The organism is Dactylosporangium thailandense, assembly GCF_059739745.1.
Genome location: NZ_AP029195.1, coordinates 12,210,834 through 12,267,227, shown reverse-complemented (window position 1 = coordinate 12,267,227; position 56,394 = coordinate 12,210,834). Strand labels below are relative to the sequence as shown.

The 56,394-nt window shown below is 73.1% G+C and carries 55 protein-coding genes and 1 riboswitch (2 of these 56 running past the window's edge); of the genes, 9 read left to right on the top strand and 46 right to left on the bottom strand.

All coding sequences use genetic code 11. The features are described 5' to 3' along the window. On the bottom strand, positions 1 to 1,932 hold the 5' portion of the coding sequence (locus tag AC6JBM_RS55340; protein WP_497981431.1) for an AfsR/SARP family transcriptional regulator. 882 nt of this gene lie to the left of the window's left edge; only the first 1,932 of its 2,814 coding nucleotides appear in the window; it begins with the start codon at positions 1,930 to 1,932; the stop codon falls past the left edge of the window. Between the two features lie 131 nt (positions 1,933 to 2,063). Between AC6JBM_RS55340 and AC6JBM_RS55335 the strand changes: the two genes are divergently transcribed. Both AC6JBM_RS55335 and AC6JBM_RS55330 read left to right on the top strand, forming a co-directional pair. After that, complete coding sequence (locus AC6JBM_RS55335; RefSeq protein WP_350612513.1) at positions 2,064 to 2,432, top strand: PH domain-containing protein; 369 nt, start codon at positions 2,064 to 2,066, stop codon at positions 2,430 to 2,432. A gap of 15 nt (positions 2,433 to 2,447) precedes the next feature. Continuing rightward, entirely contained in the window at positions 2,448 to 2,627 is a 180-nt protein-coding gene (locus tag AC6JBM_RS55330) for a DUF4236 domain-containing protein (protein ID WP_350612514.1), read from the top strand. Between the two features lie 121 nt (positions 2,628 to 2,748). Here AC6JBM_RS55330 and AC6JBM_RS55325 read toward each other — a convergent pair whose 3' ends face one another. Both AC6JBM_RS55325 and AC6JBM_RS55320 read right to left on the bottom strand, forming a co-directional pair. Then, entirely contained in the window at positions 2,749 to 3,138 is a 390-nt protein-coding gene (locus AC6JBM_RS55325; RefSeq protein WP_497981430.1) for a ribonuclease domain-containing protein, read from the bottom strand. Between the two features lie 38 nt (positions 3,139 to 3,176). Beyond that, positions 3,177 to 3,620, bottom strand: a complete 444-nt coding sequence (locus AC6JBM_RS55320; protein WP_350612516.1) for a hypothetical protein — start codon at positions 3,618 to 3,620, stop codon at positions 3,177 to 3,179. Between the two features lie 84 nt (positions 3,621 to 3,704). On the opposite strand from AC6JBM_RS55320, the gene AC6JBM_RS55315 reads away from it, so the two are divergent. Genes AC6JBM_RS55315 through AC6JBM_RS55305 form a run of 3 tightly spaced genes read left to right on the top strand, consistent with a single transcriptional unit; the run spans position 3,705 to position 5,646 of the window. Further along, the gene (locus AC6JBM_RS55315; protein ID WP_497981429.1) at positions 3,705 to 4,073 is read left to right on the top strand and encodes a GntR family transcriptional regulator; all 369 of its coding nucleotides are present in this window, start codon (positions 3,705 to 3,707) and stop codon (positions 4,071 to 4,073) included. Further along, complete coding sequence (locus AC6JBM_RS55310; protein WP_497981428.1) at positions 4,070 to 4,951, top strand: ABC transporter ATP-binding protein; 882 nt, start codon at positions 4,070 to 4,072, stop codon at positions 4,949 to 4,951. The genes AC6JBM_RS55315 and AC6JBM_RS55310 overlap by 4 nt, the downstream gene beginning before the upstream one ends. Further along, positions 4,948 to 5,646 carry an ABC transporter permease gene (locus AC6JBM_RS55305; protein WP_497981427.1) on the top strand — a complete coding sequence of 233 codons (699 nt, stop codon included), beginning with the start codon at positions 4,948 to 4,950 and terminating at the stop codon, positions 5,644 to 5,646. Before AC6JBM_RS55310 ends, AC6JBM_RS55305 begins: the two co-directional genes overlap by 4 nt. Positions 5,647 to 6,004: 358 nt before the next feature. Here the strand turns inward: AC6JBM_RS55305 and AC6JBM_RS55300 are convergent, their stop codons facing one another. From AC6JBM_RS55300 to AC6JBM_RS55180, 25 genes are all read right to left on the bottom strand, one after another. Next, positions 6,005 to 6,910: an NADP-dependent oxidoreductase gene (locus AC6JBM_RS55300; protein ID WP_497981426.1), complete on the bottom strand. Its 906-nt coding sequence runs from the start codon at positions 6,908 to 6,910 to the stop codon at positions 6,005 to 6,007. Between the two features lie 198 nt (positions 6,911 to 7,108). After that, positions 7,109 to 8,539 (bottom strand): argininosuccinate lyase, encoded by a 1,431-nt coding sequence (argH, locus tag AC6JBM_RS55295; protein WP_497981425.1) that lies wholly within the window; start codon positions 8,537 to 8,539, stop codon positions 7,109 to 7,111. A gap of 38 nt (positions 8,540 to 8,577) precedes the next feature. Further along, positions 8,578 to 9,063, bottom strand: coding sequence for an arginine repressor (gene argR / locus AC6JBM_RS55290; protein ID WP_497981424.1), 486 nt, complete (start codon positions 9,061 to 9,063; stop codon positions 8,578 to 8,580). Next, positions 9,060 to 9,971, bottom strand: coding sequence for an ornithine carbamoyltransferase (gene argF / locus AC6JBM_RS55285; protein ID WP_497981423.1), 912 nt, complete (start codon positions 9,969 to 9,971; stop codon positions 9,060 to 9,062). Before argF ends, argR begins: the two co-directional genes overlap by 4 nt. Continuing rightward, entirely contained in the window at positions 9,968 to 11,143 is a 1,176-nt protein-coding gene (locus AC6JBM_RS55280) for an acetylornithine transaminase (protein WP_497981422.1), read from the bottom strand. Before AC6JBM_RS55280 ends, argF begins: the two co-directional genes overlap by 4 nt. After that, positions 11,140 to 12,024 (bottom strand): acetylglutamate kinase, encoded by an 885-nt coding sequence (argB, locus tag AC6JBM_RS55275; RefSeq protein WP_497986750.1) that lies wholly within the window; start codon positions 12,022 to 12,024, stop codon positions 11,140 to 11,142. The genes AC6JBM_RS55280 and argB overlap by 4 nt, the downstream gene beginning before the upstream one ends. Positions 12,025 to 12,032: 8 nt before the next feature. Next, positions 12,033 to 13,208 (bottom strand): bifunctional glutamate N-acetyltransferase/amino-acid acetyltransferase ArgJ, encoded by a 1,176-nt coding sequence (argJ, locus tag AC6JBM_RS55270; RefSeq protein ID WP_497981421.1) that lies wholly within the window; start codon positions 13,206 to 13,208, stop codon positions 12,033 to 12,035. After that, positions 13,205 to 14,209, bottom strand: a complete 1,005-nt coding sequence (gene argC, locus AC6JBM_RS55265) for an N-acetyl-gamma-glutamyl-phosphate reductase (RefSeq protein ID WP_497981420.1) — start codon at positions 14,207 to 14,209, stop codon at positions 13,205 to 13,207. Before argC ends, argJ begins: the two co-directional genes overlap by 4 nt. A 33-nt stretch (positions 14,210 to 14,242) precedes the next feature. Beyond that, positions 14,243 to 15,649, bottom strand: a complete 1,407-nt coding sequence (locus tag AC6JBM_RS55260) for a hydrolase (protein WP_497981419.1) — start codon at positions 15,647 to 15,649, stop codon at positions 14,243 to 14,245. Between the two features lie 87 nt (positions 15,650 to 15,736). Next, on the bottom strand, positions 15,737 to 18,454 hold the full coding sequence (locus AC6JBM_RS55255) for an AAA family ATPase (RefSeq protein WP_497981418.1): 2,718 nt from the start codon (positions 18,452 to 18,454) through the stop codon (positions 15,737 to 15,739). Positions 18,455 to 18,540: 86 nt separating this feature from the next. Next, positions 18,541 to 19,749: a hypothetical protein gene (locus AC6JBM_RS55250; protein WP_497981417.1), complete on the bottom strand. Its 1,209-nt coding sequence runs from the start codon at positions 19,747 to 19,749 to the stop codon at positions 18,541 to 18,543. A 196-nt stretch (positions 19,750 to 19,945) separates the two neighbouring features. Beyond that, complete coding sequence (locus AC6JBM_RS55245; RefSeq protein WP_497981416.1) at positions 19,946 to 20,971, bottom strand: NAD-dependent epimerase/dehydratase family protein; 1,026 nt, start codon at positions 20,969 to 20,971, stop codon at positions 19,946 to 19,948. Between the two features lie 11 nt (positions 20,972 to 20,982). Next, on the bottom strand, positions 20,983 to 21,780 hold the full coding sequence (locus AC6JBM_RS55240) for a glycosyltransferase family 2 protein (RefSeq protein ID WP_497981415.1): 798 nt from the start codon (positions 21,778 to 21,780) through the stop codon (positions 20,983 to 20,985). Next, positions 21,777 to 22,988 (bottom strand): nucleotide sugar dehydrogenase, encoded by a 1,212-nt coding sequence (locus tag AC6JBM_RS55235; protein WP_497981414.1) that lies wholly within the window; start codon positions 22,986 to 22,988, stop codon positions 21,777 to 21,779. Before AC6JBM_RS55235 ends, AC6JBM_RS55240 begins: the two co-directional genes overlap by 4 nt. Positions 22,989 to 23,170: 182 nt before the next feature. Next, positions 23,171 to 25,660: a phenylalanine--tRNA ligase subunit beta gene (pheT, locus tag AC6JBM_RS55230; protein WP_497981413.1), complete on the bottom strand. Its 2,490-nt coding sequence runs from the start codon at positions 25,658 to 25,660 to the stop codon at positions 23,171 to 23,173. A 1-nt stretch (position 25,661) separates the two neighbouring features. Continuing rightward, positions 25,662 to 26,786, bottom strand: a complete 1,125-nt coding sequence (gene pheS / locus AC6JBM_RS55225; RefSeq protein WP_497981412.1) for a phenylalanine--tRNA ligase subunit alpha — start codon at positions 26,784 to 26,786, stop codon at positions 25,662 to 25,664. Positions 26,787 to 26,916: 130 nt separating this feature from the next. Further along, entirely contained in the window at positions 26,917 to 27,675 is a 759-nt protein-coding gene (locus AC6JBM_RS55220; protein WP_350612546.1) for a TrmH family RNA methyltransferase, read from the bottom strand. Positions 27,676 to 27,697: 22 nt separating this feature from the next. Further along, positions 27,698 to 28,060, bottom strand: a complete 363-nt coding sequence (gene rplT / locus AC6JBM_RS55215) for a 50S ribosomal protein L20 (RefSeq protein WP_223095878.1) — start codon at positions 28,058 to 28,060, stop codon at positions 27,698 to 27,700. Positions 28,061 to 28,149: 89 nt separating this feature from the next. After that, positions 28,150 to 28,344 (bottom strand): 50S ribosomal protein L35, encoded by a 195-nt coding sequence (gene rpmI, locus AC6JBM_RS55210; protein WP_350612823.1) that lies wholly within the window; start codon positions 28,342 to 28,344, stop codon positions 28,150 to 28,152. Between the two features lie 193 nt (positions 28,345 to 28,537). Further along, positions 28,538 to 29,158 carry a translation initiation factor IF-3 gene (infC, locus tag AC6JBM_RS55205; RefSeq protein WP_350612825.1) on the bottom strand — a complete coding sequence of 207 codons (621 nt, stop codon included), beginning with the start codon at positions 29,156 to 29,158 and terminating at the stop codon, positions 28,538 to 28,540. Positions 29,159 to 29,394: 236 nt separating this feature from the next. Further along, positions 29,395 to 29,868 carry a PH domain-containing protein gene (locus AC6JBM_RS55200; RefSeq protein ID WP_350612547.1) on the bottom strand — a complete coding sequence of 158 codons (474 nt, stop codon included), beginning with the start codon at positions 29,866 to 29,868 and terminating at the stop codon, positions 29,395 to 29,397. A 15-nt stretch (positions 29,869 to 29,883) separates the two neighbouring features. After that, positions 29,884 to 30,735 (bottom strand): ATP phosphoribosyltransferase, encoded by an 852-nt coding sequence (hisG, locus tag AC6JBM_RS55195; RefSeq protein ID WP_350612548.1) that lies wholly within the window; start codon positions 30,733 to 30,735, stop codon positions 29,884 to 29,886. A gap of 77 nt (positions 30,736 to 30,812) precedes the next feature. Continuing rightward, positions 30,813 to 31,076, bottom strand: a complete 264-nt coding sequence (locus AC6JBM_RS55190; RefSeq protein WP_380139083.1) for a phosphoribosyl-ATP diphosphatase — start codon at positions 31,074 to 31,076, stop codon at positions 30,813 to 30,815. An 88-nt stretch (positions 31,077 to 31,164) separates the two neighbouring features. Beyond that, positions 31,165 to 32,178, bottom strand: coding sequence for a GerMN domain-containing protein (locus AC6JBM_RS55185; protein ID WP_497981411.1), 1,014 nt, complete (start codon positions 32,176 to 32,178; stop codon positions 31,165 to 31,167). Then, positions 32,175 to 32,738, bottom strand: a complete 564-nt coding sequence (locus AC6JBM_RS55180; RefSeq protein ID WP_497981410.1) for a SigE family RNA polymerase sigma factor — start codon at positions 32,736 to 32,738, stop codon at positions 32,175 to 32,177. Before AC6JBM_RS55180 ends, AC6JBM_RS55185 begins: the two co-directional genes overlap by 4 nt. A gap of 107 nt (positions 32,739 to 32,845) precedes the next feature. On the opposite strand from AC6JBM_RS55180, the gene AC6JBM_RS55175 reads away from it, so the two are divergent. Continuing rightward, positions 32,846 to 33,334, top strand: a complete 489-nt coding sequence (locus tag AC6JBM_RS55175) for a hypothetical protein (RefSeq protein ID WP_497981409.1) — start codon at positions 32,846 to 32,848, stop codon at positions 33,332 to 33,334. 63 nt (positions 33,335 to 33,397) lie between these two features. Here AC6JBM_RS55175 and ribH read toward each other — a convergent pair whose 3' ends face one another. The 6 genes from ribH to rpe form a co-directional block, all read right to left on the bottom strand. Then, entirely contained in the window at positions 33,398 to 33,874 is a 477-nt protein-coding gene (gene ribH / locus AC6JBM_RS55170) for a 6,7-dimethyl-8-ribityllumazine synthase (protein ID WP_497981408.1), read from the bottom strand. After that, on the bottom strand, positions 33,874 to 35,118 hold the full coding sequence (locus tag AC6JBM_RS55165) for a bifunctional 3,4-dihydroxy-2-butanone-4-phosphate synthase/GTP cyclohydrolase II (RefSeq protein ID WP_497981407.1): 1,245 nt from the start codon (positions 35,116 to 35,118) through the stop codon (positions 33,874 to 33,876). Before AC6JBM_RS55165 ends, ribH begins: the two co-directional genes overlap by 1 nt. Further along, entirely contained in the window at positions 35,115 to 35,714 is a 600-nt protein-coding gene (locus tag AC6JBM_RS55160; RefSeq protein ID WP_433078169.1) for a riboflavin synthase, read from the bottom strand. Before AC6JBM_RS55160 ends, AC6JBM_RS55165 begins: the two co-directional genes overlap by 4 nt. Positions 35,715 to 35,717: 3 nt before the next feature. Further along, positions 35,718 to 36,746, bottom strand: a complete 1,029-nt coding sequence (gene ribD / locus AC6JBM_RS55155; RefSeq protein WP_497981406.1) for a bifunctional diaminohydroxyphosphoribosylaminopyrimidine deaminase/5-amino-6-(5-phosphoribosylamino)uracil reductase RibD — start codon at positions 36,744 to 36,746, stop codon at positions 35,718 to 35,720. Positions 36,747 to 36,869: 123 nt separating this feature from the next. Continuing rightward, positions 36,870 to 37,018: riboswitch (FMN riboswitch) on the bottom strand. An 83-nt stretch (positions 37,019 to 37,101) separates the two neighbouring features. After that, a complete protein-coding gene (locus tag AC6JBM_RS55150; RefSeq protein WP_497981405.1) occupies positions 37,102 to 38,055 on the bottom strand; it encodes a GGDEF domain-containing response regulator in 954 nt (317 codons plus the stop codon). Positions 38,056 to 38,075: 20 nt separating this feature from the next. Next, entirely contained in the window at positions 38,076 to 38,738 is a 663-nt protein-coding gene (gene rpe, locus AC6JBM_RS55145) for a ribulose-phosphate 3-epimerase (protein WP_350612562.1), read from the bottom strand. 50 nt (positions 38,739 to 38,788) lie between these two features. On the opposite strand from rpe, the gene AC6JBM_RS55140 reads away from it, so the two are divergent. Next, positions 38,789 to 39,346 carry a hemerythrin domain-containing protein gene (locus tag AC6JBM_RS55140; protein WP_497981404.1) on the top strand — a complete coding sequence of 186 codons (558 nt, stop codon included), beginning with the start codon at positions 38,789 to 38,791 and terminating at the stop codon, positions 39,344 to 39,346. Here AC6JBM_RS55140 and AC6JBM_RS55135 read toward each other — a convergent pair. From AC6JBM_RS55135 to def, 3 genes are read right to left on the bottom strand one after another with little or no spacing between them, the layout of a single operon-like run. Next, entirely contained in the window at positions 39,332 to 40,771 is a 1,440-nt protein-coding gene (locus AC6JBM_RS55135) for an RsmB/NOP family class I SAM-dependent RNA methyltransferase (RefSeq protein ID WP_497981403.1), read from the bottom strand. The two genes, AC6JBM_RS55140 and AC6JBM_RS55135, sit on opposite strands and share 15 nt — an antisense overlap. Continuing rightward, positions 40,771 to 41,718, bottom strand: a complete 948-nt coding sequence (gene fmt / locus AC6JBM_RS55130) for a methionyl-tRNA formyltransferase (RefSeq protein WP_497981402.1) — start codon at positions 41,716 to 41,718, stop codon at positions 40,771 to 40,773. Before fmt ends, AC6JBM_RS55135 begins: the two co-directional genes overlap by 1 nt. Positions 41,719 to 41,725: 7 nt before the next feature. Next, a complete protein-coding gene (gene def / locus AC6JBM_RS55125) occupies positions 41,726 to 42,274 on the bottom strand; it encodes a peptide deformylase (protein ID WP_497981401.1) in 549 nt (182 codons plus the stop codon). Between the two features lie 62 nt (positions 42,275 to 42,336). Here def and AC6JBM_RS55120 point away from each other — a divergent pair, with 62 nt between their 5' ends. Beyond that, positions 42,337 to 44,064, top strand: coding sequence for an ABC transporter ATP-binding protein (locus AC6JBM_RS55120; RefSeq protein WP_497981400.1), 1,728 nt, complete (start codon positions 42,337 to 42,339; stop codon positions 44,062 to 44,064). Next, positions 44,061 to 44,624 (top strand): P-loop nucleotide/nucleoside kinase family protein, encoded by a 564-nt coding sequence (locus AC6JBM_RS55115; RefSeq protein ID WP_497981399.1) that lies wholly within the window; start codon positions 44,061 to 44,063, stop codon positions 44,622 to 44,624. Before AC6JBM_RS55120 ends, AC6JBM_RS55115 begins: the two co-directional genes overlap by 4 nt. Positions 44,625 to 45,140: 516 nt before the next feature. Here the strand turns inward: AC6JBM_RS55115 and AC6JBM_RS55110 are convergent. From AC6JBM_RS55110 to carA, 9 genes are all read right to left on the bottom strand, one after another. Then, positions 45,141 to 47,183 carry a primosomal protein N' gene (locus AC6JBM_RS55110; RefSeq protein ID WP_497986749.1) on the bottom strand — a complete coding sequence of 681 codons (2,043 nt, stop codon included), beginning with the start codon at positions 47,181 to 47,183 and terminating at the stop codon, positions 45,141 to 45,143. A 349-nt stretch (positions 47,184 to 47,532) separates the two neighbouring features. Then, positions 47,533 to 48,726 (bottom strand): methionine adenosyltransferase, encoded by a 1,194-nt coding sequence (metK, locus tag AC6JBM_RS55105; protein WP_350612574.1) that lies wholly within the window; start codon positions 48,724 to 48,726, stop codon positions 47,533 to 47,535. Positions 48,727 to 48,852: 126 nt separating this feature from the next. After that, complete coding sequence (gene coaBC / locus AC6JBM_RS55100; RefSeq protein ID WP_497981398.1) at positions 48,853 to 50,085, bottom strand: bifunctional phosphopantothenoylcysteine decarboxylase/phosphopantothenate--cysteine ligase CoaBC; 1,233 nt, start codon at positions 50,083 to 50,085, stop codon at positions 48,853 to 48,855. Between the two features lie 7 nt (positions 50,086 to 50,092). Further along, entirely contained in the window at positions 50,093 to 50,362 is a 270-nt protein-coding gene (rpoZ, locus tag AC6JBM_RS55095; protein WP_350612578.1) for a DNA-directed RNA polymerase subunit omega, read from the bottom strand. Positions 50,363 to 50,527: 165 nt separating this feature from the next. Next, positions 50,528 to 50,848, bottom strand: coding sequence for an integration host factor, actinobacterial type (gene mihF / locus AC6JBM_RS55090; RefSeq protein ID WP_190253177.1), 321 nt, complete (start codon positions 50,846 to 50,848; stop codon positions 50,528 to 50,530). 119 nt (positions 50,849 to 50,967) lie between these two features. Beyond that, positions 50,968 to 51,810 (bottom strand): orotidine-5'-phosphate decarboxylase, encoded by an 843-nt coding sequence (gene pyrF, locus AC6JBM_RS55085; protein ID WP_350612580.1) that lies wholly within the window; start codon positions 51,808 to 51,810, stop codon positions 50,968 to 50,970. Continuing rightward, complete coding sequence (locus tag AC6JBM_RS55080; protein ID WP_497981397.1) at positions 51,807 to 52,808, bottom strand: quinone-dependent dihydroorotate dehydrogenase; 1,002 nt, start codon at positions 52,806 to 52,808, stop codon at positions 51,807 to 51,809. Before AC6JBM_RS55080 ends, pyrF begins: the two co-directional genes overlap by 4 nt. Continuing rightward, on the bottom strand, positions 52,805 to 56,098 hold the full coding sequence (gene carB, locus AC6JBM_RS55075; RefSeq protein WP_497981396.1) for a carbamoyl-phosphate synthase large subunit: 3,294 nt from the start codon (positions 56,096 to 56,098) through the stop codon (positions 52,805 to 52,807). The genes AC6JBM_RS55080 and carB overlap by 4 nt, the downstream gene beginning before the upstream one ends. Next, positions 56,091 to 56,394: the final stretch of a glutamine-hydrolyzing carbamoyl-phosphate synthase small subunit gene (gene carA / locus AC6JBM_RS55070; protein ID WP_350612586.1), read on the bottom strand. It continues 809 nt past the right edge of the window; the window shows 304 of its 1,113 coding nt (coding positions 810–1,113); its start codon lies off the right edge, out of view; its stop codon occupies positions 56,091 to 56,093. Before carA ends, carB begins: the two co-directional genes overlap by 8 nt.

Here is a 56,394-nt window from a genome sequence, read left to right as displayed (position 1 = left end):
GATCGCGGGGTGCCGGGCGGCCCGCGGCTGCGGGTCCCGGGCCGGGTCCAGCTGCTGCGCCGCGGCCTGCGCGGTGCCGACGTAGTGCTCGAGCAGGCGGTGCAGGGCGGCGGCCCGCTCGGCGTCGGGGTCGTGCGACTCGGCCAGCTCCGTGGCGTACGCGCGCAGCAGGTCGTGGAAGGTGTACCGCCCCGGCCGCTGCTCCACCACGAGCCCGGCCCGGTCCAGCTCGGCCAGTCCGGTCCGGGCCGCGGCGGGCGGCACGCCGGCCAGGCTCGCCACGGCGTCGATGCCCAGGTCCGGGCCCGGTCCCAGGCTCATGCGGCGCAGCACCTCGGCGGCGGCCGGGCTCAGGGCGCGGTACGACCACGAGAACACCGCCCGCACGTCGGAGGCCGGGTCCGCGCCGGCGATCGCGTCCAGGGTCGAGCGGCGCGCCCCGAGCTCGTCGGCGAGCGCGGACAGCGGCAGCTCCGGGCGGGTCGCGGCCCGGCCCGCGACGACGGCGAGCGCGAGCGGCAGCCGGGCGCAGCGGGCGACGATCCGCTCGACCGCGTCCGGCTCGGCCGCGACCCGCCGCGACCCGAGCCGGCTCACGAGCAGGTCCCGCGCCTCGGCGTCGGTGAGCAGGTCCACGGGCACGGGCACCGCGCCCTCGATCGCCACCAGCGAGGTCAGCGGGTCGCGGCTGGTGACCACGACCAGGCAGCCGGGCGCGGCCGGCAGCAGCGGCCGGACCTGCTCGGCGTCGCGCGCGTTGTCCAGCAGGATCAGCACCCGCCGGCCGGCGAGCCGGCTGCGCAGCAGGGCCGAGAGCCCGGCGAGGTCGGCCGGGATCAGCTCGGCCGGCACCCCGAGCGCGGCGAGGAACCCGCGCACCGCGTCGGCGGGCGGCATCGGGGCGTCGGCGGGGTCGAAGCCGCGCAGGTTGACGTAGAGCTGCCCGTCGGGGAAGCGGTCGGCGACCCGGTGCGCCCAGTGCACGGCCAGCGCCGACTTGCCCACGCCCGCGGTGCCGGACACGACGGCCACGAACACGGCGCTGCCGGGCGGCGTCCACTCCGCGGGCAGGAGCGCGTCGAGCCGGGCCAGCTGACCGTCCCGGCCCGCGAAGGTCCGCACGGCCAGCGGGATCTGGGCCGGCCGGGTCCTCGGCGGCTCGGGGGCGGCGACGGTCACCGGCGCCGGGGCGGGCGGCGGGTCGAGCCCCTCGTCCTGGCGCAGCATCGCCGACTCCAGCTCGCGCAGGGCCGGGCCCGGTTCGATGCCGAGGTCCTCGCGCAGGGTGTGGCGCAGGCGGTGGAACGCGCTCAGGGCGTCGGCCTGGCGGCCGATGCGGTACAACGCGAGCATGAGCTGCCCGTGCAGCTGCTCGTCGAACGGGTGCTCGCGGGTCAGCTGCTCCAGCTCCGGCAGCAGCCGGGCGTGCTGGCCGAGGCCGAGCCGCGCCTGCAGCAGCGCCCGCTTGCCCTGCAGCCACAGCTGCCCGAGCCGCTCGGCCTGCTCCTCCAGCCAGGTCACGCCGGTCGCGTCGGCCATCGGCTGGCCGCGCCAGAGGTCCAGGGCCCGCTGCAGGTCGCGGACCCGGCCGGCGTCGTCGCCGTCGCGCAGGCCGGCGCTGATGAGCCGCTCGGCCACGGCGACGTCGGTGCCGTCGGGGCCGACGTCGAGCACGTAGCCCGGCGGACGGGAACGCACGGCCGCCTTGTCCGACAGGGTGCGGCGCAGGTAGGAGAGGTGGCTCTGCAGCGCGTTGACCGCGTTCGGCGGCGCGGCGCCGTCCCAGACCAGCTCGACCAGGCGCCCGGTGCTCACGACGTCGCCCGCGTGCAGGCCGAGGACCGCGAGCACGGCCTTGCGGCGCAGGCCCTGCACCGGCCGGGGTTCGCCGCCGACCAGCACGTCGATCGGTCCGAGCAGCCGAACTCGCACCGTGGCCCCCAACGGTAGATTGAGAGCAACCTATAGCGATTGCACCGTCACGGCAGGTCGCACATTCGACCCGAGCCAGGCCGAAACGATACACCGCAAGGCGGGTTGAAGCCGCCGACTATCTTGAGGTCATGGCGCAGCAGGCGAAATACGACCGTCGGGAACAGTACGAGCAGATCGCATCCGGACTGCTGCCGGGCGAGAGCATCATCGCCGTCTACGACGCGGTCGGCGTGGGCACCGGCTTCATCGGCCTGACCGACAAGCGGGTCATCATGCAGGACCGGTCATTCGTGGGCAAGCGGGTGGCGATCACGTCGATTCCCTACGGGAAGGTGACGGCCGTCTCCGTGGTGAGCAACAAGTCGTGGGCGGGCAGCTTTTTCAGCAGCGGTACCATCGCCGTGCACGTCGGCACGCATACGTACGAAGTGGACGTTCGCGGCGTCGAGAAGACGCAGCACATCCACAACGTGATCCTGCATTACGCCGCCCGCTAGCCCCAGGAGGATTCGTTGCCGATCCTGTTTCGCAAGGCCCTGCGGCTCGGCCCGCTGATCCTGAACTTCACGCCCAAGGGCTTCTCCTCGTGGAGCATCAAGATCGGGAAGTGGTCGTGGAACTCGCGCACGCGCGCCCACCGCTATGACCTGCCCGGCCCGTTCTCGTGGCGCAGCAAGGGCAAGCGGAGCTGAGTTTCCCGCTCCCTCCGGTCGCTCGGCCCGGGGGAGCTCCGCTCCACTGCGGCGGCCGGTCGAGGGTCCGGGTTCGTTTGTGGGTGCGGCCTTCGCGGACCGCACCCACCCGCCCATGGCCTTACAGGCGGTAGAAGTCGGTGTAGTGGTTCGGGGAGTACCAGGTGACCCCGGTGCTGCGGTTGATGATGATGCGCTTCGCGTCGCGCGCCGCGCCCTTGTTGCGGGGAATCACGTCGTACTCGTAGTAGGTCGCGCCCGAGGGCAGCTCGCCCTCACGGTTGTAGTACTGGCCACCGGCGTAGTTGTACTTGCCGTAGGGCCAGGCGTACCAGGTCCGCGTGGTCGGGAAGCCCAGGCTCGCCCACCCCGAGCGGGCGGTGCGCGCCTCGGCGCAGCCCGAGATGGTGCACGAGGAGTAGACCGACGCGTCGGCGGCGGTCGCCGGCGCGACGAGCAGCCCGGTCAGCAGGACGATGGCCACGGCGAGACGGCTCAGCATCTTCGTCATGGATACATCGTTACTCGTAAATATCGACGCGCGGAAGATTACTCATGAACAGGGACCGCCGCGATATGTAACGAGACCACCGGCAGCGCCCGCGGGTCCACGCTCCACTGCGCGGCCGTGCGGAACACGTCCTGCTCGTCGATGAGCGCGTCCTCGTCGGAGACTGTCACGTCCGCGCCGTAGGCCCGCGCCCAGCGGTGCATCACCAGGCTGCGGTCCGTCGAGAAGTACTGCACCTCGGCCCCGAGCCGCATCGACAGCGCCGCGATGCCGTTCCAGCGGAACAGCCACTTCCCCGCCACCAGGCACCACTTGTCCACGACCGCGACCACCACCCGGTCGTCGGTGAAGTGCGCGAGGTCGAGACCGGTGCGCGGCTCCACCACTCCCAGGTCGCGCAGTTCCAGCGCGTCCATCACGTTCGCCGGCTCGGCCGCCACGGCCAGCCACGCCATCTTCGGCCCGAAGCCCACTGTCGCCATGTCAGCAAGATAGCGCTTGACACCCCGGTTCGTCGGTTGCATGGTTAGTTACATGAGTAACGAACCAACGAACATGGGCGACTGATGGAGGAGGGGCGGCCGATCTTCCTGCAGATCGCGGAGCAGATCGAAACCTCGATCATCGACGGCAGCCTGGCCGAGGAGAGCCAGGTGCCCTCGACGAACGAGCTCGCCGCCTTCCACCGCATCAACCCGGCCACCGCGGCCAAGGGCGTCAACCAGCTGGTCGACGACGGCACCCTCTACAAGAAGCGAGGCATCGGGATGTTCGTCTCCCCCGGCGCACAGACCCGGCTCCGGCAGCGCCGCCGGGACCAGTTCGCGGAGCAGTACGTCCAGCCCCTGCTCGCCGAGGCGGCGAAGCTCGGCATCGACGGCAACGAGCTCCAGTCCATGATCGAGCAGCACCTCGGGAAGGGGATGCACCGATGAGCGCGATCGTGCGCGCCGAGGGCCTGACCAAGCGCTTCCGGGGCGTCGCCGCCCTGGACGGGGTCGATGTCGAGCTGCGGCGCAACGGCATCTACGGCCTGCTGGGCCGCAACGGCGCCGGCAAGACCACCCTCATGCAGGTCCTCACCGGCCAGCAGATCCCCACCTCGGGCACGGTCGAGGTGTTCGGCGCCCGGCCCTACGAGAACGCGAAGGTCCTCGCCGAGATCGCGTTCGTGAAGGAGAGCCAGCGGTACCCGGACAACTTCCGCGTCCGCGACGCGCTCGCGGCCGGCCGGCTGCTGTTCCCGTACTGGGACGAGCCCTTCGCCCGCGCCCTCGTGCACGACTTCGGCCTGCCGGAGAAGCGCGTGATCAAGAAGCTCTCCCGCGGCCAGCTCTCCGCGCTCGGCGTGATCCTGGGCCTGGCCGCGCGCGCTCCCCTGACCTTCTTCGACGAGCCGTACCTCGGCCTGGACGCGGTCGCCCGGCAGCTCTTCTACGACCGCCTGCTCGCCGACTACGCGCAGTTCCCCCGCACGGTCGTGCTCTCCACCCACCTCATCGACGAGGTCAGCGACCTGATCGAGCACGTGCTGCTCATCGAGCGCGGCCGCCTGGTGCTCGACGAGAGCGCCGAGTCCCTGCGCGGCCAGGTCATGACCCTCACCGGCCCGGCCGGCGCCGTCGACACCCTCACCGCCAACGCCGACGAGCTGCACCGCGAGCGCCTCGGCCCGCTGACCCGCGCCACGATCCGCGGCCGGGTCGAGCCGAACGCGGCCCGCGCCGCGGGCGTCGAGCTCCAGGCCGTGTCGCTGCAGCAACTGGTCGTCCGCATCACCAACGCCACCGCCGACAAGGAGCCCGCGTCGTGAACCGCATCGTGTCAGTCGCACGCCTGCACGCCCTCGGCCGCCGCGACGCGCTGGTGTGGCCGGTCGCCATCCTCGCCATCGCCTTCACCGTGAACATGGTCATGTTCGCCAGCCTCCCGGCCGACGCCATGGAGAGCGACCCGGTCAGCGGCGCCCTCGCGAGCATCTACGTCGCGTCGCTGGCCTTCGGCGCCGTGGCCGTGAACCAGCATTTCCCGTTCGCCCTGGGCCTGAGCGTGACCCGCCGCGAGTTCGTCGCGGGCCTGAGCCTCTTCGGCCTCGTCCAGGTCCTCGTGTACTCCACCCTGCTCGTCATCCTGCAGGCCATCGAGCACGCGACCGGCGGCTGGGGCATACGCCTGCACTTCTTCGGCCTCGGCTTCATCGACAAGCACTCGATCCCGGTGCAGTTCCTCGTCTACGCCGTGCCGATGCTCGCGATGACCCTGGTCGGCTCGACGGCCGGCGCCCTGTACCTGCGCTGGCGCGCCACCGGCCTGCTGAGCGCCCTGACCGTGCTGCTGCTCCTGCTCGGCGGCATCGCGGCCCTGATCGGCCACTACGAGGCATGGCCGGCGGTCGGCCACTGGCTGACGCACACGAGCCTGGTCTCGCTGGCGGTGGGATGGCCCCTGCTCCTGGTGGTGCTCCTGGCCGGCGGCTCCTGGCTGGCCCTGCGCCACGCGACGCCCTGACCACCCGGCACCACCCCGGCTCACGCACTCCGAAGGCGCCGCACGGAAAGCCGGCGCGCGGAAAGCGGACGCGCAGGCGGCCAGTCCCGCGCCGCGCGGAAAAAGCCGGCGCGCGGAAAACGGGCGCGCAGACGGCCAGTCCCGCACCGCGAGGAAAGCCGGCGCGCGGAGACCTGGCACACGGAAAACGCGCGGAAGCCGGCCCGCGCCGCGCGGGAAAAGCCGACGTGCGGAGAGCGCGCTGAGAACGAGCGGAAACGCGTGGAAGGCCGCCCCGCGCCGCGCGGAAACGCGGAAAGTCCGACACTTCGTGATCGGACTTTCCGGATTTATACCCCGCCGGGGGATTCGCCGGATGCTACGGCCGGAGGATCAGCTTCCCCGTCGTGTGGCCCGCCTCGCCCAGCTCGTGCGCCGCGGCCGCCTCGGCCAGCGGGAACACGCGGTCGACGAGGACCCGGATCTCCCGCTCCAGCGCGTGCCCGGCCAGCACGTCCAGCCCCGCGCGGTCCGGCTCGACCAGCATGAGCACGCCCTCGACGTCGGTGACGGCCCGCGCGTCCTCACTGTTGAGGGCCACCACCAGGCCCTCGGGCCGCAGGGTCGCGGCCAGCTCGGGGATCTGCCCGGGCACGGTGGCCACGGCGACGTCGATGTCCCGCAGCGCCGAGTAGTCCTCGGTGTGGTGGTCGAGCACCTCGTCGGCGCCGAGCGAGCGGACCAGGTCGTGCTTGGCGGCGGAGGCGCTGCCGATGACGTGGGCCCCGCGCAGCTTCGCCAGCTGCACCGCCAGGTGGCCGACGCCGCCGGCCGCGGCCGGGATCAGGACCCGCTGGCCGGGCAGGACGACCGCGGTCTCGTACAGGACCTGCAGCGCCGTCAGGCCCGCGAGGGCCAGGCCGCCGGCCTCCTCGAACGTGAGGCCGGGCGGCTTGCTGGCGAAGTGGCGGGCGGGGCCGGTCACGTACTGCGCATAGGCCCCCGCCTCGCGCGGGAACCACGGCAGGCCGAAGACCTCGTCGCCGACCGCGAAGCGCGTGACGCCGGGGCCGGTCGCGGCGACCACCCCGGCGACCTCCCAGCCGACGGTGAACGGCGGCTCGCCGAGGGAGCCGCCGGTCGCCCGCGTCTTCCAGTCGACCGGGTTCACGCCGATCGCGCGGGTCTCGACCAGGATCTCGGTCGGCCCGGGCACCGGCACGTCCGCCTCGACGAGCCGGAGCACCTCCGGCCCCCCGAGCACGTCCTGCGCGATCTTCAACATGCCCGAATTGTCCCAAAACTCCGGGAACTCACGGGCGATTCGCCGCAGCGGGTGCGGTCCTCGCCGGCCGCCGCCCTCGACGACGCCCCGCGCGCCGGCCGCCGCCGCCGACGGTGGCGGTGGCGGTGGCGGTGGCGGTGGCGGTGGCGGTGGCGGTGGCGGTGGCGGTGGCGGTGGCCTTGAGCATGAGCGGGTAGCTCAGTCGCGCGGGATGACCTGCTCCCCGGACCAGTCACGCCAGCGGTCCAGCTTGTCCGCGGCCACCGCGAGCTGGTCGGAGACCGGCCCGGGCCCCGTGGAGCCGGGCGTGGTGCGGGCCGCGAGCGCGCCGTGCACCGAGAAGACCTCGCGAACGGCCGGCGTCAGGTGCGGGCTCACCGTCAGCAGATCCTCGTCGCTCACCTCGTCCAGCCCGATCTCGCGCGCCGCGCAGATGACGACGAGCTTCCCGGTGATCTCGTGCGCCTCCCGGAACGGCACGCCCTGGCGGACGAGCCACTCGGCGACCTCGGTGGCGAGGGTGTAGCCGACCGGAGCCTGCGCCGCGAGCCGGTCCACCCGCACCGTCATGGTCGAGATCATGCCGGCCAGCGCGGGCAGGACGAGCTCGAGCGTGTCGACGGCGTCGAAGACGGGCTCCTTGTCCTCCTGCAGGTCGCGGTCGTACGCGAGGGCCAGGCCCTTCAGCATGGTCAGCACGCCCGTGAGGTGCCCGACGAGCCGGCCCGACTTGCCGCGGGCGAGCTCGGCGATGTCCGGGTTCTTCTTCTGCGGCATGATCGACGAGCCGGTCGCGAACGCGTCGTCGAGCTGCACCCAGCCGAAGTTCGGCGTCGTCCACATCACCACCTCCTCGCCGAGGCGGGACAGGTGCACGCCGGTGAGCGCGGCCACGAAGAGGAACTCGGCGACGAAGTCGCGGTCGGCGACGGCGTCGATGGAGTTGGGCGCGGCGTGGTCGAAGCCGAGCTCCTTGGCCACCTGGGCCGGGTCGAGCGGCAGCGACGAGCCCGCGAGCGCGCCGGCGCCGAGCGGGCTCACCGAGGCGCGGGCGTCCCAGTCGCGCAGCCGGTCGAGGTCGCGCAGCAGCGCCTGGACGTGGGCGAGCAGCTGGTGGCCGAACGAGATCGGCTGGGCCGGCTGCAGGTGGGTGAAGCCGGGCGCGGGCGTGTCGACGTGCCGGGCCGCCTGCTCCATGAGCGCGTCGGCGAGCTCGACGATCCGGGAGGCGACGCCGCGGGCGTGGTCGCGCAGGTAGAGCCGCAGGTCGGTGGCGACCTGGTCGTTGCGCGAACGGCCGGCCCGCAGCTTCCCGCCGAGCGTGCCGAGGCGCTCGAGCAGGCCGCGCTCCAGCGCGGTGTGCACGTCCTCGTCGTCGACCGTCGGGCGGAAGTCGCCGGCCGCGCAGGCGGACTCGAGGTCGTCGAGGGCGGCGAGCATGCGGCCGAGCTCGTCGGCGTCCAGCAGCCCGGCGCGGGCCAGGACCCGGGCGTGGGCGCGGGAGCCGGCGATGTCGTACGGGGCGAGGCGCCAGTCGAACTGCACGCTCACGGACAGGCGCGCCAGGGCCTCGGCGGGGCCACCGGCGAAGCGCCCGCCCCAGAGGCGGGTAGGAGTTTCAGAAGACACGCGACGATCCTTCCATAGGGCATGACCGCCCTGACGAGCTAACCGAGCTGAGCCCACTCACTGAGCTTCGCGGCGAGGACCTCGCCGGCGCCGGACGGGTTGGGCGCCTCGCGGGCGACGACCAGGATGGTGTCGTCGCCCGCGATGGTCCCCACGATGTCGGGCAGGCCGGTGCGGTCGATCGCGCTGGCCAGGAACTGCGCGGCCCCGGGCGGGGTGCGCAGCACGACGAGGTTGCCGGAGCAGTCGACGCCGGTGAGCAGCTCGCGCAGCAGCCGCACGAGCCGCGTCGGCGCCTCCTCGGCCGGGCGCAGGGCCCGCTCACCGTCCTCGGGGATGAGGTACGCCCCGCGCACCTTCACCGCCCGCAGCTCCTCCAGGTCCCGCGAGAGCGTCGCCTGGGTCACCTGGAACCCGGCCCCGGCCAGCATCTCCGCGAGCTCGGTCTGCGAGTGCACCGCCGAGCCGCGGATGAGCGAGGAGATGCGGTCGAGGCGGGCCGCCTTCGTCGTGGGTGCGCTCATCGCCGCTCGATCAGGAACGACAACAGCGCCTTCTGGGCGTGCAGGCGGTTCTCGGCCTCGTCCCAGATCGCCGACTGCGGGCCGTCCATCACCGCGGACGTGATCTCGTCGCCGCGATGGGCCGGCAGGCAGTGCAGCACGATCGCGGTGTCCCGGGCGTTCGCGAGCAGCGCCTCGTTGATCTGGTACGGCACGAAGGGCGTCCGCCGGTCGAGCCCGTCGCCCTCCTGCCCCATCGAGACCCACGTGTCCGTCACGACCACGTCGACGCCCTTCACGGCCTCGACCGCGTCCGGCACCAGCTCCACGACGCCCCGGGCGCGCGCGGTGGCCAGCACGGCCGGGTCGGGCTCGAACCCGGCCGGGCCCGAGAGCCGCACCTGCATCCCGGCCAGGGTGCCGGCGAGCGCGTACGAGTGCGCCATGTTGTTGGCGGTGTCGCCGAGGTACGTCATGATCAGCCCTTCGGTTTTCCCGAAGCGCTCGCGCACGGTCTGCAGGTCGGCCAGCAGCTGGCAGGGGTGGAACCCGTCGGTCAGCGCGTTCACGACCGGCACGGTGGCCCCGGCCGCGAGCTCGCCGACCCGCGCGTCGGAGTCGGAGCGGATGACGATCGCGTCGACGTAGCGGGACAGGACCCTGGCCGCGTCGCCGACGCTCTCGCCGCGGCCGAAGTGCGTCGTCGTCGCGTCGATGATGAGCGGGGTGCCGCCGAGCTGGGCGATGCCGACCTCGAACGAGACCCGGGTGCGCAGTGACGGCTTCTCGAAGATGACCGCGACGGCCTTGCCCGTCAGCGGCGTGAAGCCGGTGCGGTCGGCCTTCATCGCCGCCGCCAGCTCGAGCACCTCGAGCTGCTCGGCCGCGCTCAGGTCGTCGTCGCGCAGGAAGTGCCGCAGGTCGCTCATGAGGGCCGCACCGCGTGCAGGGCCGGGCCGAGCGCGGCCACGAACGCGTCCGCCTGCTCGTCGCTGAGGATCAGCGGCGGGGCGATGCGCAGCACGTCGGGCTGGGCGGCCTGGGCCAGGAAGCCGGCGTCGCGCATGACCCCGGCCAGCGCGCCGGCGGCCGGGCCGCGCAGCACGATGCCGAGCAGCAGGCCGGCGCCGCGCACGTGGTCGACGAGCGGGTCGCCGAGCGCCTCGACGCCCCGGCGGATGCGCTCGCCGAGCCGCTTGGTCGCGGCGAGCAGGTCGTCGCGCTCGATGGTGTCGAGCACGGCGAGGGCGGCGGCGCAGCAGACCGGGTTGCCGCCGAACGTGGAGGCGTGCATGCCCGGCCCGAGCAGCGTGGCGGCGTCGCCGAAGGCCATCATGGCGCCGAGCGGCAGGCCGCCGCCGAGCCCCTTGGCGAGGGTGACGACGTCGGGGCGGACGCCCTCGGCCTGGTGGGCGAACCAGTAGCCGGTGCGCCCGATGCCCGTCTGCACCTCGTCGAGGGCGAGCAGGGCACCGTGGGCGGTGGTCAGCTCACGGGCGGCGGTGAGGTAGCCCGCGGGCGGTACGACCACCCCGGACTCGCCCTGGATCGGCTCCAGGAGCACCATCGCGGTCGCGTCGTCGACGGCGGCGGCGAGGGCCTCGACGTCGCCGTAGGGCACGTGGACGACCTCGCCGGGCAGCGGCAGGAACGGCTGCTGCTTCGCCGGCTGCCCGGTCAGCGCCAGGGCGCCCATGGTCCGGCCGTGGAAGCCGGCCTCGGCCGCGACGATCTTCGTGCGCCCGGTGCGCCGGGAGAGCTTGAACGCGGCCTCGTTGGCCTCGGCGCCGGAGTTGCCGAAGAACACCGTGCCGGGGCGGCCGGCCAGGGCCAGCAGGCGCTCGGCGAGGGCGACGACGGGCGGCGAGGCGTAGAGGTTGGACACGTGCCCGAGGGTCGCGATCTGCTCGGAGACCGCGGCGACGATCGCCGGGTGGCCGTGGCCGAGCAGGTTGACCGCGATGCCGCCGAGGAAGTCCACATAGGAGCGCCCGGCCTCGTCCACGACGACCGCGCCGCTGCCGCTGACGAGTCCCAGCGACGGCGGGCCGTAGGTGTTCATCACCGACGACTCGAACCGCGAAACCAGCGCCCCGGTCATTGCCCCACCACCATCGTCCCGAACCCCTCCGACGTGAACACTTCCAGCAGCAGCGAGTGCGGCACCCGCCCGTCGACGACGTGCGCGGCCGGCACCCCGCCCTTGACCGCCCGCAGGCAGGCCTCCATCTTCGGCACCATCCCCGCCTCCAGCGTGGGCAGCAGCTCCGCGAGTTCGTCGGCGGTCAGCTGCGAGATGAGCGACGACGGGTCGGGGTAGTTGCGGTACAGGCCCTCGACATCGGTGAGGACCACGAGCTTGCGCGCCTGCAGCGCGATGGCGAGCGCGCCGGCCGCGGTGTCGGCGTTGAGGTTGTGCAGCACCCCGTCGCTGTCGGGCGCGACCGTCGACACGACCGGGATGCGCCCGGCCGCGATGAGGTCGGCGACGGCGGAGATGTTGACCCGCTCGACGTCGCCGACCTGGCCGATGTCCACGGGCGAGCCGTCGACGATCGCGGGGCGGCGCACGGCGGTGAACAGCCCGGCGTCCTCGCCCGACATGCCGACCGCGTGCGGGCCGTGCTCGTTGATGAGCCCGACGAGTTCGCGGCCGACCTGGCCGACGAGCACCATCCGCACCACGTCGGCGGTCTCCGGGGTGGTGACGCGCAGGCCGCCCTTGAACTCGCTGACGATGCCGAGCCGCTTGAGCATGGCGGAGATCTGCGGGCCGCCGCCGTGCACGACGACCGGCTTGAGCCCGACGTGGCGCAGGAACACCATGTCGGCCGCGAACGCCCGCTTGAGCTCGTTGTCGACCATCGCGTTGCCGCCGTACTTCACCACGACGGTCGACCCGGAGAACCGCTCGAGCCACGGCAGCGCCTCGATCAGCGTGTTGGCCTTGCCGAGCGCGATGCCGAGATCCCGCCCGTTCATCCGCCCGCTCACGAGGAGTATGCCGAGTTCTCGTGGACGTAGCCCATGGAGAGGTCGTTCGTCCAGACGGTCGCGGCCTCGGGCCCGGCGTGCAGGTCCACGGTGACGGTGACCGCGCGGCCGGTGAGGTCCACCTTGGACCGCTCCTCGCCGGCGGCCCCGCGCTTGCAGATCCACACCCCGTTGATGGCCACGTCGACCTCGTCGGGCTCGAACGCGGCGGCCGTGGTGCCGATGGCGGCGAGGATGCGGCCCCAGTTCGGGTCGTTGCCGAAGAACGCGGTCTTCACGAGGTTGTTGCGGGCGATGGAGCGGCCCACCTCGACCGCGTCGGCGGCGGAGGCGGCCCCGGTGACCTCGATCGCGATCTCCTTGGTGGCGCCCTCGGCGTCGGCGATGAGCCGCCGGGCCAGCTCGGCGCAGACCGCGGTGACCGCCTCGGCCAGCTCGTGCGGGGTCGGCTCGATGCCGGAGGCGCCGCTGGCCATGAGCAGCACCGTGTCGTTGGTGGACATGCAGCCGTCGGAGTCGATGCGGTCGAAGGTGACCGCGGTCGCCAGGCGCAGGGCGGTGTCCAGGGCGGTCGCGTCGGCGACGGCATCGGTGGTGAGCACCACGAGCATCGTGGCCAGGCCGGGCGCGAGCATGCCGGCGCCCTTGGCCATCCCGCCGACGGTGAAGCCCTGTCCACTGTGGACGGCGGTCTTCGGCACCGTGTCGGTGGTCATGATGGCCTGGGCCGCGCCCGCCCCGCCGTCGCGGGACAGCGCGCGGGCGGCCGCGTCGACCCCGGCGAGCAGCTTCGGCATCGGCAGGCGCTCGCCGATGAGGCCGGTCGAGCAGACCGCGACGTCGCCGGCGCCGACCGGGAAGCGCGAGGCCCGCCCGGACAGCACGGCCGCGGTGTGCTCGGCGGTGGCGTGGGTGTCCTGGAAGCCGGCCGGGCCGGTGCAGGCGTTGGCGCCGCCGGAGTTGAGGATCACGGCCCGCACGATGCCGGCCTTGAGCACCCGCTGGCTCCACAGCACCGGGGCGGCCTTGATGCGGTTGCCGGTGAACACGGCGGCGGCGGTGGTGTCGGGCCCGTCGTTGACGACGAGCGCCACGTCGAGCGCGCCGGCCGTGGCCTTGATCCCCGCGGCGACACCGGAGGCCCGGAACCCCTTCGGCGCGGTGACGGTCATGGCGCGATCCCGTCGACGGCGAGACCCGCGGTCTCGGGCAGGCCCAGCATGATGTTCGCGTTCTGCACGGCCTGGCCGGCCGCACCCTTGACCAGGTTGTCGGTGGCCGAGACGACGACGATCCGGCCGCTGTCCACGTCGATCGTGGCCTGCAGGTGCGCGGAGTTGGACCCGAAGGTGGCGCCGGTCTGCGGCCACTGCCCCTCGGGCAGCACGTGCACGAACGCCTCACCCTCGTAGGCGGCGGCCAGCACGTCCCGCGGGTCGGCCTTCTGTACAAAGCGGGCCGTGATCGTGGCCAGGATGCCCCGCGGCATCGGCGCGAGCAGCGGGGTCATCGACAGCGACCGGGCCCCGCTGGCCTGCTTGATCTCGGGGACGTGCTGGTGGGCGCCGACCTTGTAGGGCGACATCGACCCCATCACCTCGGAGGCGAGCAGGTGCTGCTTGGCCGAGCGGCCCGCGCCGGAGGTGCCGGAGGCGGCGACCACGACCACGTCCTCGGGGTCGGCGACCCCGGCGGCGATGAGCGGCGCCAGGGCCAGGACGGTGGTGACCGCGTAGCAGCCGGTGTTGGCGACCCGGGTCGAGGCGGCGATCCGGGCGCGCTGGCCGGGCAGCTCGGGCAGGCCGTAGGTCCAGGTGCCGGCGTGCGGCCCCGGGTAGTACTTCGTCCAGCCGGCCGCGTCCTCGAGCCGGAAGTCGGCGCCGAGGTCGACGACCTTCACGGCCTCGGGCAGCTGCGCGGCCACGGCCGCGGACTCGCCGTGCGGCAGGGCGAGGAAGACCAGGTCGGCATCGGCGAGCGCGGCCGCCTCGGTCTTGGCCAGCACCACGTCGCGGAAGGATCGCACGTGCGGGTGGACGCTCCCGATGGTCGATCCGGCCTGCGCGAACCCGGTGGCGGCGGCGAGCTCGAGGTGCGGGTGACCGGCGATGAGCCGCAACAGCTCACCGCCGGCATAGCCCGAGGCCCCCGCAACGGCGACACGTATTCCCATACGGTCGACTGTATCTCTATGCAGGCACCGCTATCAAGCGCCTTTCAGGCTGAGGTCGTCCAGCAGGAAGGACGTCGCCAGCTTGCTGCCCTCTACCCCGGTGAACGTGATCTTCACCGAGCCGGTGGCGTTCACGGTGAGTGACTTCTGCTGATACGCCGTGGAGCCGTCCACGTTCGAGTAGGTCGCCAGCGTGGTGGACCCGGCGGTCACCGTGAGCTTGTCGTATGCGGTCGTGCCGGTCTCGTCGGTGTCGACGCGCAGCCAGAAGCTCAGCGTAGCCCGGGTGCAGCCGGAGGGGATCGTCACCGTCTGCGACAGGGTGTCGGTGTGCGCGGCGCCGTAGCCGTCCAGCCACGCCTTCCACGACCCGGAGTGCGCGGGCAGCGACGTGTCGTTGGACACGACGCCCGAGGTCGCCGTCCAGGGGCTCGCCGATCCCGTCTCGAAGCCGGCGTTGCCGAACAGCTCGGACGACGAGCACGAGCCGCCGCCGGGCGTCGTGGGCGGCGGGGTGGACGTGCCCGAGCCGGCCAGCCACGCCGTGGCGTTCAGAGCCAATGCGGCATTGGTACCGGCGGTGTCGTTCCACCCGTCGTAGAGCGTGTTGCCCGACTGACCGGTGCCGTCGTCGATCGGCGAGCTGTCGCCCCACACCGCGACCCGGCCCGCGCCGAACGTCGAGGTGGTGAAGAACGCGCCGGTCGTGCCGCCGGGCGTGAACCCGCTGCGGTAGACGAGCCCCTTCACCGAGGCGTTGTCCGCCGGGTGCAGGGTCTGCGTGCTGCCGTTGCGGATGATGCTGCCCCGCACCTTGCCGAACGCGCCGTTGATGACCGGGTCGGTGCTGCTGGTGATGGCGACCGGGTTCTCGGTGCCGATGTTGTTCACGTCGATGCTGAAGCCGAACGGGTCGGTGTTGTCCACGCCGTTGTTGGTCAGCAGGTCGTTGCCGATGCGCACCGAGTCCCAGCCGTCGTTGTTGCGGTCGCTGGCGGTGTGGTCGACGATCAGGAAGAACCCGCCGCCGGCCTGGATGAACCGCATGATCGCGGTCTTCTCGGCGGCGCTGAGCGGCGCGTTGGGCTCGGGCATCACGAACTCGTCGAAGTTCTTGAGGTCCAGCGCGCCCGACCCGCCATAGGTGATGGTGTTCCCGGCGGGCAGGGTCTTGAGGCTGTACTGCCCGGTGCGCTGCAACGCCACGCCCCACGACGACAGGGCGCCCGTCCAGGACGTCTCGCTCGACGGGTTCGCGTTCTGGTTCAGCGGGTCGGGCTGAGAGGTGCTGATGATCCAGTCGGCGTTCCCGGCGGTCTCGGCCTTGGAGTTGTCGAACAGGACCCGGTGCACGGCGGCGGCCTGGGATTCGGCCGCCCCGGCCAGGTAGGTGACGCCCGCCGTCATGAGCGCGACGGCGAGCAACGCACGCTTCAACACTGCATACCTCCGGTGGAAGGAATCGGAGGTAGTCTATGTATTCGATCGCCAAGCGCGGATGAACGCGCGGGTAAGGATAGGGCCGCCCTACTCCGGATCGAGGAAACGCGCCAGCTGGGAGCGGTTGCGCACGTTCAGCCGGCGGTACAGCCGCGTGAGGTTGGCCTCGACCGCCTTGATCGACAGGAAGAGCGCGCGGGCGATCTCCCGGTTCGTGGCCCCCGCCCGGACCAGCTCGACGATCCGCCGCTCGGTCTCGCTCAGCCCGGCGCCCCGGCCGCCGTCGAGCCGGGCCAGGTCGGCCGCGGCGACCTCGCGCCACGGGTGCGCGTCGGCGGCGGCGTAGCGGCGGACCGCCTCGGACAGCGCGGCGCGGGCGGCCCCGCGGCGGTGGGCGCGGCGCTCCAGCCCGCCGAGGGTGTAGTAGGCGCGGGCGGTCTCGAGCGGGTACGGGTGGTCGGGCCACTCCTCGATCGCCCGGTGCAGGGCCTCGGCCCCCTCGCGGGCCTCGCCGGTCGCGGCGGTGAGCACGGCCCGGGCCCGGGCCAGGCCCAGGAAGACCACGCGGCGGTCCAGGTGCCGGGCCCGCTGCTCGACCTCGGTCAGCACCTCGGCGGCCTCGGCCCGCGCGCCGGCGCCGACGAGCGCCTCGACGAAGTCCGCGTGCCACGGCAGGATGCCCGGGTCGAGCCGGCCGAGGCGCTGGTCGAGCGCGTAGGCCTCGCGCATCGCCTCGGCGGCGGCCACCGGGTCGCCGCGCAGCATGTGCACGAGGCCGCTGGTGGCGTAGGCGAGCTTGATCCAGTCCTCGTCCCCGGCGGCCAGGCAGGCCGCCAGCCCGCGGTCGGCGAAGCTCGCGGCGGCCGTGGCGGTGCCGCCGGCGTACTCCACCAGCGCCGCCACCAGGTACCCCGGCCCGGGCGTGGTCTCGACGTCGACGTAGAGCCGCACGCACTCCCGCCCGGCCGCGAGGGCGTCGGCGCAGCGCCCGGCCCGCCAGTAGATCCCCGCCACGGAGACGAGCACCGCGGCGAGGTCGCGCACGGTGCCGGCCCGCTCGACGGCGATGCGCAGCGCCTCGATGCGCCGCACCGCCTCGGCCGTCTCGCCCTTGAACAGCCGGCTCATCGCGGCCACCTGCCGGGCCGCGACCGTGGCCGGGGTGAGCGACAGGCCGCGGGCGAGCTTGCCGGCGCGCTCGAGGTATTCGTCGCCCTCGGTGCCGAGCAGGATGTTGCCCCGCCAGCTGAGCACCTCGACCAGCCGCTCCATGTCGCCGCAGAGCTCGGCGGCCTCCTCGGCGCGCTTGAGCTCGGCCAGGGCCGCCTCGCCGTCGCCGTCCCAGTAGGCCTTGATCCCCTTGTAGAGCCGCACGTGCGCGAGCAGGTCCGGGGTGTCGACGGCCTCGACGAACGCGGCGTCGAGCAGCGGGCCGGAGTTGGAGTGGTCCTCGCCGGACATCTCGACGAGCAGCAGCCGTGCGCCGACCCGGGTGCGGCGGTCGGCCGCGTCGCGCAGGGCGGCGGCGGCGTGGCGGCGGGCGTCGGCGGGCGAGCCGGCCGAGTACGCGTACTGCGCCGCGCTCAGGCGCCGGACCGCCCCGACGCCGGGGGTGTCGCGGGGCGTGCGGTCGGCGGCGAGCGCGGCGAGGTCGGCGGCCATCGCCGGGGCGCCCCGCAGCCGGGCCGCCGAGGCGGCGTCGGCCAGGCACTCGGCCAGGCCCTCGTCGGGCTCGGGGCGGGCGGCGGCCAGGTGCCGGGCCCGGTCGACCGGGTCGGTGACGGTGTCGGCGAGCCGCTCGTGGGTCTCCCGGCGGGCGGCGGCCGTCGCGTCGGCGTAGACCATCTCGCGCAGCAGCGGGTGGGAGAACCGGATCGCGCCGTCCGGCTCGACGTGCAGGACGCCGGAGGCGATCCCGGCCTCCACGTGCGCCTCGGCGAGCCCGCAGGCGCCGAGCAGGGCCAGGCTGGGGCGCGCCGCGGCGGCGATGACCAGCAGCGCGGGCCAGTCCTCGGCCGGCAGCGAGGCCAGGCGGGCGGCCAGCAGCTCGCGGAGCCGGTCGGGGACGGGCAGCGGGTCGGTGACCGGGAACGAGCTGCTGCCGATGGCCCGCCCGAGCTCCACGGCGTAGAGCGGGTTGCCGGCGCTCGCCTCGTAGATCCGCTGGACGTGGGCCCGGCCGGCCTCGGCGCCGAAGCGGGCCCGCAGCAGGTCGGCGACGTCGCTCTGGGGCAGCGGCGGGACCGGCAGGGTGGCGCTCGGCGGCGGGCACAGGTCGAGCCGGGTGGGCGCGCCGCCGTCGGGCACCCGCTCGGCCGCGAGCACCTTCACCGGGACCTCGCCGAGGCGGCGGGAGACGAACCGCAGCACCCCGGCGCTGGGCTCGTCGATCCACTGCACGTCGTCGAGGATGAGCAGCACCGGCCGCTCGGCGGCCAGGGCGCGGAAGAGCTCGAGCACGGCCAGACGCACGGCGAGCTGGTCGTGCGGGGTGGCCGGCAGGGCGCTGCGCAGCAGGGCTCCGTCCAGCGCCGCGCGCAGGTGCACCGGGAGCAGCTCGGACGCGTCCGGGGCGCCGTCGAAGAGGTCGACGAGGGCGAGGTAGGGCAGGTCCGCCTCGGCCTCGGCGGCGGCCGCGCGCAGCACCAGCGCCTCGGTCTCGGCCGCGGCCAGCGCGTCGAGGATGGTGGACTTGCCGATGCCCGCGGGGCCGCAGAGCACGACGCTGCCCCCCGAGGCGAGCCGCTCCCGGGCATGGCTCAGGAGATCGGCCCGGCCGATGGGCGCCGACGAGGTGCTCACCACGACGCCGAGTCTCTAACGAACGCCCGTTCGTCGCAACGGCCGGAGAACACGACGCCACGCCGAGATGACGTCCGACCGACCGGTGATCAGCGCAGCCGGGCGCAGGGCAGCACCGCCTCCCAGCCCAGCACGGGCCACTGCGCGGTGTGCACGGTCACCCGCGTCAAACCGGGCCGGACAAGGCATTCCGCCCGCGCACGGGCGACCGTCGCGCCCCAGCGCGGGCTGTCGTCGCGGGGGCCCGCCGGGCGCAGGCCGGACGCCAGGACGACGGCGACAAGTGTCGCGAACACGACAAGTGGTGTGCGCGGGCTCACGCAACCCGGGATTCGCGCCGCGCGTTGGGCGCCGGCCGCGAGGCAGACCCCGGCGGCCAGGTTCGGCAGGCTGACGAGCACCAGGTAGCGGTCCTCGCCGGACCCGTGGGCGGACAGCTGCACGGCCCCGGCGAGCGCGGCGAACCCGGCCAGGACGGCGGCCAGGCGCAGCTCGCGGTACGCCCGCGACCACACCGCGACGGCGAGCAGGGCGGCGGGGATGAGCAGACCGGCCGCGACCAGGGCCCGATGCCCCCACACGTCGTCGTAGGGCGGGGCGAGCCACACCGGGCCGAGGAACGAGCGGGGCACGCCCCAGCGCAGGTACATGGCCGCGACCGCGACCGGGTCGTGCTCGGGCCGCTCCCCCAGTCCCCGCCGCGTGGCCCCGGTGAGCAGCGGGACGACCTGCAGCAGGGCGCCCGGCAGCAGGGCGAGGAGCTTCACGAGCCAGGCCCGGCATCGGTACCGCACCAGCCCGCAAAGCGCCACCGGGAGCAGCAGCACGCCGAGCATCGAGTTGAGCACGGCGAGCGCGGGCAGCCCGGCGCTCAGCACGCCGGCCCGCCGCCGCAGCAGCATCCACAGCCCGGCGTAGACGAGCGGGAACTGCAGCTGGGCGAGCGTGTTGGGCACGAACCCCATCGGCAGCGCCGCGGTGGTCCCGATCACGGCGGCCGGGAACGCGTCCAGCCGCTCGCGGGCGGCCCGGTAGACGGCCAGGCCGAGCAGGCTCGTGATGGCCGCGTCGAGCACGGCGTTCAGAGCGGCGGCCCAGGCGACCGGGAACAGGGCGATGATCGCCCAGCACACGCGCGCGACGACGTGGAAGTAGCCGTTGAACGGGGTGAGGATCGCCTCGTACCAGGGCCGGTTCAGCGCGTCGGTGAGGAAGTTCTGCCCGTCCTCGGCCCAGATCGAGTCCAGCGCCCCCGGCTCCCGGGTCCGCGCCAGCCCGGCCGCCGCCCCGAGGAGCACAAGGATCGCCCAAACGGCATATTTATGCTGATAAGTCGGAAATATCCGGTGCTTGCGCCGGATATTTCGCTCGCCGTCGGACAGGTCGGGCTCGGGGGCCGGCTGCAGCGCTTCGACCGTCGTCACGCCTGTTCAACGAGAAAGGCCCCGCCGGGCGGCGGGGCCTTTCCGCGAAACCGGGAGCTGAGACCGGGAACTACAGCCGGCCTTCCTTGACCGCCTCGGTCACCCACGGGATGACCTCGTCGAGCATGTCCTCGAGCGAGGTCGACGCCTCGAACCCGAGCACCTCGCGCGCCTTGGAGCAGTCCGGCACGCGCTTCTGCACGTCGTACTCGTAGGGGTCGTCGGAGACCACGTTCAGCGGCACGTCCGGGCCCTTGATCTTGCGCCAGATCACCTCGGCCAGCTGCAGCACCGTGGTCGACTCGGCGGTGGAGATGTTGAAGTCCTCGTTGCGCGCCGCGTCGGACTCCATCGCCGTGATGATGCCCTTGGCCAGGTCGCCGCCGTAGGTGTAGTGGCGCACCTGCTCGCCGGTGCCGAGGATGTGCAGCGGGTCCTGGCCCTTGATGATCTTCTGCACCAGGTCGGGCACCACGTGCGACATCGCCAGCTTCACGTTGCCCGAGAGGACCTCGACCTCGCCCAGCGCGCGGCCCTCGCCGACGCCGACGCAGTTGAACGGCCGCACGATCGTGTAGGGCAGCTTGTACTGGTCCCACGCCGCCTTCGCGTAGTACTCGACGGCGAGCTTCTGGAACCCGTACGACGACAGCGGCGGCGGGATCTTGCGCTCGTCGCCCTCCTTGGACGGCCAGTGCGTCGTGGACTCGAAGACCATCGAGGACGACAGGTAGGTCATCTTCCGCAGCGACCCGCTCTGGTGCGCCTTGATCGCGGCGTCGCAGGACGAGGCCATGATCCGCTCGTTGGCCGCGAGCAGGTCGTAGGCGTAGGCGTGGAAGTACGAGATACCGCCGATGAGCGCCGCGCCGGCGATGAAGTGCTCACAGCCGTCGAGCAGCTCGGTCACCAGGTCGACGTCGCGGGCGTCGCCCTCGACGAAGCGGTAGTCCGGGTGCGAGTCGTAGCTGCGGGTCACCGGCCCGTACTTCGAGTAGTTGTCCAGGCCGACGACCTGATAGCCGCGGGCGAGCAGCTCCTCGACGACATAACCACCGATGAAGCCGGCCGAGCCGGTCACCAGGACCTTTGCCACAAAAACTCCTTCTAGCTCTGGATTGCGGACGAGCTCTCGCGGGCGGCCTGCGCGTCGTCGCGCGCGGCCGTGGAAGCCGGGCGCGTGGCCAGCTTCTCCATCGTCAGTCTGGGTCCGAAGGCGAACCAGTACCACTTCAGGTAGCTCGGCATGAAGCGCCCGACGTCGAAGCGGGACTCGCCGAGCTGCCGGTCGAGCCAGATCGTCGGGATCTCCGCGACGGGCAGCCCGAGCCGGGTCGCCTTCGCGGTGAGCTCGATGCCGATCTCGAAGCCGGTCTTGGACTCGATGCCGACCTTGCGCACGAACTCGGTCGAATACGCCTTGAAGCTGTTCGTCGCGTCCTTGGTGCCCACGCGCGCGAACCAGTGCAGGGTGCGCCCGGCGTTGCGGGACAGGAACCGCTTGAACCGCGGCCCGCCGACCTGCTGCCCGCCCGGCATGTACCGCGAGGCGGCCGCGACCACGACCCCGCGGTCCACGAGCCGCGCGAGGTCCTCGATCTGGCGCGGGTCGTCGGATCCGTCGGCCATGGTGACCACGGCCACGGGCGCGCTGGCCACGTCGATGCCGAAGCGGATCGCGTTGGCCGGCCCGCGGCCGTAGGTGTTGAGCACCGGCCGCACCCGCGGGTCGCGCTCGTGGAACTCCTGCGCGAAGGGCACCGTCGTGTCCTCGGGCATGTCGTGCACCACGAGGATCTCCGCCGGCATCATCACCTCGCGGAGGATGCGCTCCAGGCAGCGGACGATCGCCTCGCCCTCGTTGTAGACCGGGATGACCACAGTGACCTGTGGTGCCAAGCTCATATACGCACGCCCTTGTTCGTCACGCCCCACATGTCCGCAACCGGGATTTCGGTCTGCAGGTCACGGTACTCCGGGTGAGGAGCGGCGATGATGAGGAGGTCCGCGCGGGTCAGCACCTCGTCGAGGGGCACGAACCGGTCGTCCTTCACGTAGGGGTCGGTGCAGAGGGTCTCCTTCGCCCGCAGCATCACGACCTTGCGCAGCTTGTAGGCCAGCGACTCGCGGATGTCGTCGCTGCCGCCCTTGAACGCCATGCCGAGGATGCCGACGGTCATCTCCGACAGGTCGAAGCGCTCCTGCAGCTTCGACACCACGTAGAGCGGCAGGCCCTCGTTGATGAGCATCGCGCTGTGGCCGAGCACGAAGTTGTTGTTGTTGAACGCCGCCAGCTGCATCGTGTCCTTGAGCAGGCACGGGCCGGCCGCGAAGCCGGCGCCGGGCATGTCCTGGGCGCGCGGGTACTGGAAGCGGATCGCGTGCCGGATGCGCTCGAAGTCCAGGCCGAAGTCGTTGGACATCATCCAGAACTGGTTGGCCGCGGCGAACTTGATGTAGCGCCACGTGTTCGTGAAGAGCTTGGCGAGCTCCGCCTCCTCCGGCTCCAGGACCACGATCTGGTTGGCCAGGTTGCGGAAGAGCTTCTCGGCCCGCTCGGTCGCCTCGGGCGTGCGGGCGGCGACGATCTGGGGCAGCTCGAACAGCTCGGTCATCGCCTTGCCCTCGGCGATGCGCTCGGGGCAGAACGCGACGTCGGCGTCGACGCCCAGCTTCTTGACGAGCTTCTCGGTGAGCGCCGTCACGCCGGGGTGCACGGTGCTGCGCAGCACGATGAGCTGGCCGTCGCGCAGGTATTCCGCGCAGCGCTCGATCGCCTTCGGCACGGCCGCGATGTTCGGGTTGAGGTGCTCGTCGACCGGCGTGCCCACGATCACCACGAGGTGCTCGGCGGTGGCCACGGTGCTCGGGTCGGTGCTCGCCGTGAGACGGCCGTCGGCGACCGCCTGGGCCAGCGGCTCCGCGGCGCCCTCCTCGTCGAAGGGGAGGCGTCCGCCGTTGACCACGGCGACCGCGGCCTCGTTGATGTCATACAGGGTCACCCGCAGGCCGCGGGAGGCGAGCGCGATGCCGAGCGGAAGCCCCACCCGGCCGCAGCCGCCGATCACCACGACGTCGGTGGTGAACCCCGCCGATGCACTGACGTCTGACACGCACTGCCCCTTCAGGACGGAATGGTCACCGATAGATGAGCGCCGCGAGGTGCGCTAGGCGCCGTGACCGTACCATCTTCGGCCGCCACCGGCCTGATCGCGCAGGTCACGCAGAGTTCGATGATAGCCAACAGTGACGGCGGCCACATCCAGGGGAAATGGCCGCCGTCATCAATGGGTTGTCACGCTCCGCGCAGGACTGCTCCGAAACGGTCGGCCGCGACGGCCACGGCGGCGTCGCGCGCGGCGAGGGCCTCCTCGCCGGTGAGCGTGCGGTCCGGCGCGCGGAAGGTCAGCTTGTAGGCCAGGGACTTGCGGCCCTCGCCCAGCTGCGCCCCCGCGTACACGTCGAAGAGCCGCACCGACTCCAGCAGCGGGCCCGCGCCCTCGGCCAGGGCCGCCTCGACCTCGGCCGCCGCGGTGTCCGCACCGACCACGACGGCCACGTCGATCAGCGCCGTCGGGAACGTCGAGAGCCGGGGCGCGATCCACACGCCCGGGATCGGCAGCGCGTCGAGGTCGATCTCCATGGCGACGGTCCGCCGCGGCAGGTCGAGGTCCGCGCAGACCGCCGGGTGCAGCTCGCCCGCGTGCCCGACGACGGTGTCGCCGACGAGCAGCGCCGCGCAGCGCCCCGGGTGCCACGGCGCCTCGGCCGCGGCCCGCACGGTCAGCTCGACGCCGGCCGCGGCGGCCGCGACCTTCGCCGACTCGACCGCGTCGGCCCAGTCCGCCGCCCGGCCCCCGCCCCACCAGCCGGCCGGGTCGGACTCGCCGGCGATGACGGTCGCCACGTGCCACGGCTGGCGCGGCAGCAGCGCCTCGACGGCCGCGAACTCCTCGGCGCTCGGCGGCCCGTCGACGCCGTGGGCGGGGAAGACCGCGAGCGGACCCTCGGGCAGGAAGACCGGCCCGATCTCGAACAGCGCGACGTCGCGCAAGCCCCGGCCGAGGTTGCGGCGCAGGGCGGCCAGCAGCGGCGGGAGCAGCGTGGTGCGCAGCCCGGGCTCCTCGTCGGAGAGCGGGTTGCGCAGCAGCAGGGCGTTGCGCCGCTCGTCGCCGGCCGGGATGCGCATCGCGTCGAGGGCCGCCTCGCCGACGAACGGCCAGCACAGCGACTCCACGTAGCCGGCGTCGGCCAGCGCCCGCCCGACCGTGCGCCGGCGCCGCTGGGTCGCGGTGAGCCCGCGCCCGGGCGGCGCGATCGGCAGGACGCTCGGGATGCGGTCGTACCCGTCGAGGCGCAGCACCTCCTCGGCGAGATCGGCCGGGTCGTTGAGGTCGTGCCGCCAGGTCGGCGGGGTGACGGTGAGCAGGTCGCCGTCCGCGACCACCTGGGTGCCGATCATCGCGAGGATCTCCAGCACCCGCTCCGGCGTGTAGTCGACGCCGGCCAGCTGCGAGGGGCGCTGGACGGTCATCGTGACCGGCTCCGGCGGGACGACCGCGTAGACGTCGGTGACGCCGGCGGAGACGGTGCCGCCGCCGTACTCGGCCAGCAGCGCCGCCGCCCGGGCGCAGGCCGCCGCGGTGATCTGCGGGTCGACGCCGCGCTCGTAGCGCTTGCCGGCCTCGCTGGGCAGCTTGTGCCGGCGGATGGTGCGGGCGACCGAGCGCGGGTCCCAGTGCGCGGCCTCGAAGAGCACGTCGACCGTGCCCGGCGAGACCTCGGTGGTCGTGCCGCCCATGACGGCGGCGAGCGAGACCACGCCGGTGCCGTCGGCGATGACGATGTCCTCGGGGTCGAGCACGCGGTTCACGCCGTCGAGCGTGGTCAGCTTCTCCCCCGCCTGCGCGCGCCGCACGACGAGCGCCCCGGTGAGCCGGCCGAGGTCCCAGGCGTGCATCGGCTGGCCCATCTCGATCATCACGTAGTTGGTGATGTCGACCGGCAGCGAGATCGAGCGGATGCCGGCCGTGGCCAGGCGCGCCTTGATCCACTGCGGGGTGACCGCGGCCGGGTCGACGCCGCGCACGGCCACCGCGGTGAACCGGTCGCAGGCCACGCTGTCGAGGACCTCGATCGGGTACGCCTCGCTGCCGTCGCCCTCCAGCGGTACGACGGCCGCGACCGGGTCGCGGTAGGCGCCGCCGAGGGAGTGCGACAGCTCGCGGGCGATGCCGCGGACGGAGAAGCAGTACCCGCGGTCCGGGGTGATGTTGATCTCGACCACGACGTCGTCGAGCCCGACGATCGGCCGGGCCTCGTCCCCGGGCTTCACGGTGTTTGTTCCATCGGGTCCAGGGGCGAGCACGATGATCCCGTCGTGGTCGTCGCTGACCCCGAGCTCCTGGCCGGAGCAGATCATGCCGTTGGAGACGTGGCCGTAGGTCTTGCGGGCGGCGATCTTGAATCCGCCGGGGAGCTCGGCGCCGGGCAGCGCGACGACGACCAGGTCGCCCTCGGCGAAGTTGCGGGCGCCGCAGATGATGCCCTGGGGCTGCTCGTTGCCGACGTCGACGAGGCAGTAGCGGATCGGCTTCTTGAGCCCGGTGAGCTCCTCGATGCTCTCGACCCGGCCCACCACCAGCGGCCCGGTGACGCTCGCGGCCGCGTCGGTCAGCTCCTCGACCTCCAGGCCGACCTTGACCAGGGCCTTCTCCAGCCCGTCGCCGTCGAGGTCGGCCGGCAGGTCGACGTGCTCGCGCAGCCAGGAAAGCGAAACGCGCACCTCAGGCCTCCCATCCGAACGCCCGCGCGTACCGCACGTCGCCCTCCACCATGTCCCGCATGTCGGCGGCCTCGTTGCGGAACATCAGCGCCCGCTCGATGCCCATGCCGAACGCGAAGCCGGAATACTCCTCCGGGTCGATCCCGCAGGCGCGCAGCACCCGCGGGTTCACCATGCCGCAGCCACCCCACTCGACCCAGCGGGGGCCGTCGCGGTGCTGCGGGAACCACAGGTCGATCTCGGCGCCCGGCTCGACGAACGGGAAGTACGACGGGCGCAGCCGCGTGCGGGCCTGGTCGCCGAAGAGGCCCTTGACGAAGTTGTCGAGGGTGCCCTTGAGGTGGCCCATCGTGATGCCCTTGTCCACGACCAGGCCCTCGACCTGGTGGAAGACCGGGGTGTGGGTCGCGTCGAGCTCGTCCGTGCGGTAGGTGCGGCCCGGGCAGACGATGTAGATGGGCGGCTTGCGGCTGGTCATCGTGCGCGCCTGCACCGGCGAGGTGTGGGTGCGCAGCACGACCCGCGAGTCCTCCGCGCTCCCGCCGCCGGCCGGCTGCGTCTGCGCCTGTGACGTTGCGCGCGGCGCGCCGGCCTGCACGAAGAACGTGTCCATCATCGAGCGCGCCGGGTGGTCCGGGTGCATGTTGAGGGCGTCGAAGTTGTACCACTCCCACTCGACCTCGGGCCCCTCGGCGACCTCGTAGCCCATGCTCACGAACAGGTCGCCGACCCGCTCCATGATCTTGGTCAGCGGGTGCTGGGCGCCGGCCGGGCGGCGGGCGGTCGGCAGCGTGACGTCCACGGCCTCCTCGACCAGGACCCGCTCCTCGCGCTCGGCGGTGAGCACCGCGAGCCGGGCGTCGAACGCGCCCTGGACGGCGACGCGGGCCAGGTTGACGCGCTTGCCGGCGTCGGCCTTGGCGGCCGGGGGCAGCGAGCCGATCTCGCGGCGGGCCAGCGAGACCGGGGCGCGGTCGCCCAGGTGCTGGTGCTTGAGGGCGGCGAGGGCGTCGAGATCGCCCGCTTCGGCGAACGCCTTGTCGGCCGCGGCGACCGCGTCGTCGAGCGCGCCCTGGTCGAGCAGCGCGGCCTGTTTCGGATCGTACGGATCATTGCGGTACGTCATCGGACTCTTCCCACGGGAGATTGGCCTCGGACAGTGTAGTGAGGGGTCCGCCCGCCGGTCGTGGGAAGGTGTCAGGAGGTCGTGCGTCCCGTCCGCCCACCGTCTCCGGCGGGCCGCATAAACAGGGACATCACCGCACACTCCTCATCGCTTTCGCGGAAGAGTACAAGCATACCGCCGCGGCCGCCGCCAGATTCAGGCTCTCCGCGCCGCCGTAGAGGGGCACCCGCACCCGCCGGTCGGCCTCGAGGTCCTTGGGCAGGCCGTGTGCCTCGGAGCCGAAGAGCCAGGCGGTGGGCCGGTCGAGGGTGTCGAGGTCGAACAGGTCGGCGTCGCCGTAGCCGTCGGCCGCGAGGACCTGGACGCCGGCCGCGCGCAGGGCGGCGACAGTGGCGGCGGTGTCGCGGGCACGGACCACGTCGACGTGGAAGAGGCTGCCGGCGCTCGAGCGCACGGCCTTGCCGTTGTAGGGGTCGACGGAGTCGCCGGCGAAGACGACGGCCCGGGCTCCGGCCGCGTCGGCGGTGCGCAGGACGGTGCCGGCGTTGCCGGGGTCGCGGATGTCGACGCACACGGCCACGAGCCGCGGGCGGGCGGCGAGGGCGGCGTCGAGCGGGACGTCCCGCTGCCGGCAGACGGCGACGAGGCCCTGGGGCTGCACGGTGTCGGCGAGCGCCGCCAGTGCGGCGTCATCGACCAACGAGGCGGTCCACTCCGGGTAGCGGGCGGCGGCCTCGGCGGTCGCGAAGAGCTCGGTCACCACGCCGGCTCTGATCGCCTCGCGGACGGCCTGGGGGCCCTCGGCGAGGAAGCGGCCGGTCTCGTCGCGGTCCCGGCGGCGGTGCAGGCGCCGGGCAGCGACGACCCGGGGCGTCCGAACGGTGAACACCCCGGGTCGCGACCGATCGTCGTCAGGCGGCGGCAACGGCCGTCTTCGCCACCTGGACCAGGCCGGTGAACGCCTTCTCGTCGCTCACGGCGAGCTCGGCGAGGATCTTGCGGTCCACCTCGACACCGGCGAGGCGCAGGCCCTGGATCAGGCGGTTGTACGTCATGCCGTTCGCACGGGCCGCGGCGTTGATCCGGGTGATCCACAGCTGGCGGAAGTCACCCTTGCGGTCGCGACGGTCGCGGTAGGCGTACTGCATCGAGTGCAGCACCTGCTCCTTGGCCTTGCGGTACAGCCGCGAGCGCTGCCCGCGGTAGCCGCTGGCGGTCTCCAGGACGGTGCGGCGCTTCTTCTGGGCGTTGACTGCCCGCTTCACGCGTGCCACGGTTCGTTACTCCTCAGGCGAGACCGGCCCGGGCGACGCCCGTGCAACCGGTCGAAAGGTCGAGAAAAGGTCGGGGGGAGAAGCGGCGGTTATCGCCCGAGGAGCTTGTTGACCCGGCGGGTCTCGGAGGCGCCGAGCTCGACGTTGCCGCTCAGGCGACGGGTGCGCTTGCTGGGCTTGACCTCGAGGAGGTGCCGCTTGCCCGCCGGCTCGCTGAGGATCTTGCCGCGACCGGTGATCTTCACGCGCTTCTTCATCCCGGAGTGCGGTTTGAACTTCGGCATGGTGATGTTGCCCTTCATTAGCTCCGGCGCGCAGCCGGGCATTCCGCATGGTGCGGACCCGCCCGCACGACGCGGTGGTGGACATGCTGGTACGACGCCCCGGGCCGCTGGTCGCGGCCCGGGCGTTATGGCACCCCCGGGATCTCTGGTGCGATCCGGGGTGCCGGGGCGGCCTGGTGTCAGGCCGTTCGGATCAAGCCTGGTCGGCGGTGACCGGCTCGGGCAGGTCGGCGACAGTCTCGCCTTCCGCACCCGGGGTGCCGTCCGCCTTGCCCTCGCGACGCTCGGTCGCGGCGGCCTTCACGTTGCGGTGCGGTGCCAAGACCATGATCATGTTGCGGCCGTCCTGCTTCGGCGCGGCCTCGACGAAGCCCAGCTCCGAGATCTCCTCCGAGAGCTTGCGCAGCAGCCGGAAACCAAGCTCCGGGCGGCTCTGCTCGCGGCCACGGAACATGATCGTTACCTTGACCTTGTCGCCCGCCTTCAGGAACCGCACCACGTGACCCTTTTTGGTCTCGTAGTCGTGCGGATCGATCTTCGGGCGGAGCTTCATCTCCTTGATGACGGTCTGCTGCTGGTTACGCCGGGCTTCCCGGGCCTTGAGCGCGCTCTCGTACTTGAACTTGCCGAAGTCCATGAGCTTGCAGACGGGCGGGCGTGCCATGGGCGCAACTTCGACCAGGTCCAGGTCCACGTCGGCGGCCAGCTGGAGTGCGCGCTCGAGCGGGACGATGCCCACCTGCTCACCCTCCGGGCCGACCAGCCGGACCTCACGTGCCCGGATCTGCTCGTTGACGCGTGGCTCGACGCTGATGTGGCCTCCTCGATAGGTGCTTCAACTCATGCGGTCGACGCATCCGCCACGCAAGCCCGTTGGGCGTAGCAACGCCAAAAACCCCCGCCGCGCATGCGCAGGCGAGGGCCGTTCGACCACCGCGGCCGATTGGCCGCTGCGGTCGGACCGGACCCGGCCGCCAGATCAGCTGCACGGGTGGAGGCCGAGGCCCCGCTTCGAACACCCCGGTTGGGACGGGATGCGGTCGACGCCGACTACTCTACCACGGATGTTGTCAAGCTCGCCGAGTGCAGTGCCCGCAGGCGCCGGGCGGCCTTGACCGCGTAGTCCTTGTCGGCCATCTGCACCGCCATGACCGCCACCCGCTCGTCGTCGTGCAGGTCGAGGGTGAGCCAGGGGGCGCCGCGGCCGAAGGTCACCCCGCGGACGGTGTCCCAGGGCAGGTCGTAGCCGCCGATGATGTTGCGCACCCGCACCCCGTGCTCGTCGGCCTCGACGCGGGGGCGGGTCATGAGCAGGATGGCGGCGGCCGCGCACAGGCCGAGGCCGATCATCGCGGCCTGGTCGCCGCGCTGGAAATAGCCGGGCCCGTCGCCGGTCTTGCCGTGCAGGCCGAACGCGATGAGCGTGAAGACGACGGCGACGACGAGCGCCAGGACATAGGCGATGATCCGCGCCCGCTGCGGACGGGCGACGAGTGGGGCCGTGCTCTGCTCGCTGCTGCTCACGGCCCCAGTCTGCCACTACAGCCGGCAGGCGTGGATTCCGGTCACCAGGATGGCGCGGGCGCCGACCTCGTAGAGCTCGTCCATGATCCGGTGCACCTCGGCCTGGGGCACCATCGCCTGCACGGCGACCCAGCCCTCGCGGTGCAGCGGGGAGATGGTGGGCGACTCGATGCCCGGGGTGAGCGCGACGGCCGCGTCGAGCGAGTCGGCCCGCACGTCGTAGGCGAGCATCACGTACTGCCGGGCGACGAGGACGCCCTGGAGGCGGCGCAGCAGCTGCGGTACACCCGCCGGAAGCTCCTCCCCCGCGCGCCGGATGAGCAGCGCCGAGGACTTGAGGATCGGCTCCCCGAGCGTCTCCAGGCCGGCCTGGCGCAGCGTCCGGCCCGTCTCGACCACGTCGGCGATGACGTCGGCGACGCCGAGGCGGATGGCGTTCTCCACGGCGCCGTCGAGCCGGATGACCTCGGCCCGCACGCCGTGCTCGGCGAAGTAGCGCTCCATCACGCCGGGGTAGGCGGTGGCGACCCGCAGGCCCTCGAGGTCGGACGGGGCGGAGCCCTTCACCGAGCCGGGGACGGCGGCGAAGCGGAACGTGGCGCGGGCGAAGTTGAGGTCGAGCACCTCGACCGCCGGGCTGCCCGCGTCGATGAGCAGGTCGCGGCCGGTGATGCCGAGGTCGAGGTCGCCCGAGCCGACGTAGGTGGCGATGTCGCGCGGGCGGAGGTAGAAGAACTCGACGCCGTTGGCGTCGTCGCGGCAGAGCAGGTCCTTGGGGTCGGAGCGCTGGCGGTAGCCGGCCTCCTGGAGCATCTGCGTGGCGGGGCCGGCGAGGGTGCCCTTGTTGGGCACGGCGATGCGAAGCATGGGCTGGTCTCCAGACGGGTGGGTCGGCACGACGGGCAGGCGCAGGCCGGGAACCGGCCTATAGGTGCAGAACCGGCCTACAGATGTCGGTACACGTCCTCCAGCGACAACCCCGTCGCCAGCATCAGGCACTGCACCTGGTAGAGCAGCTGCGACAGCTCCTCGGCAGTGCGCTCCCGGCCCTCGTGCTCGGCCGCCATCCAGCTCTCGGCGGCCTCCTCGACGACCTTCTTGCCGATGAAATGCACGCCCTTCTCCAGCGCCGCCACGGTGCCGGATCCCGGGGTGCCGGCCGCCGCCTTGGCGCTCAGCTCGGCGAACAGCTCGTCGAAGGTCTTCACGGGCAGGGATTCTCGCAGGCCTGGGGCCGGAAACGGAATCCGGTTACTGACAGGCGTGTCGCCGGTCACCCCACGGGCTCCGAGCCGGTCAAGCCACGGAGAAGGCGTGGTCGTCCACCCACTGCACGCTGCCGTCCTGCTGCGAATACACGAACGCCTCGACGGTGTGCGGCCCCGAGGGCAGCGTCACGGGCACCCGCGCCTCCCCCAGCGACGGCGCCCCGGCGCTGAGCTGCACGACCCGTTCGAAGACGACCGTGCCGGCGGCGTCGCGGACGCGCAGGTTGACGGTGCCCTCGGGGACCACCCCGGCGAGGTACGCCGTGAAGCTCTTGCCCACCACCGCCCCCTGGTCGGGCTCGATGACCCAGACCGGTGCCTGCAGGTCGGCCAGGGTGCCCTGCCGCAGCGGCCCGCTCGTGTCGACGACACCCCACAGGCGGGCCACGGGCGCGCCGTCGACGAGCACCCGGACCCCGTCGGCGTGGCGCATCGAGGTGTAGGTCGCCGCGGCCAGCACGGTGTAGACCAGCTGCTGGGCCGCGAGCTTCGGCTCCGCCGGGGCCGGGCCGACGCCGCCGAGGTCGACGGTGACCACGCCCCCGTCGATCGTGACCCCGTGCACCTGGACGGTCGCCGGCCACAGGCTCTTGTAGTCGGGATCCTTCGCCTTGCCCCGCAGGGAAAGCTCGACGGCGGCCCGGATGCGGCCGCGGTCGTCGCCCGGGGTGGCCGGCAGGAACTCCCGGTAGAGGCGGCCGTTGCGGGTGAAGTAGGCCGGCAGGGCGAACGTCGCCGGCGCGGCCCCGGACGGCTCCGGCGCGCTGGGCCGGGTGTCGACCACGGCCGGCGACCCGGACGCGGGCCCCGCGGGCGGCAGGGTGCGGTGCTCGCCGCGGCCGGCCTCGACCGCCACGACGCCGAGCGCGATCGCGGCCGCGACGGCGGCGGCCGCGACGGCCGGCACCCATCCGCCGCGGTGCCAGGCGCGGGCGGTGCGCCGCCGGATGCGCGGGAGGGCGTCCGGCGACGGCTCGACCTCGGCGGCCCGGGCCCGCAGCGCCTCCCGGAGCCGGTCCTCCGCCGACTGCCCCGGCCTCATCGGGCCTTCTCCAGGCTCTCGCGCAGGGCGGCCATGCCCCGGGAGGCGTGGCTCTTGACGGCGCCGCGGCTGACCCCCATGGCGTCGGCGATCTCGGCCTCGGACAGCTCGCCGTAGTAGCGCAGCACGATCGCCTCGCGCTGGCGGGTGGGCAGCCTGCGTACCGCCTCCAGCACCTCCCGGTGCGCCAGCAGGCTCAGCGCGCCCGTCTCGGCGCTGGCCACGACCTGCGGGCCGTCCGGGCCGCGGGCGACGTGCCGCTCGGCGACGCCCCGCCTGCGCAGCGCCGAGCGCGCCCCGTTGACCACGCTGGTGCGCAGGTACGCCAGCGCCTTGTCCGCGTCCCGCAGGCGCCACCAGCGGCGGTGCAGCGCGACGTACGCGTCCTGGACCACGTCCTCCGCGACCCCCTCGTCGTGCAGGAGCAGCACCGCGAGGCGCACGAGCCCGCGGTAGTGGGCGGCGAACAGCGCCGCGATCGCGTCGTCGGCGCTCCACCCGCGCGCGGTCTCCTCGGGCACCGCGCCGCGCACGGGATCGCCCGGGGTCGCCACCTCCACCGGCCTACGGTCCCACGCCGCCGCCGCGGCCTCCGCCATCACACCCAGACGACGCGCGAGTCCGCCCATCGGTTTACCGGGCTGATCACCTGGTTACCCTGTGCCTCGTGGATACGGAGCCGAAGTACACCGACGAAGAGTGGGGCCTGCTCGTCGGCCTCCCCCAGTCCGTCCTGATCGCCGCGTCCCAGGCCGAGCACGACGGGGCCCGGCGCACGCGCGAGGAGTGGGCGGCGGGCATGACCGCCATCGCCGACGGGCGCGGCTCGTCCAGCGAGCTCGTGAAGAGCGTCGCCGCCGAGGTGGTCAGCCGCCAGGGCGACATCACCGACGGCGACGAGCCCCCGGTGATCGAGTTCCCCGACCGCGACGCGGGGCTGGCCGACGTGATCTCGCGGGCCGGCGCGGCCCACGAGCTGCTGGCGGCCAAGGCCGAGCACGCCGACGCCGAGGCCTACCGCTACTGGGTGGTCACCGTCGCCGACGTGGTCGTGGGCGCGGCGAGCTCCGGCGGCGTGCTGGGCATCGGCGGCGAGCAGGTCACCGCGGCCGAGCGCACCTTCCGCGACGAGCTGGCCGCGGCCCTCGAGGTCTGACGTGCGGGTGGGAGGCCGCGGCGCCTCCCACCGCCCACCACGTCACGACTCGGCGGCGAGCCTTCAGGACTTGGCGACGAGCCGCAGCGCCACCGCCGCGTCCAGGGCGGCCAGCGCGGCCGCGTAGCCCTTGTCCTCCGAGGAGTCGGCGAACCCGGCCCGGGCCCGCGCCTGCTCGTAGCTGTCGACCGTGAGCACCCCGTGGGCGACCGGCGTCGAGCAGTCCAGGGCGACCCGGGTGAGCCCGTCGGTCACGGACTGGCAGACGTACTCGAAGTGCGCCGTGTCCCCCCGGATGACCACGCCGAGCGCGACGACCGCGTCGAAGCGGTGCGCCAGCCCCTGCGCGAGCACGGGCAGCTCCACCGCGCCGTCGACCCGGGCCACCGTGATGTGGTCCACGTTGGAGGCCTCCCCGGCCTCGATCGCCCGGTTCAGCATGTGGTCGACGAGCTCGCCGTGCCACCGCGTGGCCACGATGCCGAGCGTCAGTCCCGTGCCGTCCACCCGTTGCAGGACGGGTGCCCCACTCCCAGCCATTACGCAAGTCCCTCCGCGACCTCGTCGAGCTCGTCCAGCAGGTGCCCCATGCGGTCCCGCTTGGTACGCAGGTAGCGCACGTTCTCGGGGTGCGGCCGGGTCGGCAGGGGCACACGACCCAGTACGGACAGACCGTACCCTTCCAGCCCCGCCCGCTTCGCGGGATTGTTCGTGAGCAGCCGCATCGTTTTGATGCCGAGCTCGACCAGGATCTGCGCGCCGGTGCCGTACTCGCGCGCGTCGGCGGGCAGCCCGAGGTCCAGGTTGGCGTCGAGCGTGTCGCGGCCGAGGTCCTGCAGCTGGTACGCCTGCAGCTTGTGCATGAGCCCGATGCCCCGGCCCTCGTGCCCGCGCATGTAGAGCACGACACCGCGCCCCTCCGCCGCGACCATCTTCAAGGACGCCTCCAGCTGGGGGCCGCAGTCGCAGCGCACCGAGCTGAACACGTCGCCGGTCAGGCACTCCGAGTGCACCCGCACGAGCACGTCCTCGCCGTCGCCGAGGTCGCCGTAGACGAGGGCGATGTGCTCGCCGTTGCCGTACTTCTGGGTGTACCCGACCGCCCGGAACACCCCGTGCTCGGTCGGCAGCCGGGTCTCGGCGACGCGCTCGATCTGCTCCTCGGTGTGGCGGCGGTGCGCGATGAGGTCGGCGATGCTGATCAGCGCCAGGTCGTGCTCCACGGCGAACTTGCGCAGGTCGGGCAGGCGCATCATGGTGCCGTCGTCGTTGACCATCTCGCACAGCACGCCGGCGGGGCGCAGCCCGGCCATGGTGGCCAGGTCCACGGCCGCCTCGGTGTGCCCGGCCCGGCGCAGCACGCCGCCGTCCTTGGCCCGCAGCGGCACGATGTGCCCGGGCCGGGACAGGTCGTGCGGCTGGGTGTCGGCCGACGAGAGCAGCTTGATGGTGCGGGCGCGGTCGGCGGCGGAGATGCCGGTGGTGCCGCCGAAGCGGGCGTCGACCGTCACGGTGTAGGCGGTGCCGCGGCGGTCCTGGTTGGTGCGGTACATCGGCGGAAGGTCGAGCCGGTCGGCCTCGGCCTCGGTGATCGGCACGCAGATGTAGCCGGACGTGTAGCGGACCATGAACGCGACCAGCTCCGGCGTGGCGAACTCGGCCGCGAAGATCAGGTCGCCCTCGTTCTCGCGGTCCTCGTCGTCCACCACGATCACCGGGCGCCCGGCCGCGATGTCCTTGACCGCACGCTCGATCGGGTCGAGGTCCGTAACAGGTTCGCTCATGACTGTGCGGCCTTCCCGAGCAGCTTCTCCACGTACTTCGCCATGATGTCGACCTCCAGGTTGACCCGCTCGCCGACGCCCTTGGCGCCGAGCGTGGTGAGCTTGAGCGTGGTCGGGATGAGCCCGACCGAGAACGTGTCGTCCGTGACGGCCATGACGGTCAGCGAGATCCCGTCGACGGTGATGGAGCCCTTCTCCACCACATAGCGCCCGAGCCCCTCGGGCAGCGCGAACGTCACCGTCTCCCACTGGTCGCCGGCCTCGCGCGACAGGATCTGCCCGACCCCGTCGACGTGGCCCTGCACGATGTGGCCGCCGAGCCGGGTGGCGACGGTCGCGGCGCGCTCGAGGTTCACGGCGGAGCCCGGCCGCAGCGCGCCGAGGGTCGAGCGCCGCAGCGACTCCCCCATCACGTCGGCGGTGAACACGCCGTCGGCGTTGTCCACGACCGTGAGACAGACCCCGTTGACCGAGATCGAGTCGCCGTGGGCGGCGTCGGAGGTGACGGTCGCCCCGCGGATCGCCAGCCGGGCAGAATCGCCCAGCTCGTCGATCGCGACGACCGTCCCGAGCTCTTCGATGATGCCGGTGAACACTGCTCACGCACCTTTCACTGTTGCCGTCAGGCGCACGTCGGGCCCGATCCTGGCAAGGTCGACAACGTCGAGCGTCAATGCCTCGGCGATGCTGGAGATTCCCGCGAAGCCCAGGGCCGCGGGGCCGGCCCCGAGCAGCTTGGGCGCGAGGTAGGCGACGACCCGGTCCACGAGACCGGCCGCCAGGAACGCCCCCGCGAGCGTCGGGCCGCCCTCGAGCAGCGCCACCCGCACCCCGCGCGCGTACAGCTCGCGCAGCATGGCCGGGAGGTCCCCGCCCCGGGCCACCCAGGTCGCGGCCGCGCGGTCCATGACCCGGAAGCCGCCGCGCTCGAGCTCGGCGCCGCGCTCGCCCGTGACCACCACCCGCAGCGGCTGGCGCTCGGCGAGCACGCCCTCGGGCGAACGCACCGTGAGCTGGGGATCGTCGGCCAGCACGGTGCCGATGCCGGCGATGATGGCGTCGACCCCGGCCCGCAGCCGGTGCACGTCCGCCCGGGCGTCCGGGGACGTGATCCACTTGCTCGTCCCGTCGGCGGCGGCGGAGCGGCCGTCGAGCGTGGCCGCGAACTTCCAGATCACGTAAGGAGTGCCGCGGGTCACGGCGGTGAGCCAGCCCTCCATGGCGTCGTGGGCGGACTCGTGCAGTACCGAACCCACTTCCACAGCGACCCCGGCGGACCGCAGCGTCTCGGCCCCGCCCGCCGCCACCGGGTTGGGGTCCGCGACCCCGACCACGACCCGGGCCACCCCGGCCGCGACGAGCGCGCGCGAGCACGGCCCGGTCCGGCCGGTGTGGTCGCACGGCTCGAGGGTGACGTAGGCGGTGGCCCCGCGGGCCCGCCCGCCCGCCGCCAGCAGCGCCCTGACCTCGGCGTGCGGGCCGCCGGCGGGGGCCGTTCGCCCCTCGCCCACGATCTGCCCGTCCGGCGCGACGAGCACGCAGCCGACGTTCGGGTTGGGGCTGGTCTCGCCGAGGCTCAGGCGCGCCAGCTCGATGGCGCGTCGCATGAACGTCTCGTCGTCTGCCATGGCCCTCTCCCGCGTGGTCTGTGATCACACGCGGGGGGACGCCGATGACACCCCCGGAACAGCTGCGCCGGGGAGCGCGCGGCGACCCACCGGAACCGCCCGCAGTGGGCGACACCGGATCCCGCGCGCTGAACTCCCATCCGGACTATGACCGTCGGCCCTGGACTCACACCAGGTCCACCGGCCGATGGCTTCGACCGGGTCGCGGGCTTCCGCCCCGTTCAGGGGCGGTTACCGCCGGTTCGGAATTTCACCGAGCCCCGCCAGCGCGTGGTGGGTACGTACCCTGAGTCTGACACACAACCCCCGGTCCTTACCGGCCCGGTTCCGGGATATGTGTCACAACTTGATCGCCTCAGCTGAGGTCGACGACGCTGCGCCGGTCGACGGCCACGTAGTTGCCGTTGTGCTTCTTGGCCACCTTCTTCATCTCGGTGGCGATGGCGATGACCTCGCGCGGATCCGTGAACTTCCCGCTCTCGGGCGTCGCGACGGCCACCCCGATCGACAGCGTGACGAGGTTCGGGTGCTGCACCTCGCCGGTGCGGGAGACGACCTCGATGTAGCCGCGCTCGGCGTCCACCGGGTCGTACAGCGTGTCGGAGACGGCCTGGAACGCCAGGATCGCGTTCGTGGTCAGGCCCTTGAGCTGCTCCGGGGTGCAGACGATGAGGAAGTCGTCGCCGCCGATGTGGCCCAGGAACGCCGGCGGCAGCCCGACGTCGACCACGGCCCGGTGCAGCGCGCGGGCGAGCGCGATGATGAACTCGTCGCCGCGCTGGAAGCCGTAGACGTCGTTGACCGGCTTGAACCGGTCGATGTCCACGTGTGAGACGGCGAAGTCGGTGCCGGCCCGGGCCCGGTCGGTGATCTCACGCAGGATGCGGGTGTTGCCGGGCAGGCCGGTCAGCGGCGACACCTCCCGGTTCTCCTGGTTGCGCCGCAGCGTCGAGCGCACCCGGGCGACCAGCTCCATGGTGTCGAACGGCTTGACCAGGTAGTCGTCGGCGCCGGCCTGCAGCCCGATCACCTTGTCGGCGGTCTGCCCGCGCGCGGTCAGCAGGATCACCGGCATCGAGGCGGTCATCGGGTCGGCCCGCAGCCGCCGGGTCAGCTCGAGCCCGTCCAGCTGCGGCATCATCCAGTCGACCACGGCCAGCGCGGGCTTGTGCTCCTGGATCATGTTGAGCGCGGTGGCCCCGTCGTTGGCCATCATCACCTCGAAACCCTCGAGGTCGAGGTTCACCTTGATGAACCGGGCGATGTCGACGTCGTCGTCGACCACGAGGATCAGGTCGCGTTCGCCCACCTTTGTCCCGTCTGCTCGATTTAGGCGGCGGCAAGGCCGCGCAGCTTGCGGACCGCCGCGGCCGGGTCCTCCGCGCCGTAGACGGCGGTTCCGGCCACGAACGTGTCGGCCCCCGCCTCCGCACACGCCGCGATCGTATCTTCGGCCACACCGCCGTCGACTTCAATGCGCAACTCGAGATGACCGGTGTCAATGTGGCGGCGAGCCGTGCGGACCTTGTCCAGCAGGCCGGGCATGAACGCCTGGCCGCCGAAGCCGGCCTTGATGGTCATGATGAGCAGCAGGTCGAAGTGCGGCAGCAGCTCCAGGTAGCCCTCGACCGGGGTGTCCCGGTCGATCGCCAGCCCGGCCCGGCTGCCCGCCGAGCGCAGGTCCTTCGCGATCGCCACCGGGTCGGTGGCCGCCTCGGCGTGGAAGGTCACGTTGTAGGCCCCGGCCTCGGCGTAGGCGCTCGCCCACCGCGCCGGGTCGGCGATCATGAGGTGGCAGTCGAACGGCAGCGTGGTCGCCCGGCGCAGGCTCTGCACCACGGGCAGCCCGATCGTGAGGTTGGGCACGAAGTGGTAGTCCATGACATCCACGTGCAGCCAGTCCGCGGCCCCTTCGACCGCCCGGGCCTCTTCGGCCAGGCGGGCGAAGTCCGCAGCGAGAATCGAGGGCGCGATCACCACGTTGTCCGACACAGGCGTGATGCTATCGGTGATCTCCCACCGCGGCTGCGAGAATGGCCCCCATGGATGTTGTCGGAGACGTCGTCGAGGCCATCGTCAGCGACCACGTGCGGTTCGAACATCTCCTGCGCGTCCTGCGCACCCGTGACACCGACACCGAGTCGGTGCGGGCCCGCCGCGAGAGCGCCCGCACGGAGCTCGCCGGCCTGCTCGTCGCACACGCCACGGCGGAGGAGTCGGAGGTCTACCCGAAGCTGCGCGAGCTGTCCGGCGGCGGCGCGCACGTCGAGCACGGCGCCGACGAGCACATCGACGGGCACCGCAAGCTCCTCGCCCTGCTCGACGTCGCCGACGTGCTCGCGCCCGAGTTCGACCGCGCCGTGGGCAAGCTGGCCAACTCCCTCGCCCACCACGTCGACGAGGAGGAGCGGACGCTGCTCAACGACGCCCGCCTCCAGCTCGACGCCGCCACCCGCTCGGCCCTGGGGGCCGCCTGGCTGGCCGAGCGGGACCGGCTGATCGGGGCCGGATGCGGGCGCCGCGACGCGGTCGCCGCGCTCATCCCCGACGGCCGGCCGCCCCACCAGCGGGGCTCGCAGGAGAGCCTAGGCGCGGCGTAGCAGGGCCACGAACATCGCGTCCGTCCCGTGGCGGTGCGGCCACAGCTGCACCGTCGGGCCGGTCCCCACCTCGGGCAGGGCCGCGGGCAGATACGGCCGCGCGTCCACGAGCTCCATGTCGATCGACGAGCGCCGGGCCGCCTCCGTGACCGAGACCTCCGTCTCGGCCTGGTGCGGCGAGCACGTGACGTACGCCACGACCCCGCCCGGCCGGACCGCCCGGAAGGCCGCCTGGAGCAGCTCCCGCTGCAGCCGGGTGAGCGGCGGCAGGTCCGACGGCTGGCGGCGCCACCGCGCCTCGGGCCGGCGGCGCAGCGCGCCCAGGCCCGTGCACGGCGCGTCGACGAGCACCCGGTCGAAGGCGCCCTCGGGCAGGTCCGGGTCCTTGCCGACGTCGCGGCCGTCCGCGTTGATGGTGTAGACCGGCAGCCCCTCGGTCGCCCGGGCCACGAGCGCCGCCCGGTGATGGGCGACCTCGACCGCGGTCACGTGCGCGTCGCGCTCGGCGGCGAGCGCGCCGAGCAGGCCCGCCTTCCCGCCCGGCCCGGCGCACAGGTCCAGCCAGCGCTCGTCCGGCCCGTCCACGGGCGCGTTCGCGAGCACGGCGGCCACGAGCTGGCTGCCCTCGTCCTGCACGTGCGCGCGCCCGTCGCGTACGGCCGCGATCCCGCCCGGGTCTCCCCCGCCGGCGAGCACGACCGTGTACGGGGAGTAGCGCCCGACCGTCGCCCCGCGCAGCCCGCCCGCGAGGTCGGCCGCGGAGACCAGCCCCGGGCGGGCGCACAGGTGCACGGCCGGCGGCAGGTTGTCCGCGTCCAGCGCGAGCTCGGCCTCGTCGAGGGAGCCCAGCGCGTCGGCGAACGCGTTGACGATCCACGCCGGGTGGGCGTGCACCAGCGCGGCCCGGGCGATCGGGTCCGCGGGCGCCAGGCGCTCGACCCAGGCCGCGCGATCGGACTCGGCGACCCGGCGCAGCACCGCGTTGGCGAAGCCGGCCGCGCCCGGCACCAGCGAGCGCACGAGGTCCACGGTGGTCGCCACGGCGGCGTGGGCGCCGACGCGCATGTGCAGCAGCTGGTACGCCCCGATCCGCAGCGCGTCGCGCACCGGCGGGTCGATGCGCTCCATCGCCCGGTCGGCCGCGGCCGCCACGATCGCGTCGAGGGTCCCGGTCTGGCGCAGGGTGCCGTAGGTCAGCTCGGTCGCGAACGCCGCATCCCGCCCCGACACGCCGTTCTCGCGCAGGATGCCGGGCAGCACCAGGTTGGCGTAGGCGTCGTCGCGGTGCACGGCGGCCACGGCCTCGTAGGCGGCCTCGCGGGCCGGGTCGATCGCCGGCCGGCCGCCGCGCGGGGGCCGGGCGAGCCGGTCGTCGCGCCCACCGGCCGGCCGCTGACCCGGGCCGCGCCGAGGAGCAGAGCGCATCAAGACACGAGCTCCCCGGATTCGACCCGGGCGCCGCGGGCCCACGCGTCCGCGGGCATCGCCTTCTTGCCGGGCGCGGTGACGGTGCCGAGCACCACGGGCACGGTGCCGGTGCCGACGAGCACGCGGTTGCGCTCGACGACCACCTCGCCCGGGCCGGGCGCGGCCGGGCCGCCGGCGATCACGGTCGCGGCCGTGAGCGGGGTCACCGGGCCGAGCTTGAGCCGGTCGCCGCGCAGCGTCGTCCACGCGCCCGGGGCCGGGGTGCAGGCCCGAATCCGCCGGTCGACCGCGAACGCCGGATCGGACCACCGCACCTGGGCGTCCTCCACGGTCAGCTTCGGGGCGTTCGAGATGCCTTCCTGCGGCTGCGGTACCGCCGACAGAGCCCCCGCCGCGATGCCGTCCAGCACCCGCACGAGCAGCTCGGCGCCGGACCCGGCCAGCCGCTCGAGCAGGTCGCCGGAGGTGTCCCGCGGGCCGACCGCCTCCGTGAGCGTGCCGTAGACCGGCCCGGTGTCCAGGCCCTCCTCCAGCTGGAAGACGCTCGCCCCGGTGACCTCGTCGCCATGCAGGACCGCGTGCTGCACGGGCGCGGCGCCCCGCCAGGCGGGCAGCAGCGAGAAGTGCAGGTTCACCCAGCCGTGCCGCGGAATGTCGAGGGCGCTGCGGGGCACCAGTGCGCCGTAGGCGACCACGGGGGCGCAGTCCGGCTCCAGGGCGCGCAACTGGTCCTGGAACTCCGGGTCGCGCGGCTTGGCCGGGGTGAGCACGGGAATCCCGCGCTCGCTCGCCCAGGCGCTCACCGGGGACGGGACGAGCTGCCGCCCGCGGCCGGACGGCGCGTCCGGGCGCGTGACGACCGCCACGAGCTCGTGCTGCGACGCGGCGATGGCGTCGAGGGCGGGCAGCGCCACGGCCGGGGTGCCCGCGAAGATCAGCCTCACCGCGGCCTCACCGGATGCCGAAGAGCCCGTGCGGGCTCGCCTTGACGACCGGCGGCGTGTCCGGGTTGTACCACTCCGCCGCCCGGATCTCCTTCATCGCCTGCTTGCGCCGCTCGGCGTCGAGCCGGTCGACGAACAACACGCCGTCGAGGTGGTCGGTCTCGTGCTGGGCGCAGCGGGCCATCAGCCCGGTGCCGACGATCTGGATCGGGTCGCCGTGCTGGTTGAAGCCCTTGGCGATGACGTTCTGGCGCCGCTTGGTGTCGACATACACCCCGGGGATCGACAGGCAGCCCTCGGGCCCGTCCTGCTCCTCCTCGTCGGGGAACTCCAGCACCGGGTTGACCAGGTGCCCGACCACCTCGTCGACGTCGAAGGAGAACACCCGCAGCCCGACCCCGATCTGCGGGGCGGCCAGGCCGGTGCCGTTCTGCTGGTGCATCGTGTCCAGCAGATCGCTCACCAGCTTGCGCAGCTCCTTGTCGAAGTCGGCGACCGGGTCGGCGGCAGTGCGCAGCACCGGGTCGCCGAACAGACGGACGGACTGGACGGTCAAGCGGCACCTCATCTTGGAGTTCAGCGGAATTCAGCCGTCCAAGTCTAGGCTAGCTTGGATTCGTGTCCGACTCGCCTCGCGTCTCGCTGCGGTCACTCCTGCCGTACCTCCGTGATCATCGGGCCACCCTCGTCGTCGTCGGGGTCCTCTCACTGCTCGGTTCCGTCACCACGCTCGCCCAGCCGCTGCTCACCCGGGAGGTGCTCGACGGGCTGCAGGCGTCGCGCGCGGTGTGGGGCACGGTCGCCCTGCTCGTGGTGGTGCTCGCGGCGGTCGCGGCGCTCAACGCGGTCCGGGACTTCCTGCTCCAGCGCACGGCCGAAGGGCTCGTGCTCAGCTCGCGCCGCCGGCTGACGCGGCACCTGCTGCGGCTGCCGATCAGCGAGTACGACTCCCGTCGCACCGGCGACCTGCTCTCCCGCGTGGGCGCGGACACGACGCTGCTGCGGGCCGTGGTCACGTCGGGGCTGTTCGAGACCGTCACCGGCGCGGTGATGGTGGTCGGGGCGGCGGTGGCGATGCTGCTGCTCGACCCGATCCTGTTCCTCACCGCCGGGCTCGGGCTCGCGGTGGGCCTGTCGATCGCGCTGATCTTCTCCCGCCGGGTGCGGCCCGCCTCGGAGGCGGCACAGGAGCGCATCGGGGAGATGACCAGCGCCGTGGAGCGCGCGCTCTCGGCCGCCCGCACGATCCGGGCCAGCAACGCCGAGGACCGGGAGATCGCGGCCGTCGAGTCCAGCGCCGAGGAGGCGTACCGCGCGGGCGTGCGCATCGCCCGCCTCCAGGCGCTCGTCGGCCCGGCGAGCATCGCGGCCATCCAGGGCTCGTTCCTGCTCCTGCTCGGCGTCGGGGGCGCGCGGGTCGCCGCGGGCTCGATCTCCGTCGGGGACCTGGTGGCGTTCGTGCTGTACCTGTTCTTCCTGGTCATGCCGCTGGGGCAGGCGATGCACGCGTACACCCAGCTGCAGACCGGCCTCGGCGCGCTGCAGCGCATGGAGGACATCCTCGCCGTGCCCCTGGAGGCCGACGCGGGCACCGCGAGCCCGGGCGCCGGCCCGGCCGCGGTCGTCTTCGAGCACGTCACGTTCGGCTACGCGGCGGCGCCGGAGCCGGTGCTGCGGGACGTGTCGTTCGCCGTGCCGTTCGGCACCCGCACCGCCCTCGTCGGCCCCTCCGGCGCCGGCAAGTCGACGCTGCTGCAGCTCGTCGAGCGCTTCTACGACGTCACCGGCGGCGCGGTCCGGGTGGCCGGGGCCGACGTGCGCGACCTGCCCCGCAAGGCGCTGCGGGCCCACCTCGGGTACGTCGAGCAGGAGGCCCCGGTGCTGGCCGGCACCCTGCGGGAGAACCTGCGCCTGACCATGCCGGAGGCGACCGAGGCCCAGATGCTGGACGTCCTCGCGGCGGTCAACCTCACCGACATCGTCGGGCGCACCGCACACGGCCTGGACGCCCAGGTCGGCGAGGGCGGCGTGCTGCTGTCCGGCGGCGAGCGGCAGCGGCTGGCCATCGCCCGCACCCTGCTCGCCGCGCCCCCGATCCTGCTGCTGGACGAGCCGACCTCGAACCTCGACGCGCGCAACGAGGTCGCCCTGCGCGAGGCGATCGACACCGTCGCGCGCGACCGCACCATGATCGTCGTGGCCCACCGCCTGTCCACCGTGGTCGACGCGGACCAGATCGTGGTGCTGGAGGCGGGCCGGGTCGCCGCCGTCGGCCGCCACGAGGAACTGTTGGAGACCAGTCCCCTCTACCGCGAGCTGGCCACGAACCAGCTCCTGGTGGCATGACCGCCGCCGCCTGGGTCGTCGCCGGGCCGCCGGGCGCCGGCAAGTCGACGGTCGCCGCCCTGCTGCTGCGCCTGCTCTCCCCCACGCCGGCCCTGCTGGACAAGGACACCGTCTACGGCGACTTCGTGGCCGCGACGCTGGAGGCGGCCGGCCGGCCCGGCGGCGAGCGCGAGGGCCCGTGGTACGACGCGAACATCAAGATCCACGAGTACGCGGGCCTCGCCGCGACCGCGCGGGAGATCCGCTCGCACGGCTGCCCGGTCCTGCTCTCGGCGCCGTTCACCGGGCAGATCTCGGACGCGGCCCGCTGGCGGGCGTTCACCGCGGCGCTGGGCGGCGATCCGGTGTCGCTGGTCTGGGTCCGGTCCGATCCGCAGACGTTGCGGGAGCGGCTGATTGCGCGGGGGTCGCAGCGGGACGGGCAGAAGCTGGCTCGGTGGGCGGAGTTTCTGGCGGCTATTCCGCCGGATCGGGTGCCTGTGGTGCCGCATGTGGAGGTCGACAATCGGGCTGGGGCGCCGCCGTTGCTGGAGGCGCTTTCGTCGGTTTTGGCGCGATAAGTCGGGCGCTCCGCGCCACGACTTATCGGATTTATACCCTGTCCGGCGATATGTCCGGAACGCAGCTTTCGGCGCGGGCCCCGTTTGCGAAATGCCGGAAAAGGGTGGATCGCGTCGCGCTGCATCAACGCCGGCCTAGTGGCGCCGCCGCCGGGAGGTCCGAGCAGGCCGGGCGGAGCCAAAGAGAGTGCGCAGCTCACGCGGCCGAGCGGGTCGAGCGCACTGGACGGGCCGAGCAGGTCGAGCGCGCAGGGCAGGCCGAGCTGAAGCCGCGCGAGGCGAACCAAGCGGGACAAATGAGACAAGCCGGGCGAGCCGAATCGGGCCGTGGCGAGCCGAGTCGGGCCGTGGCGGGCCGTGGCGGGCTGAGTCGGGCCGTGGCGGGGCTGAGTCGGGCCGTGGCGGGGCTGAGGTGGGCCACGGCGGGGCCGAGGTGGGGCCGTGGCGGGCTGAGGTGGGCCGCGGCGGGGTGAGCTGGGTCGAGCGGCTGCGTGGATAGGGCCGGGCGGAAGCGGTTTACAGCAAGTCGAGCGGGTCGACCTGGATGCGGACCGGGTCGGCGGCCTTGCGCACCGAGCGCGCCCCCGCCGCCGCCTTCAACGCCAACGCCAGCGCTTTCCCCGCCGACCGCGCCGTCCGGACCAGCATCCGCTCCTGCCCCTCCGCGGCCGGCACGGGCCCGAGCACCTCCGCGCCCGGCGGCAGCTCGGCCAGCGACAGCAGCTCGGCGACCGCGGCCGGCGGCCCGGTCAGCGCCGCGATCCGCGCCGCCGGGGGGAAGCCGAGCTCGCGCCGGTCGGCGAGTTCGCGGGCCGCGAGCCAGGCCGGGTCGAAGCGCAGCAGCGCCTGCACGGCCACCAGCCCGCCGTCGGCGACCACGACCACCGGCGCGCCCGGCCGGGCCAGGGCCGCCGCCGCGAACCAGCGCCGCAGCGCCTCCTCGGTGCCGCGCAGGTCGGCGCGGGTGAGGAAGGCCCAGGCGTCGAGGAGGAGCACGGCGCCGTAGCCGCCCTCGGCCAGCGGCTCGGCGCCGGGGGTGGAGACGACGAGGGTGGACTCGTGCGGCACGACGGTCAGGACCTCGTCGCGGCCCGAGGTGCGCACGGTCGTGTCGGGGAAGGCCCGGGCGAGCTCCTCGGCCGTACGGCGGGCGCCCACGACCGCGGCGCGCAGCCGGCGGCCGCCGCACTCGGGGCAGGCGTGGCCGGCGGCGGGGCGGCCGCACCAGCGGCACACGGGAATCCCGTCGGCGGCCGGGAGGGCGAGCGGGCCGGAGCAGTGGGTGCAGCGGGCCGGGGTGTAGCAGTCGGCGCAGGCGACGGCCGGCAGGTACCCGCGGCGGGGCACCTGGATGAGCACGGGCCGGCCGCCGGCCAGGGCCTCGCGGGCGGCGCGCCAGGCGATCGTGGGCAGGCGGGCGGCCTGGGCCTGAGGGTCCCGGGCACGCTCGTGCTCCCCGACGGTCAGCACGCGCGGCATGACCCGGCGCAGCTCGTCCCGGGCGGCGCCGACCTCGATCGCCCAGCCGGTCTCGACGAGCTGTTGTGCTTCAGCGGTACGTCCGAAGCCCCCCACGATCGCCGCACACCGCTCCTGCTCGGCGCGGGCGAGCAGGACCTGGCGGGCGTGCGGGTATGGCGCGCGCTGCTCGGCGTGCAGGTCGTCCCCGTCGTCCCAGATGGCGACGAGGCCGAGGTCGTGCACCGGGGCGAAGGCGGCCGCGCGGGTGCCGATGACGATGCGGGCGGTGCCGCGGGCGACGGCGAGAAAGCGGCGGTACCGTTCGGCCGGCCCGATCGCGGCCGACAGCGCCACGTGGTGGCCCGGGCCGCCGAGGACCCGCAGCAGGGCGGCGTCGAGGCGGTCGAGGTCCCGGGCGTCGGCCACCACGACGAGCGCGCCCCGGCCGGCGGCGAGGCTGGTCGCGGCGGCCTCGGCGAGGCGGGACGGCCAGTCCTCGCCGGGCAGGGCCGTCCAGACCGCGCGGGGCGCCCGATCGTCGGCGAGGGCCCGCAGCAGCGCGACGCCGGCCGTGTACCGCGCCCAGCCCGCCCCGAAAGCCCCGCCACCCGGACGGACCGCGGGGGACGAATCGCCCGAGCCGGGAGCCGAGGACGAATCGCCCGAGCCGGGAGCCGAAGACGAATCGCCCGAGCCGGGAGCCGGGGACGAATCGCCCGAGCCGGGAGCCGGGGACGAATCGCCCGGGCCGGGAGCCGAAGACGACAAGGCGGGGATGGGCGAGAAGGCCGGGATGGCGAAGGGTTCGGGCGCGGGAGCCGGCTCGGCCGCCTCGGCCCGTGCGTGGCGGGGCGGGATCGCGAGGCGCAGGACGTCGGAGAGGGTGCCCGCGTACCGGTCGGCGACCTCCCGAGCCAGCCGCGCGACGGCCGGCGTGAGCACGACCTCGGGCGAGACGACCTTCTCCAGGTACGACAGCCGCCCCTCGTGCTCGCTCGACGCGGCCCGTTCGAGCACGAACCCGTCGACGAGCTGGCCGGCGAAGCGCACCTTCACGCGCGTGCCCGGGCGGGCGTCCGCGGCGGCGTCGGCCGGCACCAGGTAGTCGAAGGGGCGGTCGAGGTGGGGCAGCGGGCTGTCCACGCACACGCGGGCGATCGGCGAATCGTCGGCCGCGCGTTTCGGCGGAGCCGCCTTGCGCGCCGCGCGCGCCTTCCCGCCGGCGTTTCCGGCAATGCGCTCGGCGGCCGCGCGCGGCTTCAGTTCCGACTCGGGGAACAACGCCGGTTCAATAGGCTCTGATGGATCGGTTGAGCGTGCATCAATGCGAGGTGAAGCTGAATGAATAGACTCTGACGGATTCCCGTCCGGCGACGGAAATGACGAAGGCCGATCAAACCGGGATCCGGGCTGATCGGCCAACGTCGGAAAAGTTTTCGAGAATGCGTCAGGCGCCGGCGGCGGACTTCAGCTCGGCCGTGCGGGAGGCCTGCTCCCACGAGAAGCCGGGCAGCTCGCGGCCGAAGTGACCGTAGGCCGCGGTCTGCTGGTAGACCGGCTTGAGCAGGTCCAGGTCGCGGATGATGGCGGCCGGGCGCAGGTCGAAGACCTCGTTGATGGCCTTCTCGATGCGCTCGACCGGCACGACCTCGGTGCCGAAGGTCTCCACGAACAGCGAGACCGGGTGCGCCTTGCCGATCGCGTAGGCCACCTGCACCTCGCAGCGGTCGGCCAGGCCCGCGGCCACCACGTTCTTGGCCACCCAGCGCGTCGCGTAGGCCGCCGAACGGTCCACCTTCGACGGGTCCTTGCCGGAGAACGCGCCGCCACCGTGGCGGGCGTAGCCGCCGTAGGTGTCAACGATGATCTTGCGGCCGGTCAGGCCGGCGTCGCCCATCGGGCCGCCGATCTCGAAGCGACCGGTCGGGTTGACCAGCAGCCGGTAGCCCTCGGTCTCCAGGCCCAGGCCCTCGAGCTCGGGGGCGATGACGTGCTCGCGCACGTCCGGGGTGAGCAGCGAGTCGAGCGAGATGTCCGGGGCGTGCTGGCTGGACACCACGACGGTGTGCAGGCGCACCGGGCGCAGGCCGTCGTATTCGATGGTGACCTGGGTCTTGCCGTCCGGGCGCAGGTAGGGGATCGTGCCGTCCTTGCGCACCGCGGAGAGGCGGCGGGCGAGGCGGTGGGCCAGCGCGATCGGCAGCGGCATGAGCTCGGGCGTCTCGTTGCACGCGAAGCCGAACATCATGCCCTGGTCGCCGGCGCCCTGCAGGTCGAGAGCGTCGCCGCCGGCGCCCTCGCGCACCTCGATGGCCGAGTCGACGCCCTGCGCGATGTCGGGCGACTGCGAGCCGATGGACACGCTCACGCCGCAGGACGCGCCGTCGAAGCCCTTCTTGGACGAGTCGTAGCCGATGCCCAGGATCGTCTCGCGGACGATCTTCGCGATGTCGGCGTAGGCGGTCGTGGTCACCTCGCCGGCGACGTGGACCTGGCCGGTCGTGATGAGCGTCTCGACCGCCACGCGGCTGCGCGCGTCCTGGGCGAGGAGCGCGTCGAGAACGCCGTCACTGATCTGATCGGCGATCTTGTCCGGGTGGCCTTCGGTGACCGACTCTGACGTGAACAGGCGGCGTGCCAATGGTGCTCCTCAGGAGATACGGCGGACGAGAGATGAGTTTCGCCAGAGTGTACGACCTCGGACTGGCGCCGCGGTCGACCCCCGGCTGGGTATCACGGCGCTCCGTTGCGCCTCACACCCCGTCGATCAGGCGAAACAGGCGGCCACGCGGTCCAAAATCCTATCCGCCAGCTCGTCTTTGGGTAGTTCGGGCAACGGATCGCGGCTGCCGTCGGCACCGAGGATGACGGCCTGGTTGCGCTCCGCACCGAAGGTCTTGTTCACGCCGACCTCGTTGACCACGATGAGGTCGGCCCGCTTGCGCAGCAGTTTCTCGTGCCCGGCCACGACGGCCCGCTCGAGGTCGGCGGTCTCGGCCGCGAAGGCGACGAGCACCTGCCCCTCGGGCTTGCCCGCGCCCAGCTCGGCGGCGATGTCGGGGTTGGTGACCAGCTCCAGCACGGGTGCCGCGCCGTCCACCTTCTTGATCTTGGTCTCGGACAGGTGCGCGGGCCGGAAGTCGGCGGGCGCGGCGGCCATGATCACGGCGTCGGCGCCCTTGGCGGCGGCGACCGCGGCCAACCGCAGCTGCTCGGTGGTCTCGACCCGCACCACGTCGGCCCCCGCCGGGTCCGGCAGTGTGACGTTCGCCGCGATCAGGGTGACGCGGGCCCCGCGGGCCACGGCGGCGCGGGCGATCGCGTAGCCCTGCTTGCCGGAGGACCGGTTGCCGATGAACCGGACCGGGTCGATCGGCTCGCGGGTGCCGCCGGCGGTGACCACGACGTGCCGCCCGGCCAGATCGCTCCCGCCGGACTCCCCCGCCCCGCGGCGCAGCAGCCGGACGGCGACGTCGAAGATCTCGGCCGGCTCGGGCAGCCGCCCCTTGCCGGTGTCGGCGCCGGTGAGCCGCCCGACGGCGGGCTCGAGCACCACGGCGCCGCGGGCGCGCAGGGTGGCGACGTTGGCCTGGGTGGCGGGGTGCTCCCACATCTCGGTGTGCATGGCGGGCGCGAAGAGCACCGGGCACCGGGCGGTGAGCAGCGTGTTCGTGAGCAGGTCGTCGGCGAGGCCGTGCGCGGCCTTCGCGAGGATGTCGGCGGTGGCCGGGGCGACGACGAGCAGGTCGGCCTCGCGGCCGAGGCGGACGTGGGGCACCTCGTGGGCGCCGGTCCAGACGTCGGCGCTGACCGGCTGCCCGGACAGCGCGGCCCAGGTGGCCTCGCCGACGAAGGTGAGGGCGGCGGCGGTGGGGACGACCCGCACCCGGTGACCGGACTCGGTCAGGCGCCGCAGCAGCTCGCAGGCCTTGTAGGCGGCGATGCCACCGGCCACGCCGAGGACGACCCGAGGGCGTCCCTCGGCGGGCTGGTCAGGCATTGCTTGCTCAGACGACTTCTTCGATGCGCTCGGCGGTCAGCAGCCCGCTGTTGATCTCGCGCAGGGCGATGGAGAGCGGCTTCTCCTGCGGCGTGGTCTCCACGAGGGGACCGACGTATTCGAGCAGCCCCTCGCCCAGCTGGCTGTAGTAGGCATTGACCTGGCGGGCACGCTTCGCCGCGAAGATCACCAGGGCGTACTTCGACGTCGTCTTTTCCAGCAGTTCGTCGATCGGCGGGTTGGTGATCCCCTGCGGGTCTGCCACGGTTCCGGCCACGGATCTAAACCTCAACACTTTCGGAATTGACGGCTCTTGCGAGCGAACCGCACAACCTTACCAGAGCCCCGGCCCGACTGAGCAGCCGGAACGCCGACGCGCCCGGACCGGGGAGGTCCGAGCGCGTCGGGATGATGCAACCGGTCCGGGGGGACCGCCGGGGGCTCACTTGCCGCCGGCGAACTCCCCGAGCAGGGCCTTGCGCTGCTGGTCACCGAGACCGCGCAGGCGGCGGCTCTCGGCGATCTTCAGCTTCTCCATGATCTGCGTTGCCCGGATCTTGCCGATGCCGGGCATCGCCTGGAGCACGGCCGAGACCTTGAGCTTGCCGACGACGTCGTCGGACTCCGCACGGTCGATCACGGCGGCAAGGGTCGTCTTGCCCTGCTTGAGTTGCTCCTTCAGCTCAGCGCGAGCCTTACGGATCTCAGCCGCCTTTTCCAAAGCGGCCGCGCGCTGTTCCGGGCTCAGTGACGGGAGCGGCACCAGGTCTCCTCAGGTCCCTTGAAAAAAGTGTTGATGGTCTAGCGCCGGGAAAACTAGCGGTCAGAAGCCATTTCGGCAACGTCGGAAGGCAAGATCGACGCCTTGTGAAGATTCGATGATCACGCAGTGACCGCAATTGCGGACGCACAGGAATCACGCGCACGGTCCGCCGCGGCCCGCAACGCGGCCTGATCCGGACCCGCCGAGAGGACCTCACGCGACCACGACGGCAGAACGAGATCGAGCGCGTTCCCGAATACGGCGCGCAGATCCTCGGCCTTTCCGCCCTGCGCGCCGAGGCCCGGCGCGAGGATCGGTCCATTGAGATCGGTCAGCCTGTGGCCGGTCGGCCCGACGGTCGCGCCGACCACCACGCCGATGTCGCCCATCGGGCTCACACCCGCGTTGACCTGCGAAATCTCGTCAATGATGGTCTGCGCGACGGTGCGCCCGTCGGCCGCGACGGCCCGCTGGACGGCCGCGCCCTCGGGATTGGAGGTGAGGGCCAGGACGAACGCGCCGAGCCCGTTTTGGCGGGCCTTGTCGATGATCGGGCGAAGCGCACCGAAGCCGAGGTAGGGACTGACCGTGACCGCGTCGGCGCACAGCGGGGAGGCCGGATCGAGGTACGCGTCGGCGTACGCGGCGGCCGTCGAGCCGATGTCGCCCCGCTTGACGTCGAGAATCACGAGGCTCCCGGAGCCGCGCAACTGTCGGATAACCGACTCGAGCACGGCTATGCCTCTGGAGCCGAAACGCTCAAAAAAGGCGGACTGGGGCTTGATCGCCGCGACCCGTCCGGCCAGGGCCTCGCCGACCGTCCGACCGAACGCTTCCAGGCCCTTGACATCGTCGGAGAGGCCCCAGGCGGCCAGGAGGGAGGGGTGAGGGTCGATGCCCACGCACAGCGGCCCCAGCGAGTCCATGGCGGCCCGCAGACGGGCCCCGAAAGCATCAGTCACGTCGCGCTCCTCGTCGCTGCGACGGCTCCGCGCACGAGCGCCGGGCCGTGGTAGATGAAGCCGGTGTAGAGCTGCACGAGCGCGGCGCCCGCGTCGAGCATCCGGGCGGCGTCGTCGGGGCGTGTGATGCCGCCCACGCCGATGACCGGCAGCCCGGACTCCTTGGCCACGAACCGCACGACCTCGAGGGCCCGCGGGGCGAGCGGCCGCCCGCTGAGCCCGCCGGTCTCCGGGGTCGTCACGCCGGGGCGCTCGATGGTCGTGTTGGTCGCGATGAGCCCGGCCACGCCCAGCCCGAGGCAGACGTCGAGCAGGTCGCCCAGGGCGGTCTCGGTCAGGTCGGGGGCGACCTTGACCAGGATCGGCACCTCGCCGCCGAGCGCTTGGGCCTCCGAGCGCAGGGCGCCGAGCAGGGCCGACAGGTGCGCCTTGTCCTGCAGCTCGCGCAGGCCCGGCGTGTTGGGCGAGCTGACGTTGACGGCGAAGTACGAGCCCAGGCCGTACAGCTGCCGGAAACTGTGCACGTAGTCCTCGACGGCGCCGGTCAGCGGGGTCACCTTCGACTTGCCCAGACTGATGCCCAGCGGCACCGGGAGCGGCCCCAGCGCCCGCAGCCGGGCCGCGAGGGCCTCGGCGCCGGCGTTGTTGAAGCCCATCCGGTTCACGATCGCCTCGTGCTGCGGCAGGCGGAACAGCCGCGGCCGGTCGTTGCCCGGCTGGGCGTGCCGGGTGACGGTGCCGACCTCGACGAAGCCGAAGCCCAGCCGCGGCCAGGCACCCAGGGCCCGGCCGTCCTTGTCCATGCCGGCGGCGAGCCCGACCGGGTTCGGGAAGTCCACCCCGAACACGGTCCGGCGAGCCCCGGGCGGGCTCAGGGCCCGCCGCGCCCGGGGCAGCCGTGCGAGCATGCGCAGGGTCCGCTCGTGCACCGACTCGGCGTCGCCGCCGTGCAGCCGGAACAGGACCGGGCGGACCGTGCGCTCGTAGAGGCCGGTCACCGCGCCTGCCGCAGGGCCGCGTGCAGCTCCTGCAGCGGGCGGACCGTCATCTCCCCGCGGATGAGCGCCTCGACGCCCATCACCGCGGCCGCCGCGCCCGGCAGGGTCGTGATGCAGGGGATGTCGGCGACCACGGCGGCGCTGCGGATCTCGTAGCCGTCCTGGCGCCCGCTGGAGCCCTGCGGGGTGTTGATCACCAGGTCGACCTCGCCGCCCGCGATGAGGGAGACGGCGTTGCGCCCGGCGCCCTCCTCGAAGTGCTTGGGCACGATCTCGCACGCCACGCCGTAGCGGCGCAGCACCTGCCCGGTGCCGGCCGTGGCCACGATCGCGAAGCCGAGGTCGGCGAGGCGCTTGACCGGGAAGACGATCCCGCGCTTGTCCCGGTTGGCCACCGTGACGAGCACGGTGCCGGAGGTGGGCAGCGAGCCGTACGCGGCCGCCTGCGACTTGGCGAAGGCGTGCCCGAAGGACGGGTCGATGCCCATGACCTCGCCGGTCGACTTCATCTCGGGGCCGAGCAGGTTGTCCACGCCCTTGCCGTCGGCGGTGCGGAACCGCTTGAACGGCAGCACCGCCTCCTTCACGGCCACCGGCGCGTGCTCGGGCACCGACCCGCCGTCGCCCTCGGCCGGCAGCAGCCCCTCCGCGCGCAGCTCGGCGACGGTGGCCCCGAGCGCGATGCGGGCGGCCGCCTTGGCCAGCGGCACCGCGGTCGCCTTGGACACGAACGGCACCGTACGGGAGGCGCGCGGGTTGGCCTCGAGGACGTACAGCACGTCGTCCTTGAGCGCGTACTGCACGTTGAGCAGCCCCTGCACCCCGATCCCGCGCGCGATGGCGACCGTGTACCGGCGCACCTCGGCCAGGTGCACGGCCGCGAGCGTGATCGGCGGCAGCGCGCAGGACGAGTCGCCGGAGTGGATGCCGGCCTCCTCGATGTGCTCCATCACGCCGCCGAGGTACACCTCGCCGGTCGCGTCGCACAGCGCGTCGACGTCGATCTCGATGGCGTCGTCGAGGAAGCGGTCGACGAGCACCGGGTGCGCGGGCGAGATCTCGGTGGCCCGGCCGATGTAGTCGCGCAGGGTCGGCTCGTCGTAGACGATCTCCATGCCCCGCCCGCCGAGCACGTAGGACGGGCGCACCAGCACCGGGTAGCCGATCTCGTCGGCGATCCGCTTGGCCTCCGGGAACGTGGTCGCGGTGCCGTGCGCGGGCGAGCGCAGCCCGGCCTCGGTGAGCAGCTGGCCGAAGAGGCCGCGGTCCTCGGCGAGGTCGATCGCCGTGGGCGACGTGCCCACGATCGGCACCCCGGCCCGCTCCAGTCGCTCGGCGAGCCCGAGCGGGGTCTGCCCGCCCAGCTGCACGATGACGCCCACGACGCCGGGGCCGCCGGCGGCCCGGCCCGAGCTGTCCTCGGCGTGCACGACCTCGAGGACGTCCTCGAAGGTGAGCGGCTCGAAGTACAGCCGGTCGGCGGTGTCGTAGTCGGTGGAGACGGTCTCCGGGTTGCAGTTGACCATGACGGTCTCGAAGCCCTTGGCCCGCAGCGCCATGACCGCGTGCACGCACGAGTAGTCGAACTCGATGCCCTGGCCGATGCGGTTCGGGCCGGAGCCGAGGATGATCACCTTCGGCCGGTCGGACGGGGTGACCTCGGTCTCGTCCTCGTACGTGCTGTAGTGGTACGGCGTCCCGGCGGCGAACTCGGCGGCGCAGGTGTCGACCGTCTTGTAGACCGGCCGCAGCCCGAGGCGGTGGCGCAGCGAGCGCACCCCGTCCTCGCCGGCGAACTCGGGCCGCAGCGCGGCGACCTGGCGGTCCGACAGCCCGGCGCGCTTGGCCCGGCGCAGCAGCGGCAGGTCGAGCACGGCGGCGTCGATGATCTCGGCCCGCAGCTCCACGAGCGCGGCGAGCTGGTCGACGAACCACGGGTCGAAGCCCGACGCGGCCGCGACCTCCTCGACCGTGTGGCCCTGGCGCAGGGCCAGCTCCGCGGTGTAGAGGCGTCCGTCGTGCGGGACGCGCAGGTCCCCGAGCAGCGAGGCGTCCGGCACCGTCCAGAAGCCCGCGGCCTTCGTCTCCATCGAGCGCATGGCCTTGCCCAGCGCCTCGGCGAAGGTCCGCCCGAGCGACATCGCCTCGCCGACCGACTTCATCGTGGTGGTGAGCTCGGCGTCGGCGCCGGGGAACTTCTCGAAGGCGAAGCGCGGGATCTTCACCACGACGTAGTCCAGCGACGGCTCGAACGCGGCCGGCGTCTTGAGCGTGATGTCGTTGGGGATCTCGTCGAGCGTGTAGCCGATGGCGAGCTTCGCCGCGATCTTCGCGATCGGGAAGCCGGTCGCCTTGGAGGCCAGCGCGCTGGAGCGGGACACCCGCGGGTTCATCTCGATGACCACGAGCCGCCCGTTGGCCGGGTTCACCGCGAACTGGATGTTGCAGCCGCCGGTGTCGACCCCGACCTCGCGCAGCACGGCGATGCCGAGATCGCGCAGCTTCTGGTACTCCACGTCGGTGAGCGTCATCGCCGGCGCGACGGTCACCGAGTCGCCGGTGTGCACGCCCATCGCGTCCACGTTCTCGATCGAGCACACGACGACGACGTTGTCGTGCTTGTCGCGCATGAGCTCGAGCTCGTACTCCTTCCAGCCCAGCACGCTCTCCTCGATGAGCACCTCGTGCACGGGCGAGGCGGCCAGGCCGCCGCCGGCCAGCCGCTCGAGGTCCTCGGGGGTGTGGGCCATGCCGGAGCCGAGCCCGCCCATGGTGAACGAGGGCCGGATGACGACCGGCAGGCCGAGGTCGGCGACGGTGGCGTGCACCTCGTCCATGGAGTGGCACACCCGCGAGCGGGGCGTCTCGCCGCCGGCGCGGGCGACGATGTCCTTGAACAGCTGCCGGTCCTCGCCGCGGCGGATGGCGTCGATGTCGGCGCCGATGAGCTCGACGCCGTACTTCTCCAGGACGCCCGCCTCGTGCAGGGCCACCGCGGTGTTGAGCGCGGTCTGCCCGCCGAGGGTGGCCAGCAATGCGTCGGGGCGCTCCTTGGCGATCACCTGCTCGACGAACTCGGGCGTGATCGGCTCGACGTAGGTCGCGTCGGCGAACTCGGGGTCGGTCATGATGGTCGCCGGGTTGCTGTTCACCAGGCTGACCCGCAGGCCCTCGGCCCGCAGCACGCGGCAGGCCTGGGTGCCGGAGTAGTCGAACTCGCACGCCTGCCCGATGACGATCGGACCGGATCCGATGACGAGGACGTGCCGGAGGTCGGTGCGCTTAGGCATTGGTCTGCATCAGCTCCGCGAATCGATCGAACAGGTAATCCGCGTCGTGCGGCCCCGCTGCCGCCTCCGGGTGGTACTGCACGGTGAAGGCCGGCGTGTCGAGGCAGCGCAGGCCCTCGACCACGTTGTCGTTGAGGCAGACGTGGCTGACCTCGACGGCGCCGAACTCGGTGTCGGCCCTGGCGTCCAGCGGCGCGTCGACCGCGAAGCCGTGGTTGTGGCTGGTGACCTCGACCTTGCCGGTGGTGCGGTCGAGCACCGGCTGGTTGATGCCGCGGTGGCCGTAGCCGAGCTTG

Excerpts from the sequence above, each read along its gene's own strand:
- AC6JBM_RS55335 (WP_350612513.1), top strand. The coding sequence starts at position 2,064 with ATGGCGCAGCAGGCGAAATACGACCGTCGGGAACAGTACGAGCAGATC.
- AC6JBM_RS55325 (WP_497981430.1), bottom strand. The coding sequence starts at position 3,138 with ATGACGAAGATGCTGAGCCGTCTCGCCGTGGCCATCGTCCTGCTGACC.
- AC6JBM_RS55320 (WP_350612516.1), bottom strand. The coding sequence starts at position 3,620 with ATGGCGACAGTGGGCTTCGGGCCGAAGATGGCGTGGCTGGCCGTGGCG.
- AC6JBM_RS55315 (WP_497981429.1), top strand. The coding sequence starts at position 3,705 with ATGGAGGAGGGGCGGCCGATCTTCCTGCAGATCGCGGAGCAGATCGAA.
- AC6JBM_RS55310 (WP_497981428.1), top strand. The coding sequence starts at position 4,070 with ATGAGCGCGATCGTGCGCGCCGAGGGCCTGACCAAGCGCTTCCGGGGC.
- AC6JBM_RS55300 (WP_497981426.1), bottom strand. The coding sequence starts at position 6,910 with ATGTTGAAGATCGCGCAGGACGTGCTCGGGGGGCCGGAGGTGCTCCGG.
- argR (WP_497981424.1), bottom strand. The coding sequence starts at position 9,063 with ATGAGCGCACCCACGACGAAGGCGGCCCGCCTCGACCGCATCTCCTCG.
- argF (WP_497981423.1), bottom strand. The coding sequence starts at position 9,971 with ATGAGCGACCTGCGGCACTTCCTGCGCGACGACGACCTGAGCGCGGCC.
- AC6JBM_RS55280 (WP_497981422.1), bottom strand. The coding sequence starts at position 11,143 with ATGACCGGGGCGCTGGTTTCGCGGTTCGAGTCGTCGGTGATGAACACC.
- argB (WP_497986750.1), bottom strand. The coding sequence starts at position 12,024 with ATGAACGGGCGGGATCTCGGCATCGCGCTCGGCAAGGCCAACACGCTG.
- argJ (WP_497981421.1), bottom strand. The coding sequence starts at position 13,208 with ATGACCGTCACCGCGCCGAAGGGGTTCCGGGCCTCCGGTGTCGCCGCG.
- argC (WP_497981420.1), bottom strand. The coding sequence starts at position 14,209 with ATGGGAATACGTGTCGCCGTTGCGGGGGCCTCGGGCTATGCCGGCGGT.
- AC6JBM_RS55240 (WP_497981415.1), bottom strand. The coding sequence starts at position 21,780 with ATGAGCTTGGCACCACAGGTCACTGTGGTCATCCCGGTCTACAACGAG.
- pheS (WP_497981412.1), bottom strand. The coding sequence starts at position 26,786 with ATGACGTACCGCAATGATCCGTACGATCCGAAACAGGCCGCGCTGCTC.
- rpmI (WP_350612823.1), bottom strand. The coding sequence starts at position 28,344 with ATGCCGAAGTTCAAACCGCACTCCGGGATGAAGAAGCGCGTGAAGATC.
- hisG (WP_350612548.1), bottom strand. The coding sequence starts at position 30,735 with ATGCTTCGCATCGCCGTGCCCAACAAGGGCACCCTCGCCGGCCCCGCC.
- AC6JBM_RS55185 (WP_497981411.1), bottom strand. The coding sequence starts at position 32,178 with ATGAGGCCGGGGCAGTCGGCGGAGGACCGGCTCCGGGAGGCGCTGCGG.
- ribH (WP_497981408.1), bottom strand. The coding sequence starts at position 33,874 with ATGGCTGGGAGTGGGGCACCCGTCCTGCAACGGGTGGACGGCACGGGA.
- AC6JBM_RS55165 (WP_497981407.1), bottom strand. The coding sequence starts at position 35,118 with ATGAGCGAACCTGTTACGGACCTCGACCCGATCGAGCGTGCGGTCAAG.
- ribD (WP_497981406.1), bottom strand. The coding sequence starts at position 36,746 with ATGGCAGACGACGAGACGTTCATGCGACGCGCCATCGAGCTGGCGCGC.
- AC6JBM_RS55140 (WP_497981404.1), top strand. The coding sequence starts at position 38,789 with ATGGATGTTGTCGGAGACGTCGTCGAGGCCATCGTCAGCGACCACGTG.
- AC6JBM_RS55135 (WP_497981403.1), bottom strand. The coding sequence starts at position 40,771 with ATGCGCTCTGCTCCTCGGCGCGGCCCGGGTCAGCGGCCGGCCGGTGGG.
- AC6JBM_RS55115 (WP_497981399.1), top strand. The coding sequence starts at position 44,061 with ATGACCGCCGCCGCCTGGGTCGTCGCCGGGCCGCCGGGCGCCGGCAAG.
- coaBC (WP_497981398.1), bottom strand. The coding sequence starts at position 50,085 with ATGCCTGACCAGCCCGCCGAGGGACGCCCTCGGGTCGTCCTCGGCGTG.
- carB (WP_497981396.1), bottom strand. The coding sequence starts at position 56,098 with ATGCCTAAGCGCACCGACCTCCGGCACGTCCTCGTCATCGGATCCGGT.